Origin of the sequence: Butyricimonas sp. BSD2780061689_150309_C8 (assembly GCF_015560935.1) — a bacterium.
Taxonomy (GTDB): domain Bacteria; phylum Bacteroidota; class Bacteroidia; order Bacteroidales; family Marinifilaceae; genus Butyricimonas; species Butyricimonas paravirosa.
This window is the reverse complement of sequence record NZ_JADMSV010000033.1, coordinates 1-45,617: the sequence shown is the minus strand read 5'-3', so window position 1 is coordinate 45,617 and position 45,617 is coordinate 1. Positions and strand designations below refer to the sequence as shown.

The following is a 45,617-nucleotide window of genomic DNA, read 5'->3' as shown; positions in this document are numbered from 1 at the left end:
GTTTCCTCTTCGACTTTACTATTCAAAGATAAGCTTTAATTGGAAAAATGTTACCAACTATTTTTGGCCACATTACTTTTGAAAAAATAAACTCCTCCGTCACTTCGTGCCACCTCCTCTATAAACAGAGGAGGAGCTGGTGACTCTTCCTGAAGACAGTGCGTATTTCAGCTCTCCCTCTGTTTATAGAGGGAGTACCCCGAAGGGGGGAGGGAGTTTGAGAAATGACTTTTTGGACAGCTCCTACCCGAAGGAGGGGAGTTCAATCTAAAATCTAAAATCCCTAAATCTAAAATCATTACGTTCCTCAGTCAACCCGTCTGATCTCCGCACCAATCACATTCAGTTTTTCATCAATATGCTCGTAACCGCGGTCAATCTGATCGATGTTATCAATGACACTTGTCCCTTGCGCAGACAACGCCGCAATCAACAAGGCAATTCCCGCACGTATATCCGGCGAAGTCATCTTGGTGGCCCGTAGCTGAGATTCATGGTTTTGTCCGATAACCGTGGCCCGATGCGGATCACAAAGAATAATCTTCGCCCCCATGTCGATTAATTTGTCCACGAAGAACAAGCGGCTCTCGAACATCTTCTGATGAATCAGCACACTTCCTTTTGCCTGAGTAGCAACAACAAGGAATACACTCAACAAGTCGGGTGTCAACCCCGGCCAAGGAGCATCGGCAATTGTCAAAATTGAACCATCAATGAAATCTTCTATCATGTAATGTTCCTGACGAGGAATATATAAATCATCCCCACGTTCCTCCACCCGGATTCCCAACTTACGGAACGCATCCGGAATAATACCTAACTGGGGAATAGCGACATTCTTAATCGTGATCTCCGAACGGGTCAATGCTGCAAGTCCTATGTAACTACCCACCTCGATCATGTCGGGTAAACAACGATGCTGACACCCCCCAAGACTTTCAACCCCTTCAATCGTCAACAAATTGGAAGCAATCCCCGAAATCCGGGCTCCCATGGCATTTAACATCCTGCATAACTGTTGCACGTAAGGCTCGCAAGCAGCGTTATAGATCGTGGTCACCCCTTCCGCCAACACGGCAGCCATGATAATATTCGCCGTTCCGGTCACCGATGCCTCATCAAGTAACATATAAGTTCCCCGTAATTTCTGGGCAGAGGCCTTGTAACACCCCGAAATCGCATCATACTCGAACGTGGCTCCCAATTTCTCGAAACCAAGAAAATGGGTATCTAACCGACGACGCCCGATTTTATCCCCTCCCGGCTTGGGAACCAAACCGCAACCATGCATGGCTAACAGCGGGCCCAAAATCATGATCGACCCGCGTAAACTAGCCGCTTTACTATAAAAATCTTCTGTTTCCAAGTAATCGAAATTTATCTCGTTCGCCCGGAAAGAAAACTCACCTTTTTGAAGTCTCTCTACCTTCACTCCCATACCCCGAAGTAGATCAATCAATTTTATCACATCCAATATCTCCGGGATATTACTGATAACCACTTCTTCCCTAGTCAACAAACAAGCACAGATCACCTGTAATGCCTCATTCTTTGCTCCCTGGGGAACCAACTCACCTTTCAATCGTCTCCCACCAATAACTTCAAATTTGCTCATGTCGTATAATTAAAGAGTTACAGTTTTCGCTACAAACATTTTAGCCACGCATCGTAAGGGTATATCTATCTCCCGAAACGCAACCGAATTCTGCACGTAAAACTATCAAAAAAACAAATGTCAACAAAATAAGTTTACAAAGTTTGTAAAATAGTGAATCGACAAAATCAATTAAAATTTTGTATGACCGGAATTATATCCATACATTTGTAAACAAGATTTACAATATAAGCCATATTTTGTATCTCTAAATTTTACCCGAGATTATTAATAATTTAAAACAACACATAATGAAAAGCTTTCTGAAATACTTGTTAGCGACCATTGTCGGTATTATTATCGTACACGTTATCCTGTTTTTCGTGTTTATCGGGCTCGTCGGGGCCATAGCCAGTTTCTCCAGTCCCACGATCGAGATCAAGGACAACACGATACTAAAACTATCACTAAAGACAGCGATCCCGGACAGGGCATCGGAGAACCCATTTCAGAACTTTAACTTGATGACCATGAGCCCAGAGAAACCAATCGGGCTAAATAAAATACTTGAATACATTGACAACGCCAGCAAGGATTCCCGCATCAAGGGGATTTACCTGGACCTGACCGAGATCAACTCTAACTTCGGGGCTCTCGCCACGATCGACGAGATCCGGAATGCCTTGTTGAGATTCAAAAAAAGCGGTAAATTCATTTACAGCTATACTAACTTGGGATATTCCCAGAAAAGCTACTACTTGGCGACAGTTGCCGATAGTGTTTTCGTTAATCCCGAAACTCCGCTACTATTAACCGGAATGAGCGCGAACATATCATTCTACAAAGACCTTTTGAAAAAAATCGGGGTACAACCGGAAGTTATTCGTGTCGGTAAATTTAAATCAGCCGTGGAACCTTACATCGAAACACACATGAGTGATGCCAACCGGGAACAGGTACAGACCTATTTAAGTTCTCTTTGGGGTAACATCGTGAAAGGAATTTCCGCCAGCAGAAATATCCCGGTAGAAAAGATCAATCAAATCACCGATGATTTCAAAATCTACCCGACAGAAGAATTCGTGAAAGAAGGATTTTTTGATGGAACCCTTTACGAAAACACCATGCTCGACAAACTGCGAGAAGCATGTGGATTAACAGATGATGAAAAACTATCCCTGACAAGTTTCGAAGATTACACGAAAGCCACTTTCCCAAGCGTGAACTTTGCCGCCGACAAGATCGCAGTGATCTACGCACAAGGGAATATCGAATTCCAACAGGGACCGGAAAGTATAGGACCGGAACTAGCCACGACCATCCGGAAAGCACGTGAAGATAAAAACATCAAAGCTATCGTGTTACGTGTAAACTCCCCGGGAGGTAGCGCGCTGACTTCCGATATTATCTGGAAAGAGGCACAACTGGCCGCCCAGACTAAACCGTTTATCGCCTCCATGGGTAACGTAGCCGCATCCGGAGGGTACTACATATCCTGTGCGGCAGACACTATCGTGGCAGACCCGACAACCCTCACGGGGTCCATCGGTATATTCGGTTTACTATTCAGCGGGGAGAAACTGATCAAAGATAAACTAGGAATCTCTTCCGACGTGGTGAAGACCAACGAACACAGTGATTTCGGTGGCGGCTACCCGTTACCCATCCCTATCAGTGATCGTCCCTTAACAGACTACGAGCGCAACGTGATGCAGACCTACATCAACCGGGGATATGACACCTTCCTCGATCGGGTAAGCCAAGGACGCCACATGACCAAAGAGGCGGTAAACGAAATCGCACAGGGACGGGTATGGACAGGAGAGGACGCACTGAAACTCGGATTGGTTGACGTGTTAGGCGGACTGGAAGATGCCATTGCCATCGCTGCAAACAAAGCAGGTCTGAACAACTACCAGATCACCGAACTACCGGTTGAACGCAGTCCTTTCGAAGATATTCTGATAAATTTCTCGCAAAGCATCAGAACCAGCATATTAAAATCAGAATTGGGCGATTTCTATGATACTTACCGGGAACAGAAAGAATTATTAAAAATAAAAGGCATGGTAGCCAGAATACCTTACGATCTCACGTTTAATTAAAGCGAAATATTGTGTTGAAAAATCTCATTTTATGGCCTTTAAGCGTACTGTACGGCATCGGAGTCAGTATTCGTAACCGCTTGTTCAACTTGGGCATATTAAAGATACGGGAGTTTGACGTCCCCATTATTTGCGTGGGAAATATCACCGTGGGCGGAACGGGAAAAACCCCTCACACGGAATCCCTGATCAACGAGTTGAAAAATGATTACCGTGTAGCCTGCCTCAGCCGGGGGTATAAACGAAAGACATCCGGTTTCGTGCTGGCAACGGAAAACTCCACGGCAAACGACATCGGGGACGAACCCATGCAAATAAAGAATAAATTCCCAGAAATCACGGTAGCCGTGGACGCAGATCGAGTGCGTGGCATCAAGAAACTCATGCAACTCCCGGAAAAACCGGAAGTAATCATCCTAGATGACGGTTTTCAACACCGCTACGTGAAAGCGGACATAAATATCATGCTGATTGACTACAACCGCCCTATCTACGAGGACCATTTACTTCCCCTTGGACGTCTCCGGGAAAGTATTCACGCCAAAGACAGGGCCAATTATGTCATCGTGACCAAATGTCCCGCAAACATCTCTCCCATAGAGAAACGGATCATCCTGAAACACTTAAATTTAAAAGCCTATCAACAGCTTTTGTTCACTTCCATGAGATACGGAGAACCTCGTTCGCTGGACGGGGACAGTCATCACGCGGTAACCCCGAAAACGGCCATACTCTGTGTCACCGGGATTGCCCAACCGGCTCCCTACGTGGAACACTTAAAACAGATGACAGACCAGATTGATCACATCACATTCCCGGACCATCACAATTACAGTGACACGGACATAAAACGTATTCTCCAAGAGTACGATAAAATCAGCTCCACGGACAAATGTATCTTCACCACGGAAAAAGATGCTGTCCGCCTCACGTTATGCGACATACCGGAAGAGATCAGACAACAAATTTTCTATATCCCGATCGAACCGGAATTCCTAACTCCAAGAGATCAACTCATAAAAAATATATACGACTATGTTAGACAAGATACGAGAAAGTAGCAAATACCTAGCCCCCTTCGTGAAAGGAGAGCATACAATCGGTATTATCCTGGGAACAGGACTGGGAGAATTGGGAAAATCAATCGAGATAGAACACGCCATCCCATATATGGCAATTCCAAACTTCCCCGTTTCCACGGTACAGGGACACCGGGGAGAATTGCTTATCGGGTCCTTTGGGGGCAAAAAAGTCATTGCCATGCAGGGACGTTTCCACTATTACGAGGGTTATTCCATGAAAGAAGTGACCTTTCCCGTGAGAGTGATGCACGCTCTCGGGGTAAAGACTCTTTTCGTTTCCAACGCAGCCGGGGGCGTGAACACGAATTACCTGGTTGGTGACCTGATGATCATTCGGGATCATATCAACCTATTCCCGGAACACCCGCTACGGGGTAAAAATATCGATGAACTCGGTCCCCGTTTTCCCGGAATGGCCGAGGCATATAGCAAACGCTTAATTCAACTGGCAGAAGAGGCCGGGAATAAATTAAACATTCCATTGCAAAAAGGCGTGTACGCCGGACTGCAAGGGCCATCCTTCGAAACTCCGGCAGAGTATAACTGGATTCGGGTTATCGGAGGAGACGCCGTGGGAATGTCCACCGTGCCGGAAGTCATTGTTGCCCGTCACATGAACATGGAATGTTTCGGGATGTCGGTTATCACGAACAGCACGGCCAGCGAGGAACTTATCAAAACGAACCACGCGGAAGTACAGGACGTGGGCAACCTCGCTCAACCTCGCATGGGAGCTATATTCAAAGAGATCATCAGTAAACTATAAATTCGAGGGGTTCCCAAAAGTCATTTTTCAAACTCCCTCCCCCTTCGGGGTACTCCCTCTATAAACAGAGGGAGAGTTGAAATACTCCCTGTTTTCGGGACGAGTCACCAGCTCCTCCTCTGTTTATAGAGGAGGTGGCACGAAGTGACGGAGGAGTTTTTTGAGATAAAATGACTTTTTGAACAGCCCCACTCGTATATATCCCACGATACACTCTTAGGTGTCTCGTTAATATATAAACCTTACTTCAAGGTTTTATCCACCACAAAAGTACCACTTTCCCCCATCGACTTCCCGTTGACTTTCCGTTAACTTCCCGTTGACTTACTAACGAGACTCCAGTGCGACACCAATGCAATACATTTGAGATACACCTCTTTAGCTTAGAAAATACAGAACATATTTAAAAAAGACTCAACTTCGACAATTCAATCATGATTTTTGCCGCCCCCCGGGCATCACTTAACGCCTCGTGGTGATTTAACGCAATCCCGAAATGATCACACAAAGTATTCAATTTATAATTCGGCAAGCCTTTCACCAACTTCCGAGACAACCGGCAAGTACAAAAAGATTCAGGTAAACGGGCATACAGATCCGCCCGTTCCAAACAAGCTTTCAGCACGCTCATATCAAACCCTGCGTTGTGGGCAACCAAAGCCTCCGTATCAAAGTAACGCCCGATCACGCCCCACAAATCATAAAACGAAGGTGCATCCTTCACCATCACGGGAGTAATCCCATGTATCTCGATAAACTTCTTGTTAAAATAGTAAGGTTCCGGCTTAATCAAGTGCGAAAACTCTTCCGTGATCTCTCCGTCCTGCACGACAACAATCCCGATAGAGCAAGCGCTTGTCGGGTAACGGTTAGCCGTCTCGAAATCTATGGCCGTGAAATCCAGTAACATACTAAAATAATGACATTACCCACTCGACGACAGGTACCAGTATCGCCGTCATCACTCCCATTAAACCAATTGCCAAACCACTAATAGCTCCTTCCAATGCGCCCAACTCCATCGCTCTGGCAGTACCCAACCCGTGAGCCGCGGCACCAAGAGATAATCCTCGGGCAATCTTACTATCAATGTTCAACTTGTTCAACACGAAAGGCCCCACGATTCCCCCGAATATCCCCACCACGATAACAATTACCGCCGCAATGGCAGGAATACCACCCGCTTTCTCGGCCACTCCCATCGCTATCGGGGTCGTCACGGACTTCGGCTCCAATGTCGCTATCAACACGTGGTCCGCCCCCATCCAGCGAGCAATACAAATCACACTCACGATTCCCACCAAACTCCCGACAAAAATAGAAGTCATGATCGACACCGCATTACTCTTCATGTATTCCACCTGTTCCCACAACACGTAGCCCAAGGCCACGACAGAAGGTCCCAGCAGGAAATTAATCATCCGGCTCCCTTGCTGGAAAGATTCATACGGAATCCCTATCACACTCATCACCGCCACTAACGCCGGAATAGAAACTAACAAAGGATGTAACAGCGCCAACTTCGTTTTCCGGTATAGCCAAAGCGCAGCCAAGTATACCCCGGCTACCAACGTTATTACAAATATCTCTGACGAAATAATAGACTGCATCTTCCTACAAATTAATTCGTTTTACCATGCGCCCGATGATCCTCTTGCCATTGTTGCAAAACCGCCACCACGATCAAAACCAACAACGTCGTCACCGTCCCCACCACCAACACGATGTCCCAATAGCGGGACAACACATCCATGGACGTGATAATCCCCACTCCCGCCGGGAGAAAGAAAAACGCCATGTTATCACAAAGGAAACGAGCCACCGGACGCACTCTCTCCGGTCGGACCCAATGCATGGATAACGCCAAAAACAAAAACATCATCCCCAACACGCTCCCCGGCACAAAACCGTTCATCAACCAGGCACAACATTCACCCAGTAAATAAAAAGCCATAATAATAAAAATTCCTCCTAACATTCCATCTATATATTTAACATGATTCCCGCCCCGAATCGTCCCGTGTTTCCCCGGTCCCCTCGATAGGAAAAAAATCGATCATGATGACAGACGGTACAAATTCCCGCCACTTCAATACGAATATCCTCCACCCCCACTTGCCGTAATTGACGACGATTAGCTTCCCACAAATTCAACAGATACTTCCCGGCCTGTTTCCCCGGTTCGATCAATCCCGTCAAGTCTCCCAATCCCTCACGTGCCGCCTCCACGACTTCTTCCCCGACCTCAAAACAACAGGGGCCGATAGAAGGCCCTATCCCGACAATCACATCTCGGGGGTCACATCCAAATTCCTCCCGCATCCGCTCTACGGTCTTCGCTGTAATTCTTCCCACCGTACCTCGCCATCCCGCATGAACAGCAGCAATAACCCGTACCCGGGAATCGTACATCAAAACAGGAACACAATCGGCAGCAAGCACCATCAGACAAACACCCGTTTCTCTCGTAATCAAAGCATCTGTCGAAGATAAGCGAGTCGCTTTCTCCCGTCCTCCCCGGCCACGTTGCGACCGGGTCACGACTTCTACGTGAGTGGTATGTTTTTGTTCTCCCAAAATAAAATCATCCACACCACAACCAACAGCCTCCGCCAGTGACATCCGGTTAGTCAACACCCGGTCATCCCGGTCCTCATCCATGAATCCCAGATTCAACGCAGCTTGCCCACCGACACTAACGCCACCTTCCCTTCCCGACACGAAATGAATTAATCCCGGAAAATCCCGTAATCCCAAGAACTGGTAGAACGTAACTTTATCTCTCTCAACCCTAATCATATTTATTCGTTCTTTTGAGCGCACAAAGATACAACATTCCAAACAAAATTGTCAACATAAATCGCCTTGTCACAAATAACCATAAAAAAAACAACCCCCCGTTTTGTTTACACGTATCATCGATAAAAAAGAACGATTATGTGGCAAGAACTATGTAAAACCCGCGAAGAATACCTCGAAAGAGCGCAACTGGACACGAAAGGCTATTCGCCCCGACGGTCGGAAACGTTACTTTACGAAATTGCCCGCCTAGACGGTATGGACATTAAAAAACAGGACTTTTTCAATATCTTGAACGACATTGAGATCTCACCCAAAGTAACACGAGAAGACACGCACCGGATAAAAGACCTGAGCAACGCATTCCTTTACCTGGTTAAATGCGCACAACAACGCAAAAGGTTCTCGCTCGACTTCGTACGGGAAGTCAGCGCAAAAGTAATGCAACACACGGGCAAAGAGGTGTACACGACGATCGGCGGTTACGATACCTCGCTGGGCGATTTCCGGCTGGGAGAAGAGTACTATGAAGAGGGTATCCTCGCCAACTATGCCCAGATCCCGGATATGCTGGAACAATTGTGTAAAGAGACAAATGAAAAGCTGGGGAACGTTCACGACATACTGACCGTGAAACTTGCCGCAGCCTTTCACTATCGCTTCATGCACATAAAACCTTTCGGGGCCGGGAATATTACCGCCGGCCTCCTGATGATGAACTATATCCAGATGATGTTCAGGGAACCGCTCATCATCATCCCGGGAGAAGACAAGGCAAAATACCTCGCTGCCATAAAAATGCAGAAGGACACCCCAACACCCGAAACATTCGAACGCTTCGTGGGTGAGGAATTACTTTCCCAGCTTCGCAAAGAAGTCACCCCGCGGAAATAATATTATCCATTTCCCAATGCCGGAAGTATGTTCTGACAAGCATAAACTCCGGCATCACTTTTTAATCCAGAAACCTCCCTCCCTACTATAACTCGTGAATTTCAACCCTTTTCGCCAGACTTTTCTCGCCCTCAATTAAAAAAGTCTCTGAAATTCTTTGTGATTTATAATGAATCAACTATCTTTGCTGCCCGTTAAACCAAGGAACAATTTTAAAATTATATACGAAATGAAAAAGGGCATACATCCTGAAAATTACAGATTAGTAGCGTTTAAAGATATGTCTAATGGAACGACTACAATCACCAAGTCTACTGCCGCAACGAAGGAGACTATCGAGATCGACGGAGTTGAATATCCATTAGTAAAGATGGAAATCTCCAACTCTTCACACCCGTTCTATACCGGTAAAATTAAACTGATCGACACGGCAGGACGTGTTGACAAGTTCATGAACCGTTACAAGAACCACATGGAAAACAGAAAGAAATAATTTTTCTGATATAATACAAAAAGAGGAGATTCTAAGAATCTCCTCTTTTTGTATTATATCAATAAGCTCAAGATCATCTTATCGCTTTCCCTTGATACACCCACTTGACGGCATCCCCAACAATCATTTGATTTTTTTCCCCTTCATTACTAAGAGATATTTTACTAATGCCAGGAAGGCAATTGTAAATTCCCAAAGAACACCATTTGCCTTTAGTATCAATAGAAACGACTTTTTCCTCATCTCCTAGCGGTGAAATTCTATATTTCTGTATATTCATATTTAATGAATAACTCGGGATATATACGAAAGCCTCATACTCTCCTTCCTTTGGGAGATCAACCTCCCAAGTCAAACGATAATCACCTGCCCCACCCCTTGTAAATACAAAACTCCGAACCGTGGTTCCCTGGCAATCTTGAGCAAGAAACTCTTTCCAACTAGAACTCGGCATAAATATACCTTCTTTAAAATTTATAAACCGAATCCAAGATTTTGGGGACATTAAATGATCATTATTTACTAATTTCAAAAAGGTTGAAGGCTGTGTAAGTTTACACCCGGGATCCGTGTTATCGACGATAAATACGTTCGTGTCAGGCAAAAAATACCTCCTAGAAACTTCTTCTATATACTGAGAAGTATCTTGGGTAAATATTCCCGTCTCATGGAAGAAAAAAGAGTTAGGCAAATTTCCAGCTATGTTAGTATTTATCATGAAATCCAAAAATTCACCAACTACTAAAGCAAATCGTTTACCTGTCTTGGCTTCAATTTTAAACGCTTGATATTTAATAGTAGATTCTCGTCTCTTCTCTTTATGCGCTAACTGCATCTCTGCCCAACCTCCCGGTAAATAAGTAGAAGTTCTAATATTCACCACACCATCCACATCACTATCATTAAAAATAGCAAACTCGATCCGGGAGTATAAATCTTTCGGATTTTCAGTTTTAACCCGCATCACATCTGTAATTTTCAACAAATATGTAGGAATTCTACTACGTGCATACCAAGAAGGTAATACCGTGTTCCAATCGACATGAAAAACAGATTTGAACTCCTCATTCAATTGTTCAAAATCTGTCACGTTGAAACGATGCCGATCCAAAAAATTCATTAAAAAAGACACAAGACTATCCTGATCTACTCCTTTCGTTTGAAATATATCCACCAACTCCCGCTCCTTCAGCACAAAAATAGCGCCAAGTACAGCCATGTTCAAAGAATGGTCATACAGAGCATCTTTCAAACTATGTGAACGAAGGTAATCAATAGCTTGTTGTTCCAATATTGGAGTTAAAGAAGGCCGTGGCTGAATTCTTGTCTGGTTATTATCTTCAATAATTAAATTCACTAAAGAATTAAAAAAAGGATAAGTTTGACAAATTATATCCGAAATTTGATTGTAAAATTGAGTACGAATCAAGTACGGATTTTTGTCAAATACACCATCTTCTAAATGAAATCTTTTCAACAACACGTTCCATCTTAAGATACCATCCCATGAAAAAGTATTTCGAAATTTATCCTCCTGAAATAACAAGGAATTAACGGCCAATTCTACCTCTGAAAAAAACACTTTCATTCTAAATCCACGTTCAGGAAAATACAAGACCTCAGGTTGTACAAACCCGCTAGATTTCATCTCATCTCTAAAATAAGAAGTGAAATCCAATGGCGTTTCTACAAGTTGAAAACGCTTATAAGGATATTTCCTCCCAGTGGATATTTCTGCTATATGTCGTACATGACGGATTATTAATTCGGTAGAAGAGACCTTTTGATCAGGGGAAGGTTCTAGTCGATCATTCAATATTTTTAATAATGCCGCATGTTTACGCCACATATGTAACTCATAAGTTACGCTACCCACGGTCAACTGCCGGGTAATGTAATCGCCTATGTTAAGTGTGATACCATGCAATAGATGTTCATTTCTGAATATAACCTGATCCCCATTTCTTTTTCGCATCCCTTGAGAGATAACTTTATTTTTTCCATGACCACGTACCCGTAACGAATATCGAGTAAAATTTCTAGAATTATCATATGGAGAACTCGGATTTTCAGGAGGAACGGTTGTTGGATACCACAAAACCTCCGGGATCAATAAAGTAAAATCCTTTCGTAAATACGAATAACGTTTCCCCAAACGACAGGCCAAATACATACGCTTGCGTGTATCCGCTATTTCAACGTCCGGAACATTTAGATAACAAATTCTTTCGTCGATTTGGCCTTTATAAGATAGTTCTAATAACAAAGAATCTCCAGGCGACAGACTCGCTGGTACTACAATCACCTGCTTTTCCCGTTCAAACAAAGAGGTCATCCCATTTATGGATAAAGCAGTTATATCCAAATCTGGGTTCAAATAAAGTAATACATTACTCATATCCTTTCCCGTACGATTCCGCACAACAAGTTTTGTATTCACGAACATCTCGTTTTCTCTCTGCTCATAATCAACATCTTGAGATTCAAGATAGGCCTTAGGATAAGAAGAATATTTTTCGTAAATGGATCTATAATTCAAACGCTCCCAAAACTTATTTTGTTGCAAAAAGAAAAAAGAACCTCCACAAAGTATTCCTATGATCAAGAAAAAAAGGACCAAAACACGTTTACCAACACAAGAAACCCGATTGGGAATTCGATCAAATTTGAGAATAGTTAACCCAACAAAGCTAAGACCAAGAAAAAACCACATCCCTCGCTGTAAAAAATAGCCCCATATATCAGAATGCCCTGTTATTCTAGAAAAAGCACTCGGCAAGGAGAGTCCCAACGGATCAAATAAGCCAAACAGACAATCTGATAGATAAAATATTGTAGTTCCCAGGAATCCAAGAAGAAAAATCACACTCAGTACCCGATTCCTGATCCATGTAACAACAAAAAAAGAAAATCCTATCATGAATACAAGAGCCGGTATAACCATCAAAAACAAATAAAACAAATAGTATTCCCCTCCCAAAGGAAAAGGCATGAACAACAAATGCACCAACAGAACCATCAACAACGAAAATATTGCCGCACCTCCAAACACACTAATAAAAGCAACAAACATACCGTATACATACTCAGCATTACTCTCCGAGCGATAATATATCGCTTCCATACTATCTACACCACGTCCCTTGTACAAGAAATGACAACCAAGGATCACTAAAGGCAGCGTTTGAAATACCAAGAAAAAAAATACATTCATGAACGGAACAGAAGAGGAAAAATCTGCAATATCAGATGAGTTCCTCATCAAAATACTTTGACTACTCAATTGAGCAAACAAAATAACAACATACACCCCTAATGTATAACACCATAATAGTTTTTCTCTTAATAATAACCGAATATTATAAGACGCAATCACGCCGATATTAAAATAATCCATAATTCATTCAATATTAAACACACATTTCACCTATTTACAAATATACAAAAAACGACATGATTATGAATTATTTTACTATATTTACAATCAATAATAACTATAAATTATAAATGTTTTCTTATTGGAATGTCGCTGGTTATGACCCAGGAGATCCCATACGCCTATCCAAAGATGAATTTAAGGAAATGTACATTGCCGCAGATGCACCATTTGATATTACAGAATTCAAAGTCAAGGCAAATATAAGGATGTATGGTGTAGACGTAGAATATCCCCTCCCTGAAACTTGGTATAAACTAGATGATCATTAAAAACGAGTTTTTCCTCACGATCATAAATGATTCCTAAAGTAATTCAAGTATCATTTCTAGAATTACTTTAGGATTTCACGGGGATTCTATCTTTCCGGATCGGCAAAAACATGCTCAATAATCCGGCGATCAACATCATCAAACGTCTTGTTCCGGCGTTTCATGACAGCCTCAGCCGTGGAAACGAACTGATTCATTTTATGCTCCGTAAACCCACTGGCTCCACCCCATGAGAAAGAAGGAACAAAATTCCGAGGAAAATCCGAACCGAAAATATTGGTTCCCACACCAATCACCGTTCCGGTGTTAATCATGGTGGAAATACCCAGTTTTGCATGGTCACCCATGATCAGACCACAGAATTGAAGTCCGGTCCGACGGAAATGCTTGGTCTCGTAATCCCACAACTTCACCTCCACGTAAGTGTTCTTCAGATTAGAATTATTCGTTCCGGCACCAATGTTACACCATTCGCCCAACACGGAATTCCCGAGAAAACCATCATGCGCCTTATTCGAATAGCCAATCATCACGACGTTATTGACCTCACCTCCACATTTGCAATACGGCCCGAGGGTTGTCGCCCCGTACACCTTGGCTCCCATAGTCAGCACCGAATGTTCACACATGGCCAATGGTCCCCGCACCAAAACACCTTCCATAATCTCGGCATCTTTACCGATATACACCGGACCACCCTCCGTGTTAATTACCGCACAACGTACAACAGCCCCCTCTTCGACGAAAACGGGATGCACTCCATACACCTGCACGCAACTATTCAACGGGACACTCTCACGCCCTTCCGTGATCAATCGAAAATCGACCTCCAGCTCTCGGGCATTCAGAGAAAACAAATGATAAGGATAAACAACACGGGTAAACACTCCCGTGTATTCTTTACGTGTAAAATCGGGTATCGTCACCGGATCAAAGGCTGCAACGTCCTGTTTACCCATTCGCACGGCGATCAGACAATCACCCTGTAATAACATCTCTCCAGCCTGCAAAGACTTGATTTTCTGCATCAATTCTTCATTCGGACATACCGAACTATTGATAAGCAAATTATCGTCTTCCACAGACAACGGGAACTTTTCCTGAAGGTAATCTTTGGTCAGATATGCAACCTTATCCCCAAACCGCTTTTCCCACTTTTCCCGGATCGTGAGAATTCCAACCCTCAATTCAGAAATCGGACGAGTAAAAGTCAAGGGCCTTAAAGTACCCCAACTTTTATCATCAAACAAAATTATTTTCATTGTGTGTTTTATATTTGCACACAAAAGTAACAAATGCATCATATTTCACAAAAAAAATCTTTGGCATAGGAATTGTCCTATTATGTAGTGGTTTATTTTTCAGCGCCTTTTTGTCAAAATGTCAGTTTTTTGAAACAAGGCTAACCACGGAAAAACTGGAAATAAACCAAATGTGGAAAAGTTTAAAACAATAGAGATAAGGAGATCATAATGAATAAAATAGATTTAAAAGATATTTTACAAGAAAACTTGGCGGACGATAATCAAGATTATTTATCCATCCTAGGAGACGAGAAGGAGATGCTCAACGACCACACGGATATTCCTGACACTCTGCCAATTTTACCGCTACGGAACACGGTTCTGTTTCCCGGCGTCATAATTCCTATAAATATTGGTAGGGAAAAGTCACTGAAACTCATCCGGTACGTGTATAAAAGCAGCGTACCCTTCGGTGTTATTGCCCAGAGAGACACCAACACGGAAAATCCCAAACTGGAAGACCTATACACGATAGGTACAGTTGCCACCGTCTTGAAGATATTGGAAATGCCGGATGGAACAACGACGGCTATCATACAAGGGAAAAAGAGATTTGAACTTGATGATATCCTGTACGATGAACCCTATCACGTGGGAAAAATCATTGTTAAACAAGAGGACACGATCACGGAAGAAGACCAAGAGTATAATGCTATCGGAGAGGCTTTAAAAGACATGGCCTTGAAGATTGTAAAATACTCCAGCAACATCCCGAACGAGGCAGGATTCGCCTTGAAAAACATCGAGAGCATGTTATTCTTGATCAATTTCATTTCTTCGAACACGGATATTGACTACCGGAATAAACAGGAATTACTGGAAATTGACATCCTGAAAGAACGGGCAACTAAATTACTGGAACTTTTGGGCAAACAGGTCAAAATACTGGAACTCAAAGAGGATATCCAGAAGAAAGTGAAAGTCGATTTGGATAAACAGCAACGGGAATACCTACTCCACCAGCAGATGAAGACTATTCAGAACGAACTGGGAGCTAACCCGGTGGATGAAGATCTTCAAGAACTGGAAGAGGCAGCCAAAAAGAAGAAGTGGGGAAAGAACGTTCAGGAAATTTTTGAAAAAGAACTTCAAAAACTAAAACGCCAAAATCCCTCCACCCCGGACTATTCCGTGCAATTCAATTACGTGAAAGAATTGACCGAGCTACCTTGGGAACACTATTCCGAGGACAATTTCGACTTGAAGAAAGCCTCCGAGATACTAGATGCCGATCATTACGGGCTGGATAAGGTGAAAGAGAGAATTCTCGAATACCTCGCCGTACTGAAACTGAAAGGAGATATGAAATCCCCGATCCTGTGCCTGTACGGCCCCCCGGGAGTCGGCAAAACCTCTTTAGGAAAATCTGTTGCACGGGCACTTAACCGGGAGTTTGTACGTATGTCATTGGGTGGTTTACACGATGAATCCGAGATCCGGGGACACCGTCGTACCTATATTGGAGCCATGCCCGGACGAATCATTCAAAGTATCAAGAAAGCCGGCACGTCAAACCCGGTATTTATACTCGATGAAATCGATAAAGTCGGTCAGGATTTCCGGGGTGACCCACAGTCTGCCCTGTTGGAGGTTCTTGATCCGGAACAGAACACGGCCTTCCACGATAACTACCTGGATATTGACTATGATTTATCGAAAGTCATGTTTATCGCCACTGCAAACGACATTTCAACAATCGCCGCCCCACTAAGGGATCGTATGGAAATGATCGAAGTAAGTGGTTATCTCATGGAAGAAAAAATAGAGATTGCCAAACGGCACCTGATCCCCAAACAACTGGTGAATCACGGGTTAAAAGCAGAACAAATCGAGTTCACGGATGATATATTAAATTTCATCATTGACAAATACACCCGGGAATCGGGAGTACGGGGATTGGATAAGACTTTGGCAAAGATCATGCGTCAAGTGGCAAAGAACGTGGCTCTGGACTCGTCTTTCACGATTAAACCGACAAAAACGACCGTGGAAGAATACCTAGGTACCCCTATCTTTACCCGGGAAGAATACCAAGGTAACGAATTACCCGGAGTGGTTACCGGTTTGGCATGGACAGCCGTGGGCGGTGAAATTCTTTACGTGGAATCAAGTATCAGCAAGGGCAAAGGCGTCCTAACCATGACAGGGAGCCTCGGTGATGTGATGAAAGAGTCTGCCACCTTGGCATTAGAATACATTAAATCGCATGCCGAAGAACTAGGCATCCAGCCCTCAGCCGTGGAAGAACACAACATCCACATTCACGTGCCGGCAGGTGCCGTACCGAAGGATGGTCCCTCGGCAGGTATCACCATGGTCACCTCGTTAGCCTCATCGCTAACCGGAAGAAAGGTAAAGAAAGCCCTCGCCATGACCGGAGAAATCACGTTGAGAGGTAAAGTTCTCCCCGTGGGTGGTATCCGGGAGAAGATCCTAGCTGCCAAACGTGCCGGAATCAAAGAAATCATCCTTTGCCGGGAAAACAAAAAAGACATTGACGAGATTAAAAAAGAATACGTCAAAGGCATTAAATTCCATTTCGTTGACCACATTCGGGAAGTATTGGACATTGCCTTGATCTAAAAGGGATCTACCCATTTTGAAGTGCATCTTAAAAATCAAATTTCGTTTTTAAGATGCACTTCGTTTTTTCCCCCCTCACATGATGACACTATCTATTTTAGACTATCTAAAATAGATAGTTTTAGAATTAATTCGTATCTTTTAGGAAATAATTGAAGTCATGGAAAAATCCAGCAGGACGTGTACGCCGCATTCATTACTGATTTATTTGAACGTTACGGAAAATAAATAGATCCGGATTGTGTTGCAGAAATTATCAACGGGAGCAGAAGGCATACATTTTACACGCAAAGTTTATGTAACCGAATTTTTGCCATGAGCACATCCCACGTGACAACAGAACAAGTAAAATGAGCTTGCTCGGATCTATTGGAACGTAATGAACCTGTTTTCTTGCAATATCGTCAACTATTGACTCCAATTCAGTGGAATTTTTTAATTGCATTGCCAAAGAACACGACGTCAAACAAATCTCAGCACAATATTTTATCAATAAATATGGAATCGGCCCCCCCACCAATGCCAGACGATTGGCAAAAGTGATGATTGAAAAAGAGTTGGTACTGGAAACCGTGGATAAAACAGGAGTGACGTACCAAATCTATGATGTATTTTTTTTCAAAGTGGTTAGAACGTGAATATTAATTGTTGTAACCGGACAGGGAGAATACAAATATTTCACACGGAGCATCACGGCATTACAATATAATGAGTATATTTACCGCAAAATATACGGAGAATATGAAAGCGATCTACATTTGGCAACAAAAAGATTGGCCTAATTTCATATGGGATAACACTCAACTATCTTACAAATTAGGCAATGTTCGCAATTTGCAAGGTAAACTTGTAGGCAAAATGAGTATGCTCGGCTTTGACCTGCAAAATAACGCCATACTGGATACACTAACAGCCGACATCACCAAATCTTCTGAAATAGAAGGAGAAATATTGAACAGCGATCAGGTACGTTCTTCCGTAGCCCGTCATCTAGGAATAGAAACAGAAGGATTGCCCGAAGCCGATCATTACGTGGATGGGGTGGTTCAACTGATGATCGATGCAACTCAAAACTACGCACAACCGTTAACAAACGAACGTCTCTTCAATTGGCATGCGGCACTGTTTCCAACAGGCAGAAGCGGGGCATATAAAATCACCATCGCAGATTGGCGACAAGGCTTAGATCCCATGCAAGTCGTATCCGGTGCTATGGGAAAAGAAAAAATACATTATCAAGCCCCTGATTCTGACAATGTGCCTTACCAGATGAAACTATTTTTAGATTGGGTGAATGACGAGCAAAGAATAGACCCGGTCTTGAAAGCAGCTATCGCCCATTTATGGTTCGTGACAATCCACCCGTTTGATGACGGTAACGGTCGTATAGCCCGTACCATAATGGACTTATTCTTAGCCCGGGCTGACGAAATGCCACATCGTTTTTACAGCATGTCCGCCGAAATACGCAAACAACGAAAAGAATATTACGAGATACTGGAAAAAACACAAAAGGGAAAACTGGATATAACAAACTGGCTCGAATGGTTTCTTGACTGTTTAAACACGGCTTTACTTGACACGGAGAAAACGATCAGTACCATTTTACAGAAAGCCGCTTTTTGGGACAAACACCGAGTTCCCATGAATGAGCGTCAAATCAAGATGGTAAATCTATTATGGGATGGCTTTAACGGGAAACTAACTTCATCCAAATGGGGCAAGATAACCAAATGCTCCACCGATACTGCTTTACGCGACATACAAGATTTGATCGGCAAAGGCGTATTGCGCAAAACAGATGAAGGCGGTCGAAGCACGAATTACGAGTTGGTTTTATAGAATTTTGCGGAGAATAAGGTGGTTATTCTCCGCAAAATTCGCGACAAAAATCGCTAATAATATCTACTGTATCTTCTTTCAAATACATTTCTTAATTTCTTTTCCCCTGGTGAATTATAAATAAAATAGCAGTGGACAAAAGATAATTCACACTAATAATCAAGCAATTACTTTTACTTATTAGTTTTGTCTATCCATATATAGAACAATTCAATTAAATTTCTTGTTTTAATAAAAATAAATGATATATTTTTGTGTCGAGAAAATAAAAACAAGAATCAATTATAAAAATAAAAAACAATGGAACCAATTATCAATTCACAACTTCCTGAATTCAAAGTTCAGGCATTTCACAACGGAGAGTTCAAAACAGTAAGTAGCGAAGACGTAAAAGGCAAGTGGGCAATTTTCTTTTTCTATCCCGCAGACTTTACTTTTGTTTGCCCGACCGAATTAGTTGACGTGGCAGAGAAATACGAACAATTCAAAGCAATGGGAGTAGAAGTTTACTCTGTAAGCACGGATTCTCATTTCGTACACAAAGCATGGCATGATGCTTCTGAAAGTATCCGTAAAATCAAATACCCGATGTTGGCTGACCCGACCGGAGTATTGAGCCGTGCCTTCGGCGTGATGATCGAGGAAGACGGGATGGCTTATCGCGGAACATTCGTGGTAAACCCGGAAGGAAAGATTAAAATTGCAGAAATCCACGACAACAACATCGGACGTAACGCTGACGAATTACTTCGGAAAGTTGAAGCTGCTCAATTCGTGGCAGAACACCCGAACGAAGTTTGCCCTGCAAAATGGAAAAAAGGTGCAAACACACTGAAACCGAGCATTGATTTGGTTGGTAAAATTTAAATAGTTCAAAGTTTAGAGTTTAGAATTTAAAGTGAAAACCATTCTAAACTCTAATTTTTACCCTTTAACCTCTAAACTTCATTTATATGCTAGATACCTCTTTGAAAGATCAACTTAAAAATATTTTCGCCGTTTTAGAGGCTCAATACACGTTGGACATCGCCGTGGCTCCTCACCACGAAAGTCGGCAGGAATTAACGGAAATGTTGGCTGACGTGGCAGAATGTTCAGATAAAATATCTTGCCAGATTAAAGAGGGAAAAGAACTGGAGTTCTCTTTACTGAAAAATGGAGAACCCACAGGCATCAAATTCCGGGGAGTCCCCAACGGACACGAGTTCACCTCCCTCCTGCTTGCCATCATGAATGCAGACGGGAAAGGGAAGAATTTTCCGGATGAGACCATCTGCAACCGGGTGAAAGCATTGAAAGGTCCTATACACCTGACAACCTACGTATCTTTAACTTGTACCAACTGTCCGGATGTCGTACAAGCACTGAATGCCATGGCAACTTTAAACCCGCAAATCCATCACGAAATGGTCGACGGGGCAATCAACCAAGATGAAGTAGAAAAATTAAAGATACAAGGAGTACCTTCCGTGTTTGCGGATGGAAAACTCATCCATGTCGGAAGAGGGGAATTCGGTGAATTATTAAACAAACTTGAGGCTCAATACGGAATAGAGGAAAACACGTTAGAGGTAAAAGAAAAAAGTTATGATGTCATCGTTCTAGGAGGAGGACCGGCAGGATCGGCAGCCGCCATTTACTCCGCACGTAAGGGTTTGAACGTGGCCATCATAGCGGAACGTATCGGGGGACAAGTCAAAGAGACCGTGGGAATTGAAAACCTGATTTCCGTACCGGAAACAACAGGTAATCAATTGGCAGACAATTTACGGACACATCTACAATGTTACCCGATTGACCTGCTGGAGCATCGGCAGATTGAAAAAATAGCATTAGAGGACAAACAAAAAATACTTTCCACGGCTACCGGGGAGAAATTCTCCGCACCGGCTGTTATCGTAGCTACCGGAGCCAGTTGGAGAAAACTGAACGTATCAGGTGAGGCCGAGTATATCGGTAGAGGCGTCGCGTTCTGCCCGCATTGTGACGGGCCATTCTACAAAGGCAAACACGTTGCAGTTGTAGGAGGGGGCAATTCAGGGATAGAAGCTGCCATTGATTTGGCAGGAATATGTTCAAAAGTTACCGTATTGGAATTTTTGGACAATTTAAAGGCCGATCAAGTGTTACAGGAAAAACTAAAAAGCTTACCCAACGTGGAAGTCTTTGTCAATTCGCAAACACTTGAAGTTATCGGCAACGGGGATAAGGTAACAGGCATCCGGGTAAAAGACCGGACTACCGAAGAGGTTCGTACCATTGAATTGGACGGAATTTTCGTTCAGATCGGTTTAATGCCTAATAGCGGCGTTTTCCGGGATGTAGTCGACACGAATCGAATGGGAGAAATCGCCATCGACACACATTGCCGCACAAATATTCCGGGAATCTATGCCGCAGGAGATGTCTCCACCGTACCCTACAAACAAATCATCATCGCCATGGGAGAAGGAGCAAAAGCCGCACTTTCTGCTTTTGAAGATCGGATGCGAGGGGTGATTTAAAGTAAAAGATAAAAGTGAAAAACTAGAAGTTAACCACACTTCTAGTTTTTTTTATTTTCATCTTCCAGGCCTTTGGTCAATGACTTTACCAGTTTATACTTATTAAAGAATTCTCTCAATATTACCCGCAAAACCGTATACCCCGGTATCGCCAAGATCATTCCCGGTATACCCGCCAGATTTCCCGCAATCAGTATCACCAAAAAGATCTCCATCGGGTGAGCGTGAACACTATTCCCGTAAATCAGAGGCTGTAACACCACGTTATCAATCAACTGGGTAATAATGAAAACGATACTCATGTATATCAACAAGGGAAATACCACCGTGTAGAAATCGACATCCACATTCGTCGCGATCCCGACAGACAATCCGAAAGCCGCCCCGATCAGAGGCCCGATGTAAGGAATTACATTCGTAATCCCCGTGATCAAACCAATCAACACCGCATTATTAAACGGTAGACCCACGATCGTCAATCCCAGTATATTCAAACCCATCACGATCAGCACCTCGAAGGTAATCCCGATAAAATAACGCATCAGTAATTTTTGAATCGAATCCAGCGCATTCCCCACGCCTTCCCCGTAACGTGTCGGCACGATGGTCAACAACATCCGGTAAAATAACTTGCTATCCTTCAAGAAAAAGAATGCCATAAACGTCACGGAAAACAAGGCTATAAAAATACTACTAATCGTACCTGCCAAAGAACCGAATATATTTTGAATCTGCGTGACATCTACCACCGACTTCAAGTTCGTCACGATATATTCCTTCACGTCCTGATCCGATTCAAGAATTCCAAACCGTTTCAATCCCTGCTCCAAATCGGCCAAAGGATCTTCAAGCTTGTTCACGATATTCGTGATACTAATATCACTCAACGACTGAAATTCTTGGCTCACTAACGGGATCACCGTGTAAAAGAAAAGGATAAATACAACCCAAATACAAATCAAAGCTATCGCGGCTCGCAAACCTCCCGGTATATGATACCCCTTAATTTCCAAGCGCTCCAAACAATTCATCACCGGTCGTCCCAAAAAAGAGATGATCACGGCAATCAAGATATAAGCTATTATGGAAGAAAAATACCAACACAAAAATCCCACGACCGCCAAAGCGAACCCTCCCAGACAATATTTTCCTATATTATTCATAATTCAATCTTTACAATGTAACAAACAACTCTCCGTTTACGACAAAAGCAACTTGACGTTACACATTTCCTAGCCCAAAAATAGATAAATAAATTTACTCTATAAGTACATAGGTATTATTTATGCGAAAAAAACATGGAAATCAAGAAAACATTTTTATCTTTGATTACGTTCTTTAATGGATAAATAACAAAATAAAGTCGTGTATGCTAAGAAAAGCTTGGGATCTATATTACGACGGATTCAGGAATATGCCCCGGTGGGGAAGAACTCTTTGGCTTATTATCATTATTAAGCTATGTATCATGTTTTTAGTCTTTAAACTTTGGTTAATGCCCAATTACTTGAACTCCCACTACGACAGTGCCGAGGAGAAAAGTAATCATGTTTTTGAAGAATTAACAACAAAACCTTAATATTATGCTTCTTGATCTGACAACAACCACTCTGGTGGAGTGGTCACGATGGCAATTTGCCATGACAGCAATCTACCATTACATGTTTGTACCCCTGACCTTGGGATTGGCCCTGATGCTCGCCATCATGGAAACCATGTGGGTAAAAACGGGTGATCAAAGTTGGCTGAATGCCACTAAATTCTGGATGAAACTGTTCGGTATTAACTTTGCCATCGGCGTGGCTACCGGGTTAATTCTGGAATTCCAGTTCGGAACAAACTGGTCAAACTACTCTTGGTTCGTGGGAGATATTTTCGGCGCCCCGCTGGCCATTGAAGGAATTATAGCATTCTTCTTAGAATCCACCTTCGTGGCTGTCATGTTTTTTGGCTGGAATAAAGTAAGCAAACGTTTCCATCTGGTTTCAACCTGGATGGTATTTGTCGGGGCAAACATTTCTGCACTATGGATTCTGGTTGCCAATGCTTGGATGCAGAATCCCGTCGGTATGGAATTCAACCCGCTGACGGCCAGAAATGAAATGGATGATTTTTGGGCAATTCTCTTCTCTCCCACCGCAATCAGTAAATTTACCCACACGGTAACTTCGGCCTACACGCTCTCGGCCTGTTTCGTGGTAGGAGTGAGTTCATGGTTTATCCTGAAGAAAAGGAATCTTGAATTCGCTCGTAAGAGTATCATGCTTGCCTCCGTGTTCGGGTTAATCAGTATTCTGCTTACCATGTACACGGGAGACTCCAGCGCGCAGGATGTAACCAAGACACAACCCATGAAATTCGCCGCCATGGAGGGCCTGAACGAGGGTGGTAATGGGGTAGAATTCACCGTAATCGGTATTCCGACAAACGATCCGTCATTACCGACTCCCAAGATGAAAAAAATGGAATACGCGATCCATGTTCCTAAAATGCTTTCCTTCTTGGGGTATCATGATTTCAACGCCTATATTCCCGGTATTCAAAATATTTTAGATGGTTACACCTCACAAGAAGGTATCACCTATCCCTCTTTGGAACAACGTATGGCTAACGGCCGCACCGCCATCGATGCCTTGAAAACATATAAGCAAGCCGTCAAGGACGAAAACCATCCCCTTGCCGACAGCACGTTGCAAGTCTTTAAAGCCAACTATTCCGACTTCGGGTACGGCTACTTGTCATCCCCGTATGACGCCATACCTCACGTGCCGCTCGTATTCTTCAGTTTCCGAATCATGGTCGGTCTGGGTATGTTATTCACACTTCTATTCATTCTTTCCCTGTGGTATGCAAAGAAGAGAAAATTCGAGAAATTCAAACTCATTCCTTACTTGGCTCTTGTCTGCGTTCCCTTGGCTTACATCGCCTCCCAATGCGGTTGGATCGTGGCTGAAGTTGGTCGCCAACCTTGGGTCGTACAGGATCTGATGCCCACGAATGTCGCCGTTACCAAAATAGCGTCCGACTGGGTAATGACCACATTCTGGATGTTTGCCATACTTTTCACCGTCCTGCTAATTGCAGAACTGAAAATTATGTTCCACCAGATAAAAAAAGGACCGGAAAATCATTAAAATCTAAAATCATAAATCACAAATCGCAAATGAATATGGAATTTCTTCAACATTATTGGTGGATTTTAATATCATTACTTGGCGGATTGCTCGTATTCCTGTTGTTCGTACAAGGAGGACAAACACTATTATATACCATTGCCAAGACTGACGATGAACGCAATCTGTTGGTCAACAGTTTAGGACGTAAGTGGGAATTCACGTTCACAACATTAGTCGTGTTCGGGGGTGCATTTTTTGCCAGTTTCCCGCTATTCTATTCAACCAGTTTCGGGGGAGCTTACCTCGCTTGGATGGTTGTATTGTTCTGTTTCGTGATGCAGGCCGTTTCCTACGAGTATCGCCGGAAAGCCGGAAACCTGCTCGGGGAAAAAACATACAACATATTCCTGATCATTAACGGGGTCATCGGAACCATCTGTATCGGTGCCGTTGTCGGCTCTTTCTTCACGGGCAACCCGTTTAAACTAGGGGAAATGAATGATGTTACCTGGATGAGTCCCTGGAGAGGAATCGAGGTGTTGTTCAATGTCGCAAACCTCTGTCTGGGTCTAGCCATTTTCTTCTTGGCCCGTACATTAGCCTCTCTCTATTTTATGAATAACATCAAACACGACGTGATCTATAAGAGAAGTAAAAAACAAGTATTATACAACTCCATTCCGTTCGTGGTATTCCTACTCGCCTTCCTAGCCATCATATTATTAGGCAAAGGTTACGCAATCATGGAAGACAAGAGCATCCAGCTCGTCCCGTACAAATATTTCCACAACCTGCTGGAAATGCCTTTGAACACACTTATTCTACTGATCGGAGTTATCGGAGTTTTATTCGGAATCATCCAATCCATCCTGAAACCCCACTGGAGAAAAGGGATTTGGTTTTCCGGAATCGGAATCGTCTTGGCTGTAATCGCCTTGTTTATCGTGGCAGGATTCAATAACACGGCATTCTACCCGTCATACACGGATCTCAATTCGTCATTGACCATTTACAATGCCTCGTCCTCCCTCTACACGTTGAAAACCATGGCATACGTGTCACTGGCCTCACCGATCGTGCTGGCCTATATATTCTACGCTTGGCGGGCTCTCAACAAAAAACAGATTGATATACAAGACGTAAAAGACGACCACCACGCATATTAAGATAAAAACTAAAAAATAAAAGTTAAAAACTAAAAGATGAAAGCCGGGAAACATTTTCCACTTTTACCTTTTAGTTTTTAACTTTTATCTTTCTTCTTATATGTAAAAAAAGGGCTGGAAACAGCCCTTTTTTACATATAAGAAGAATTGTCCCAACAATGAGTACAAAGCTCCTCTTTCGGCAATCCAATTGCCTTCACAATATCTTCCAGACGTTGGAACTTTAATGAATCCAACTGTAAATGTTGAGCCATCACGTCCAGCATCTTCTTGTACTTCTCCGAATCAGGATCGGTATATGGTTTCAATATCTCTTCCGTCAAATCGGAGGTACCTTCCAAATCCCGGATCACCCGACGGGTAAACAAGTCAAAATTAGAACGGGAAGAGGAGAAATTCAAGAACGCACAAGGATAAACCAGAGGCGGACAAGCAATCCGCATATGCACCTCTTTTACCCCACATTCTTTCAATTTCACCACGTTATCCTTCAACTGGGTTCCCCGCACGATTGAATCATCCAGGAACAGAATCCGGGCATCCCGTGTAAATGCCTCGTTAGGCAACAATTTCATCTTGGCCACCAGATCCCGCATCGCCTGATTTTGCGGCATAAAACTACGGGGCCATGTCGGAGTGTACTTCACAAACGGACGCTTGTACGGCAAGCAACGGGCATTCGAGTAACCAATCGCATGGCCGACTCCCGAATCGGGTATTCCCGCCACGTAATCCACCTTCACGTCATCCCGTTCGGCAATAGCCGCTCCACAACGATAACGAGCATCTTCCACGTTAATCCCCTCGTAATATGAAGAAGGGTAACCGTAATATACCCACAAGAAAGAACAAATCTGTTTCTTGCATCCCGGAGTCGTCACTTGCGTGATCCCATCCCGGGTAATCTGCAAAGCCTCCCGCGGCTGAATATCCCGCACAATCGTGTATCCCAGATTCGTGAACGAAGAACTTTCGCTGGCCACTACATAACCATGCTCATTTTTTCCCAGAATAATCGGCGTACGACCATATTTATCCCGAGCCGCATAAATCCCCGTCTCCGTCAGGATCAAAAAGGAGCAAGACCCCTTGACCTTGTTATACACGTTCTCGATTCCCTCCTTAAACGTATTCCCGGCATTAATCAACATGGCCACCGCCTCTGTCGGGTTCACCGTCGAACTCGACAATTCGGCAAAATGCTTTCGTTCCTTCAGAAACTCATCTACAATCTCGTCCAAGTTAGCCAAACGTCCGACCACCACGACAGCGAACCGTCCTAAATGCGAGGTCACCGTGATGGGCTGGGATTCCATATCACTGATCACCCCGATTCCCAAGTTAGACCCGGCGAAACGATCCAGTTCCGGTTCAAACTTATTCCGAAAATAGGCACTCTCCAAGCTATGGATGGAGCGATTAAAATCCGCCCCGTTATAAAAAGCCAATCCCGCACGTTTCGTCCCCAGATGAGAATGGTAATCCGTGCCATAAAACACGTCAGCAACACAATCTTTACGAGATACACAGCCAAAAAATCCGCTCATACTTCAATATCTTTTTGTAATTATTTCTCTTCGATCTTCTCTTTCGCGGCCTGTAAAGCCAAATCGAATTTCGGATAAATATTCTCAACCCCGACAAGCTCACCGATTCCCCCCTTTAACAAATCCTTTTTCACCGGTTCACTCACCCCTGACAAAACGATATACGTACCCTCGTTCTTTAATTGAAGAATCGTCTCTTTTAGGTTCTTCAACCCGGTAGAATCCACGAAAGGCACATGACGCATACGAATAATCAAGACTTCGTAATTCACGCCCAAGTTACGAATTGTTTCACAATATGTCTTTGCCGACCCGAAGAAAAATGGCCCGCTAACCTCGTATATACCCAAACCTTTCGGCAGATTCTTGTAATTTTCAAGCACATCACTATCCATATTTGTGGCTCCGATAATCTCTTTCGGGGCGTTATCCGCCATACGTTTCATAAATAACAGGGCAGCCAACACAACCCCGATTTCAATCGCCACGGTCAGATCGACTAGCACGGTCAGGAAGAACGTCACCAGCAAAATCACCACATCGGACATCGATGCCCGCAGGATAGAACGGAATGACCGCCATTCACTCATGTTATAAGACACCACAATCAGGATTCCCGCCAGACATGACATCGGAATCAAGGACGCCCATTTCCCGAAGAACAACATGATCAGCAATAGCACCACGGCATGCGTGATACCGGCAATCGGAGTACGTCCCCCGTTCTTCACGTTGGTTGCCGTACGGGCAATGGCTCCCGTGGCAGGAATACCACCAAACAAAGGTGAGGCAATATTAGCAATCCCCTGGGCTATCAACTCTGTATTCGAACGATGATGCCCGCTGATCATACCATCGGCAACTACCGCCGACAGCAAGGACTCAATAGCTCCCAAAATGGCAATCGTCATAGCAGGCTGCAAGTAATGAGACAACTGTCCCCACTCGATTGACGGGAACACCGGGGTCAAATTACATTTAATCTCCCCGAACTCGGAACCGATCGTCGTCACCGCACCTTCCGGCAAAAGGAATACCACGATAGGCGTCACCACCAATATAGCCACGAACGAACCCGGCACCTTACTTGTAATCTTCGGCATATACACCGCAATCAACACGGTCACGATCGTGATTCCCACGGCATACCAGTTCACGGTATCTATTCCCCCGAAATAAGCACCCCATTTACCAATAAAACTCCCCGGCACGTCCGTCAGTGTCAGTCCCAGTGCATTCGATATTTGCGTGGAGAAAATCGTCAAGGCGATACCGGAAGTAAAACCGACAATCAACGGGTGAGGAATAAACTTCAGTAACGTCCCCAACCGCAGCATACCGAACCCGATCATGATCACCCCGGCAAATATCGTTGAAATAATCATCCCGTCCAGACCATAATCATTTACAATCCCGTAGACAATAACGATAAAAGCTCCCGTGGGGCCACCGATCTGTACCCGGCTACCACCAAAGAATGAAATGAGAAATCCGGCCACGATAGCCGTTATAATTCCCTTTTCAGGAGAAACACCCGAGGCCACGGCAAAAGCGATTGCCAACGGTAAGGCCACGATACCTACCACGATTCCGGCAAGAATATCTTTCGATAAATTCTTCTTTACCGAACCGTCTTTAATTAATCCGAATAATTTCGGACTAAACACCTTTTCCATACTATTATACCCTTAATTTTAAAACGCACAAAGGTATATATTAATTTCAAATTCAAGGCTCCGAAATTAATAGAAATTAATAATCCCGCCATTCACAAGATTATTTCCTGTAAATCACGAAATTATCTCCATGTCAAATATGAAATACCTGGCTAAAGAAATGTTTCAATTCCCCTTTGGACACAGCCCCGCATCCCACTTGCGGCTGGCCTTCCACCGGAACAAACATCAAGGTCGGGATGCTCCGCACGTTGAAGGCCTTTACCAACTCCTTCTCCATATCGCTATCCACCTTGTAAATATCAACTTTCCCCTCGTACTCCCGCTGCAACTCTTCCAGGATCGGGGCTATGGTCTTACATGGGACACACCAGTTCGTGTAGAAATCTATCACAACCGGACGCTCCCCCTCAAATCTGTACATCCTCTCATTCTGATAGTCAAACACTTTCCGCTTAAAACTATCCTTTGTCAAATGCTCGATCATAGTCATATTGTTACAAATTAATAAGTACATGAATCATACGCACTATTCCCACAACAAGTTACAAGTTCTTTCCCAACCCTGTTCCCCAATTGCATTCTTTATCGTATCTTTGGAAAATCATTATAAAACACGATAACACATGAAAATTCTTGGAAATATCATCTGGGTCCTGTTCGGCGGTTTCTTCATCGCACTAGAATACTTTGTATCCAGTATCGGCTTGTTTATCACGATCATCGGAATACCTTTCGGAATACAAACCCTAAAACTCGGAGTGCTGGCCCTCTGGCCTTTCGGCAGCCAAGTGGTAGACATCCCGCAAAGTAGCGGTTGTCTTTCCTTCCTCATGAATGTCATCTGGTTCTTCATAGGGGGAGTATGGATATTCCTGTCCCATCTCCTTTTCGGGGTAATCTTCTGCATCACCATCATCGGTATCCCCTTCGGTATGCAACATTTCAAACTAGCCCGCTTAGCCATCACCCCCTTCGGTCACGACGTTCTATAAAAAAGCGGGCCCCATCCCTAAGGCCCGCTCGTCTGATAAAAAGCTCTAAACAATTGTCCAAAGCCAAACTAAAAATTCAGTGATCTTATTAATTTTAAATTTTAGATTGTAAATTTTAAATTCCAGTTACTTCAATCCCTCCCTCAATCTAAAATCATCAAATCTAAAATTCCTAAATTCCCTTCAACGCCTTCAGCGTTTTCTCGGTTTCTGCATTTGAAGGACGAGTCATGTTCGCATTCACCACCTTACCCTCTTTGTCCAAAAGAATAAAACGAGGAATATACTTCACCCCGAAAGCATCCATGAATGCCCGGTCTCCGCCATTATGCAACTGAACTCCTTCTAATCCTTTCTCTTTCACCATTTTCTCCCATGCAGCTTTATCCTTGTCGCAAGAGATACTCACGAACACGATCTTCTTACCGTGCATTTTCTTCTCCAACTCCTTCAAATGAGGAAGTTCACCCGTGCAAGGTCCGCACCACGTAGCCCATATATCAATGTAAACATACTTACCCTTCAAATCACTCAAGGAAACTTCCTTACCGTTAATATCCAAATACTTAAACGTAGGAGCTTGATCTCCTTCTTTTAACTCTTTTTTCTCTTGTGCATTCACCGTAACAAATGACAACAAGATCAACATACAGGATAAATAATGCTTTAATCTCATAGCTTTTCTTTGTTTATTTTTTTATTGTAACACAAAGCTAAGGATTAAAACTCAGACCTATATCACGTAAAAAAGGTTTTAAGATAGATTTAATACAACCCCCTATTTTTTATCCACGATCACCCGGAAGTTATCGTCCAGACGCAGGACTCCGCTAAACGTACTACCGTCCTCATTTTTAAAGCCATTCAGCGATCCGGTTTTACCTTTCAACACCAAAGCCTCGACTTGCTTCTGTGTTAATTTTTTCCCAAAAAATTCCATAGGAATAATAAAGTCGCACGATTTCCTATACAGGCTACACCCCCAGGCCGCCCGTCCCTTGATAATCTCGCCGTTTCCGCATTTCGGACATTTCAACACGACGGGGTCCGCGGGAGCTTTTTCCTTTTTCGGGGCTTTCTCTTTCGTGGCCGTTTCTTTTTTCGCCTCTTCTGCCACCTCCACGGTGATCGCTTTCCGGGGCGAACACTTCACCACGTGTACCAGTTCGTTCACCATCACCTTCAACTCCTCCATAAAATCCGACACGTTATAAGTCCCCTCCTCGATCATCCGCAATTTCTTCTCCCATTGCCCGGTCAACTCGGCCGACTTCAACAGGTCATTCTGAATCGTATCAATCAGTTCAACACCCGTGGCTGTTGCCACCAACCGCTTTTTATCCTTCCGAATATACCCTCTTTTCAATAACGTCTCGATAATCCCCGCCCGGGTAGACGGACGTCCGATCCCATTCTCCTTCATCAGATCCCTGAGTTCCTCGTCTTCCACCTGTTTTCCGGCAGTCTCCATCGCCCGCAACAAATCCGCCTCCGTGTAATACTTCGGTGGCTGCGTTTCCTTCTCCTGCAATTCGGGTGTGTGCGGTCCCTTCTCCCCGACTTCATACACGGGCAACACGTTCTCATCACTCTGTTTGTTCGATGCCGCGGGAAATACTACCCGCCAAGCCGGGTCAATAATCTGTTTTCCGGTCGCCTTGAACTCGTTCACCCCGACCTGTGCCATAACCGTCGTGTTCGCGATCTCGCAATCCGGATAGAACACCGCGATAAACCGTCGGGTCACCAAATCATACACCCGCTTTTCATCCGGGGTCATATCATAGCTGAAAACTCCTGTCGGGATAATAGCATGGTGATCCGTGATTTTTTTGTCGTTGAACACCTTCGGAGACTTGCGTATTTTACTCCCGTTAATAATCGGGTCGATCAACGTGACGTATGGTTTCAGCCCCTTCAAAATCCCGGGGACTTTGGGATATATATCATTCGGTAAGAAATTCGTATCTACACGGGGATAAGTCGTCAACTTCTTCTCGTACAGCGACTGGATGATTTTCAAAGTCGTGTCCGCCGAGAAAGCAAACTTCCGGTTACACTCCACCTGCAACAACGTCAGGTCGAACAGTTTCGGCGGGTGTTCCATGGCCTTTTTACGCTCCACGCTCTTGATTTCCAACTCCAAAGGTAGAATCTCCTGCATGAATGCCTCTGCCTCCTCCTTTACCGTGAAACGTCCTTTCGTGTAAGAGAACCAACCTCCCCGGTAATCCGTCCGTACCTCCCAATAAGTTTCCGGTTTGAATTGCTCTATTGCTTTCTGCCGATCGACAATCAGAGCCAACGTCGGGGTCTGTACCCGCCCGATCGACAACACGTTCTTCCCGTTCCCGTAGCGCAACGTGTAAGCTCTCGTGGCATTCATCCCCAACAGCCAGTCCCCGATCGCCCGGGCTGACCCGGCAGCGTATAGCGTGTCAAAATCCTTCGACGACATCAACTTGGCAAACCCGTCCCGGATCGCCTCTTCCGTCAACGAAGAAATCCATAACCGCATCACCGGAGCCTTGCACTTTGCCTTCGTAAGCACCCAGCGCTGGATCAACTCCCCTTCCTGCCCCGCATCACCGCAATTAATCACCATCTCCGCCCGGTTGAACAACTCTTCTATAATGGCAAACTGCCGTTTGATCCCCTCATCATCAATCAACTTGATCCGGAACGAGGACGGAATCATCGGCAACATACTTAAATTCCACTGCCTCCACTTTTCCGTGTACTCGTGCGGTTCCTGTAACGAACAAAGATGCCCGAATGTCCACGTCACACAATAGTCATTCCCCTCGAAATAACCATTCCGACGTACTTTGGCTCCCAGAACCTCTGCTATCTCCTTCGCCACACTCGGCTTTTCCGCTATACAAACACGCATCGATTAATTTTAGATTTAAAAATTCTGAGATTTAATGATTTCCGATTAAGTGATTATTAATCACCGAATCATTGAATCGACAATCACATCATCCATTTGTTTTCAATCACTTAAAAGCTCAACTGAATCCTCCCCTGTATCATGCTAAACGTCTGTTTCCCGTCTATCGGTGCATGTTTATCCAAGCTCACCAAGCTATAACTCATTTTCGCTGCCACATACTTGTTGAAATAATAGATACCCCCGATCGAGAAATCATTCTGTTTCCCTCCCATAATTCCGGCATCCTTATCGTTCATGTTGGTGATATTATAGCGACACAGGATTTCTAAGCTCTTCGCCCCCGGAGCCGTGGCCATACCACTCGTTTTATTATAACCATAACGACCATTCAGTAAGGCATACCCCACTTGTGCATACCAACCGTCTCCGGTATAGTTCTCGACCGACGCTTTACGATTCACGTGAGCCATCAGGTATTCACTTTGGAAATACCACCTGTCAAGCACCATCACCACCTCGGCCCCGAACTTCCATTCATTAATTGCCTCGGTCACCTCTGCCTTCAAAAACTTCTCGGAAATCAAATTCGAGGGAGCCCCGGCCGAATAAGTCAATGTGTTCTCTTCTGCCTCTCCCTGCACGCCAAACCGAGAAGAAACTCCGACATGAATCACGTTTTTCTCCTTTGAATAAGGACGGAACAACACTCTCCCCGAAAACGCATACCCCTCATCCCCTTTCTCCGTGTTGTCAATATCTTTATCGCTGAACACACCTCCCGACACGTTCAACACGTCGCAATTATACGTGTAACTGATTCCCAGCCGTCGGCGATCCCCGAAAGCAATCCCGCTCACGGCTGCCCCGTTAAACTTCATATCCGACGTCCCGATCCGGTACTCCAAACTGAACGGTTCGAAATAATGTCCCACCCGGAACAAATTCTTCCCGTCATTATATTCGATATAAATATCTTTCATCGACACCTTACTCTTGGCAAACCCCATCTCGATCTTCCCGGTCCACCTTTCCAAGAAACGAATCACCGTCCCCATACGGACATCATATACCTCAACCGCATTTCCCAAGGACGTTTTATCACTAAAAAACACCCCTCCGTCAAATAACGCCCGACCAATCAAACGAGCCTCGAAATCTCCCTTCTCCGACTTCAACGTCAACTGCGCCGAAGCACTCATTCCACAAATCAATAGCATCAAAATCAATAGCGTATGCCTCATCATCAATAGTTTAAGGATTAATTTAATTGTATAGAATTAGAATACCCTGCAAAAATACAAAAAAATCAACAATTCACTATCTTCATTTTTTAGCCTCACGCAGTTTCTGAACATCCTGCTCCAGCTCTTTGATACTCTCCAAATGCTCCAACTGCTTTTGTGCCACCTTGTATTTATCATATTCGTCAGCAACTTTTTGCATCGCGAGTTTATGAGAAATCGACCCGGCATGTTCCAATATATTTTTATCATTCATGGTCAGCACCTGTTTTAACTTTTCAATCCAGTCCCGCATATACATCACTTTGTGTTGCATGGCCTGCGTCTCGGCGTATGCAAGGAATTGCTCCACGATTAATTTTAATAACCCGATTTCTTCTTCCGTCAAATAGTTTTTGCCAATTTCCACATCTGTTTTACTAACCTTGTTCGGCAAGGAGGTTGACGTCAACCCCATTTGCGGTAAAGACGCATTTGCCCGGTAGTAAACGAGTTCCGCCGCAGTCTTCCCGCTAACTGCCCAAAGAAGTTTATTTTGTACCTCCTTGTAAAAGGCAAGGGTCATTTCATCTGACGGGTCATAATCGACACTCGTGGCATAAATATCTTTAATCTGTTGATAAAATAAACGTTCCGATAAACGGATCTCTCGAATCCGATCCAGTAATTCCCGGAAATAATTCATGGACGACCCACTCTTGAAGCGCTCATCGTTTAAAGCAAACCCCTTAATGATATAATCCCGTAAACGCTGTGTTGCCCAAATACGAAACTGCGTACCTTGTAAAGACTTCACCCTGTAACCGACCGAAATGATAACATCCAGATTGTAATAATTGACCTCATGGCTCTGCGTTTTATCTTCAATCGCACCATGCTGAGTGGTTGTTCGGAATTTCCGAATAACCATATTTTCATTCGATACCATACACGAACTTAGAATCCTGTCTCAATATAAATAATTTAGATTTTAATTGTTTTTCTTAAAAATTATTACAATCTTTGAATGACTTTAAGAAGTGAACCATAAGGAAGGTGATTAATTAGAAACAAATTTATGGGAACATCACATTTTTCAAAAATAGCTACATCATATGTGATGTTTATTTTCAATCTCGTAACAATTGATTGTCGAAGTCCCCCTTTTCAAAATAAACGATAAAAAATAATGGTATAATTCTCTTCATTTGAATGACGAAGATATTGTAAACTAAATATATCCTAGGATGGTATAAAATTATTGTATACTTTACCTCAATTATGCCAAGGAATAAAACAAAAAACGTCCTAATACAAAATCTCATCAAATAATTTATTTGGATTGTAGATTATTTGGATTTAAATAATAATATGTATGAAAAAGGAATTGTTTATTATAATCCTTGGTGTATTTACACTTGTAGGATTTTATTCATGTAGTAATGATTCAATTACTAATGATTTACTAGAAAACAACTTGATAAATGAAAATAATGTTAAGTTGTCACGTGCAGCCGGTCAATTTCCAACTCTTTCTGATATTCAAAACAATGGAACAGTCCGCAATGCAATGTCAGCTCTTTGGACTAAAACTAAAAATGCCGCAAATTCAAGAGGTAGACAAGAGTTTGGTTTTTATATTTACTATAATAAAAATTCAGGGCTATATTCCATCGGAACGACTATTTCGGGCCCCTTTGTTAGTGGATGTGTCGGAACTCAAGGGAGCATCGTTCCAGGTCGAGCAGCCGATAATCTCACCGTGTGTGCATTTTTCCATACGCATACACCACTAACTTATTGTGGTAGTAGTAGTACCCGAATTGTGGGCCCATCTACCGCAGATCGTTCATGGGCATCAAGTAATAATTTACCTTGCTTGCTGTATGATTATTCTTCAAGCATTAAAGGTGGACACAATATCAATGCATCTGCCAAAGTGTACACATTCGGCCCCAATAGAAGACCAAATTAAAATTTTAATAAAAATACATTACAATGAGAAAAATACAATTATATTCAATAGTTACTGTTTTAAGCTTATTATTTAGTTTAAATATATTGGCACAAAACGTAAAATTGGATACTTTATCTAAAACCGCAAGAGAAAAGTATCTAGTTAATTTAGCTATCGAGGTAACAAAAACTCATGGATCAGGGTACTATAGACCTAATTCTAAAGCCATTATCTCAGAAGTAAAAAAATACACTACTGATGACACTAGGGTTGAAATAAGTAAAAATATTGGACGAGAATATTATGAGGTTTATTTTCCTTGTGATTTTACTAAAGAAAGGCTTGAATGGAATTTTACCTCAAAGGTGTGTATATGGAAAGACAATGGACAACCTTTTGAGGTCTTTTTTGGTAATGGGATGGGAGTTAATTTTTTCTTTAAATCTTACAAAAAAGCAACGAGATCAAATAAGGTAGAGCAAATACCTTATCAGCAAGCGAATGAAGTTATCAATATTTTTGACACAACAAAAATAGAGGATGAATTCAAATAAGTAGAAAAAAATAAAAATATAAAAGAGGCTGTCCCGTGAAGTTCAGCCTCATATTTTCATTCAATTCGCCTTCTTCAAAAATATTTTTAATATGTTCGCTAATAGTAGATTTAGCCTTTCCAAACAGAGACCCGATCTGCATCTGTGTCAGTCAAACTGTTTCTTCCGAGAATAACACGTCGACTTTTATCGAGCCATCCTGTGACTGGTATATAATAATTTCATTCTTTGGTTCCATAAGCACTTTATCATGGTTCTAAGCCCTTTTAAAAGTTTCATGCCAACGGCACGAACTTGATACTTCATGTAAAGATATTGATTATTCCTAAAAGCCACACGATCATCGACAAAATAATCTCTTTTCAATGATCTTGTCAACTATTTCCACCCCCATTCCATCAAAAGCCCTTGCGTGGCTGCATCCGAGTAAAAGAGAGAGAATGCCAGCGGGTTATGCTCGTACAACATCTGAAGTTCACGTTTCTCGATATACGGCAACCGATCCATATACTCCTTGTCTATATGTTCCCTGATAAATTGTTCCCGGTACAACTGGTAGTCCGAAGAAGAAGTATCTCCCTTGCTTCTGGCATCCTTATACCTTTCCAGATAAAAAGGTTTCGCATCCCACAAGTCCAATATATTAACTTTCTTCCCTTTAACCACCAACTCCGGATGCCCCGTGTGGAGCTTACATTTCCTTGTCAGGACATCGGCAGGAGTATCACAGACATAATCATACCAAGGAGCAAACCAACTACTGGAAACCGAGAGTTTGCATTCAACCACAATCGGAACATCAAAAGGAGTTTCAATCTCGATCTTACCGGAACCGAGATGTTCTGCTAACGTGTAAGAATCAGCATCAGTTTTATCCGTCCGGTACAAAGTAAACTCCCCGGACATTTTATCAATCGTTCCCCGCAATGGCACCACCTTTAGCTGGGCCGTAGCATCCAACTTTCTTATATTCCACTCCGGATCATCCCAAACCGTCTTTTTTATCTCCAACAACTCGACAGACACGTAGGTTGAAGGAGCGTTTTCCGCTATGTAATTATCCCAATATATAATAAGGGAATCAACCATCCCGTCAAGTTGGCGAGTAAGCTTATCCGGATCAAATCTCTCTTCCCATTCACGACTTAATTGCTCCTTCCAATCATGGTGATACACCAAATCATAAAACTCCATGAAATCCCCGTAAGTAAGCTTTTTCAACTTTTGTTTGTAAAGCGAATGATCATCCCATTTACGAACTTCGGGAAAAATAAATCGCTCGTAAACCCCAACAAAATCGGGGAACTTTTGTCCAACTTCTTCCGATTCTTCCGGAGTCAACGGCTCCGTCACCGATTTATCCAACGGCCCTCCACATGCCGATAAAACAAACGTCAAGATAAAACCATAAATAGTGTATCGTAATCTATTCCTCATAATATATCGTTTTAGAATTGTACACACACGGATGGTAAATCTCGGACAGCTGTATCCCCAGACAATCATCCCGCCCACACACAAAATTAATCTAAAACATCGAACAATAGCTATATTTACAACAATTTATTTATACATCAACAGCCGCCATTTACTTGTAGCTTTCTGAACCACCCGACTCGTTCTCTCATTTTTTATCTGTATCTTTGCCCCTCGAACAGAAACTATGGAATATGGAACAAGCAATTATCGATCAAACCATAAAAGCCTTGGAAAGAAACCATTTCGAAGTTTACTTCGCCAACAACCGGCAAGAGGCTAGAGACATTTTCTTTCAAGAAATTTTTGACAAGATAAAACCAACCACTATTTCATGGGGAGACTCCGAAACGATGAAAGCCACGGGAATCCTTTCCGAGATCGAGCAACGACCGGAATGTATTCTCATCCGGACTTTCCAAGACGGTTACAGCCGGGCTCAGAAAACATACTGGCGCCGCCAAGCCCTCCTCGCCGATTTATTCGTCACGGGTACTAATGCCCTCACCCGCCAAGGGCAACTTGTCAACGTGGACATGGTTGGCAACCGAGTTGCGGGCATCACCTTCGGGCCGGAACACGTCGTCCTGTTCATCGGCACCAACAAGATCACGGACAACATCGAGCAAGCCATGGAGCGTATTCGCACGACAGCCGCCCCACTCAACGCCATCCGTCACCCTCATTTGCATACCCCTTGCCAAACGACAAGGACCTGCATGAATTGTCAAAGTTCCGACCGCTTGTGCAACACGTGGACCATCACGGAAAAATCACTCCCCCAAAAACGGATCAAAATTATTCTTATCAACGAATCATTAGGCTTATAAATGCTGAAAAAAACAAATTCCCAAATCACGAATCATAATTAGTAAAGAACAATAAAATCACGAATCATAATTCGACTAAATCTCGTTTTTACCTAATTATATTTCGTAAAATCAAAAAAACATCTTACCTTTACGCATAGAAATTTGACCCAACGCCAAGGAGTATGGAAAAAACATTAATGCAACAAAATCCGCAATGGACAGGAAAATCCTTTAAAGAACTTGCGGATAGAACAATGATGAAAAATTTGCTCGACAAACAAACATTACCGCACATTCAGATACTTACCGGTGTGCGCAGATGTGGCAAATCCAGCCTCTTCAAACTACTGATGAATGACCTACTCGCCTCTGGCGTTAACGCCAAATCAATTTTGAATATCAACTTAGATGCCCCAGTCTTCATTCCTCTTTGGGATGATGTACAGCGACTACGCCGAGTAATAGAAACCGCAGAACAATTAACGGGAACCAAAGTTCAATACCTCTTTTTGGATGAAATCCAGCAAGTAAAAAACTGGGAAGTATTTGTAAAGACAATTTATGACACCCAGACATTCAACAAAATTTACATCACGGGATCGAACTCGAACCTTTTACAAAATCGTTTTTCTTCCATGCTATCGGGAAGATATTTCGCAAATGAGATCCGTCCATTTAGCGTTACCGAATGCCTCGCAACAATTGGGGTAAACTCGTCTTTCGATGGCTATCAAGCAATTCCTCAAGTTTTACGCCTTACCAGTGCCATGATAAAAAACGGTACATTTCCTGAAATCATTTTACGTAAGATGGAAGATCATACAAAAGCAGAATTGTTACGTAGCTATTTCGAATCTATCGTGCAGAAAGACTGTATCATTTATAATTCTATACGTGAACCCTATCTGTTTTACAAAAGTGTAAATTATCTTTTGCAAAACGTTGGTAATCGGTTTTCTCTCCAGCAACTAGGCAAATCGCTTGGTAGCAACGAAAATACAATGGGCAGCTATATTAATTATTTATGTAACAGTTATATATGTTCTGACATAAGAAATTTCTCGTTTTCGTTAAAAGAAACAAAACGTTCTGACCACAAGTGTTATTGTATCGACAATGGACTGATGCAAGCCAACACGTCCCGTTTTTCTCCGGATAGTGGTAAATTCTTCGAGAATCTCGTTTATAATGAATTGGTAAATAAAGGGTATCAAAATATTTCATTTGACAACGGAAAAGGAGAATGTGATTTCTTGGCACAAAAGGATGGGGATATCCATGCTTTCCAAGTCTGCTATGAATTAACCGACAATAATAAGACACGTGAATTTAGGGGATTTTCCGTGCCACAAATACCAGTAAGAACAAAGACTCTCATCACTTATAATCAGAAAGAACAAGTAGATGATATTCGTGTCATGCCACTCTGGGAATGGGCGCTAGAAAAATAACCTGAAAAACGTATAAATCTATTACCATGAAAGATTACGCATTTGAAATAGAGATGAAAGTACGGGACTACGAATGTGACCTGCAAGGTGTGGTCAATAATTCCAACTATCAACACTACATGGAACACGCCCGTCACGAATTCCTGGAAACCACCGGAACCAGCTTTTCCGCCCTGCACGACCAAGGCATCGACGTGATGGTCTCCCGCATCGACATTTCCTACAAACACTCCCTTCGCGGCAGCGACCGCTTTGTCGTCCAAGTCGCTTACCAGAGAGAAGGCATCAAGCTAGTGTTCTTCGAGGACATCTACAAGCTCCCCGAAAACATTCTATGCGCCAAAGGAAGAATCGAGGCCATTTGCCTGCAAAACGGTAAACTTACCCGTGGAGAACTATTCGAAACCATCTTCATCAACAAAGTTGAAAAGAAATAAAAATAAGAACACGAATTCCCCTCTCCGTCCAGCAAAAACAATGTAGGAATACCGTTAACATCGTACGCCTTACACACGGGAGATTTGAACCCCAGCAAATCACTCGCCCGCACCCATTTATACCCTTCCTCTTGAATACCTTTCAACCACACCTCTTTTTCTGCGCTTTTGCAGATGGTCAAAAGGCATTTAATTACCGCTTGAACAGTAATTAAATGCCTTTGCTTTGATGGGGTGAAAAAACAGTGAAAATTGTACGTTTCGTTTTAGAAAGTTGTACGTTTCGCTTTCACTATTATATACAAAAGGACTTTTTATTCAAACAATTGGTTTACCTGGCTTTGCAATTCCTCCGGCGAGAAGTCGCGGGCGATGATGGTCCCTTGCCGATCAATCAGGAAATGCTGGCAGATGTGGTCGATGGCCCAATCGCGGACGATGGGGCTGCTCCAATATTTGTAGTCGGAAATCAGGTTCCATTCGATGCCGTTGTTGGCGATGGTTTTCAGCATGTAGTCCTTGTTTTTTTCGAGCAGGATGTCTACGATTTCCAAGCCTTTCTCACGATACTTCCCGTACAATTCCTTCTTTGTGGGAAGGTAGCTCCTGTAGTCTGCCAGTCCGCAACTGCCGATGGTCAGGATCAGGTATTTTCCTTTATAGTCATCAAGTGATACAGGGGTGTCGAATATGTCCGGGAAGGAGAACGACGGGAACGGCTGGTCCGGCTGCATGCGTTGGTCTTTGGCATATACTTCCTTGAAGTTTTTCCAGTATGAGCCCCGGAAAGCGGTGGTGTCCAGGCATGCCAGCAAACCGTTGAGACGGTCGAAGCGGTATTTGTCCATGATTCGTTTGTTATACACGTGGTTGAAACTCACGTGGCTCCGGGGGTATTTCCGAGCAAATGCCATGAACACGGTATCAGCCTTCCACTTCAATTGTTCGAGTTCTTGCTCCAGTCGTTCGGCTTCTTCTGTTTTGCCATTTATATCTGCTTCCGTGGATTTTTTCAACACGGCTTGCTGTTCCATCCACACCGAAGCCATGTGTGCCCGGTAGGTCTGGTATTCATCTTCGGTCTGGGAGCCGGTAACTTCTCCTTTCCCGTTTTGATCGCAGGAGATGCGGATGGGGGAGTTTTCCGCCCAGAACATGCAACCCCATTGATTGTCGGCACTCCTGACCTTGATGTAATTCGGCTCGTCAAGAGTACCGCCCCAGTATTCGAAATGCCCGTTGATGGTTTCTACGCTGTCTGCCGTCCTGCCGTGCTCGATGTAGATGCGGGTATTGCCCAGACCTTCCACGTCGCCGGTGAGGGTAAATTGTTTTTCGGGTGTCGTTGCGCAGGAGGTGAGCAGACAGGCCGCCCCGCAGGCAATAAGTAATTTTTTCTTCATATCTGAATGCCTTTGTTATTTGTTGAGGAATTTCTTCACGTTCTCTTCGATGGCAGCGCCACGCATACCTTTTGCGATGATACGCCCTTGTGCGTCAATGAGGAAGATGGCGGGGATGCCTTGCAGGCCGTACCATTTATACAGGTACCCTTCGTCGGTGCTTTTCAAATCGGACACCTGCGTCCAGGGAGTATCATCCTCGGCGATGGCTTTCACCCATTGGTCACGGTTGGTGTCGAACGATACGCTGATGACGTCCACGCCTTTCGCCTTGTAGGTATCGAACACTTTCCGGACGTTGGGGCTTTCCTTACGGCACCAGACGCACCACGATGCCCAAAAGTCGAGGATGACGCATTTTTTGCCTTTCAGGAAACTATAGAAGTTCACCTCCTTGCCGTTAGGCGTGGGGAGAGTAAAATCGGGTACCCGGTCGCCGACGTTCATTTCGCGTATGCTATAACAGAAACTTTGCACCCGAAGACCTTCCTCCGTTTTTTTCAAGGCAGCGGACATGGCTGCCAACGCCTTTTCGATGCAGTCTTTCAATCCCACCACGTAAGCGAACGTGGCGTATTTGTCCACCACGTAGAGTGCACTAGCGTCTGCCCGGGCGATGACCGCCCGCATATCGGCCACGAATGTCTTGTCATTGCGCAAGGCACTCGGAGTGCTTGCGGCATAACGGGCTTCAAGTGACTGTACCGCTTTATCCTGCCGTGCTTTGTCCGCCACGTTCTGCGCAGAGAGGCCCACGGAACAGCCCAATAGTATCATGAATATCAATTTTTTCATATCCGTTTTTATTGTAAATTTGCCTTTGCTTTTTTCCAAAATTCCACTTTATCCTCCTCTTTCCCGTTCATTTCATGGATGCGAATATTTTGGTCGCACGTGCGAAGGACTTCCTCCTGCATCTGTTTGCCGTAACGATACTTCAATTTGCAACCGAGCAGGAGTGTTTCGTCGTTTCCTTTCCGGCTGTAATTGTTATAGACGGTTGCGGCATCCAGGCCGATTTTGCAGTAGGCGGAATAAAGCTCTTCATTGCGTTCCACGATTTCGGCGATCTCCAGCAAGGTGTCATAATCTTTCGATTCTTTGGCTTCCTCCACCATTTGGGCGAGTAAAGTTCCGCCTTGATAGGAAGAGATATGCAGCAGCGCCTCCAGTTTCATCAGGCGGATTTCCGCCGTTTCGTCCAACCCGCAGAGCACGTAGAGGGCCCGCAGGTATTGCTTTTCCTCCATACAGCGACGTGCCATGCCGAAGTCGAGGGTCAACCCCTGTTCCGGTACGATTTTCAACACCCACACCGCCAACGCGGCATTGTCTGCCGTGCCGGGCGACCAAGCATCCCAGCGTCCACGGATGATGCCTTTATCGTCGATAAGCATCATCGTGGGGTGACCGGCCTGCACGGTGGTGCTGAATTCGTCCACGCCTTTGTTGTCATCGGTGGTGGGGTAGCCGAAGGCTTTCTGTTTCCACCATTCCTTAGCTTTATAGCCTTTGTCCACCATGTTTTCTTTGTAGTTCACGCCGATGATTTGCACGTCCCGATAGTCGTTGCTGTGCTTCACCATCAGCGAATCCAGGTCCACACACAAGGCCCGGCAACCGCCGCACCAAGTGGACCAGAAATTCATGACGACAAATTTACCTTTCATCATCTTGCTGTTCAGCTCTTTGCTGAAGGTATAGCGGGGAGCGGGCGTACCCAGTTGGTTCACCACTTCCGGTCGGCCGTCGGCTGCTTCTTTACGGTAGCCATGGTTCCAGTTGGAGCCGTATTGATCAAGAAACTTATAGAGGCGTTCGTAGTCCTGGGCATACAATTCGGTTCCTCCGACCCATCCGATGAGGACAAGTAATAATAATCTTTTCATCTGTCGATCGTTTTATTTGCAATATTCCGCCACTTTTTTCCGCATATCATCGCCCCGCAAACCGGTGGCGATGATTTTGCCATTGCCGTCCAGCAAGAAGAGAGCGGGAATGCCGTTAATGTCATACTGTTTGCATATCGGCGATTTGAAGCCCAGCAGATCACTGACCTGCGCCCACTCGTAGCCTTCCTCCTCGATGGCTTTCTGCCACTTGGCCTTGTCAGTGTCGAGGGAGATACCCAATACATCGAATCCTTTGTCTTTGAAATCGGCGTAGATGGCTTTCACGTTCTCGCCTTCCTTCCGGCAGGGGGCGCACCACGATGCCCAGAAGTCAAGAAGTACGATTTTTTTGCCTTTGACGTATTCTTTCAGGCTGACCACCTTACCTTCTGGCATACTGAGGGTGAAGTCCTTCGCCTCGTAGCCCACGGAAACGTTCAGGTATTTCTGTATCTGTTCACCCAGGTCTTTGCCGGGGATGGAAGCTTTCACCGCTTCGGGCATACGATCGTAGCAGGCTTTCACCTCGGAAATGATACCGGCATGGGAAGCGACGGAGACATATTTGGAGAGCACGTATGCCGCCGCCATATCCGCACGCCCGCAGGCCTCTTTCAGCTTGGCAATAAATTCGGGCGAATCCATGGGATTTTTGCTATTGTCGGTGTTTTTGAAAATCATGTCGTTCACCTCCTGAACCTCGAGGTGAGTGGGGTTGCCCGCCACTTCAGCTTCCATAAAGGTGTTATTGAAACTTTTATAAGTGCCTGCACCGATTTTCACGTAGGAGGGGCAATTGTCCAGGTAGAGCAGCATATTGGCATATTGTGGATCATCCGCCCGCATAAGGCTGCATTCGCGGGGTTTTATGCCTTTCAGGGCAAAGCGGAATTTGCCGCCTTTCACGAAAGCCGAATCGCTCGGCGTGCGTTCGCCGGCATAGAGGTAGAGTTTTTCGCCTTCTTTCAGTGTGACGCCTTCGCCGCTCAGCGACATGTTTGTTTGTGCCCTCAGGTTCATGGCCGTCAGGGCAAGGAATAGGATGAATATTGTTCTTTTCATATTGGTTTTATGGTGTTATAAAGATGATTATCGTTTTTTGAAAGTAACGGGGATATTGACCTTGATGACGTGCTCCTCGGGAGGCAGGCACATCTGGTCGTCGCACACCTGATAGCTGATGACGATCTCTACCGGAATTTCCGTCCGCCCGGGTTCAAAAAACATGAAACTTCGGCTGAACTTGTTTTCGCCCGTATAGAGCGTCGTGGAAAATATAAAGTCACTTGACCCACTATTATACTCTAAATTGACCCATCAAAAAAATATTAGAATTAAGTAGAGA

39 protein-coding genes are annotated in these 45,617 nt (G+C 43.8%); 19 read left to right on the top strand and 20 right to left on the bottom strand.

Going from position 1 to position 45,617, the window contains the following annotated elements:
* Positions 1-307: 307 nt before the first annotated feature.
* Positions 308-1,615, bottom strand: coding sequence for a UDP-N-acetylglucosamine 1-carboxyvinyltransferase (murA, locus tag I2I33_RS18440; RefSeq protein WP_087422613.1), 1,308 nt, complete (start codon positions 1,613-1,615; stop codon positions 308-310).
* Between the two features lie 290 nt (positions 1,616-1,905).
* Here murA and sppA point away from each other — a divergent pair, with 290 nt between their 5' ends.
* Genes sppA through I2I33_RS18425 form a run of 3 tightly spaced genes read left to right on the top strand, consistent with a single transcriptional unit; the run spans position 1,906 to position 5,547 of the window.
* Entirely contained in the window at positions 1,906-3,699 is a 1,794-nt protein-coding gene (gene sppA, locus I2I33_RS18435) for a signal peptide peptidase SppA (RefSeq protein ID WP_087422614.1), read from the top strand.
* A gap of 8 nt (positions 3,700-3,707) precedes the next feature.
* Entirely contained in the window at positions 3,708-4,760 is a 1,053-nt protein-coding gene (lpxK, locus tag I2I33_RS18430) for a tetraacyldisaccharide 4'-kinase (protein WP_087422670.1), read from the top strand.
* Entirely contained in the window at positions 4,735-5,547 is an 813-nt protein-coding gene (locus I2I33_RS18425; RefSeq protein WP_087422615.1) for a purine-nucleoside phosphorylase, read from the top strand. Before lpxK ends, I2I33_RS18425 begins: the two co-directional genes overlap by 26 nt.
* Before the next feature lie 403 nt (positions 5,548-5,950).
* Here the strand turns inward: I2I33_RS18425 and I2I33_RS18420 are convergent, their stop codons facing one another.
* Genes I2I33_RS18420 through pgeF form a run of 4 tightly spaced genes read right to left on the bottom strand, consistent with a single transcriptional unit; the run spans position 5,951 to position 8,346 of the window.
* Positions 5,951-6,457 carry a 3'-5' exonuclease gene (locus tag I2I33_RS18420; protein WP_087422616.1) on the bottom strand — a complete coding sequence of 169 codons (507 nt, stop codon included), beginning with the start codon at positions 6,455-6,457 and terminating at the stop codon, positions 5,951-5,953.
* 1 nt (position 6,458) lies between these two features.
* Positions 6,459-7,157, bottom strand: a complete 699-nt coding sequence (locus I2I33_RS18415; RefSeq protein ID WP_087422617.1) for an LrgB family protein — start codon at positions 7,155-7,157, stop codon at positions 6,459-6,461.
* An 11-nt stretch (positions 7,158-7,168) separates the two neighbouring features.
* Entirely contained in the window at positions 7,169-7,525 is a 357-nt protein-coding gene (locus I2I33_RS18410; RefSeq protein WP_087422618.1) for a CidA/LrgA family protein, read from the bottom strand.
* 5 nt (positions 7,526-7,530) lie between these two features.
* Positions 7,531-8,346, bottom strand: a complete 816-nt coding sequence (gene pgeF / locus I2I33_RS18405; protein ID WP_087422619.1) for a peptidoglycan editing factor PgeF — start codon at positions 8,344-8,346, stop codon at positions 7,531-7,533.
* Positions 8,347-8,484: 138 nt separating this feature from the next.
* On the opposite strand from pgeF, the gene I2I33_RS18400 reads away from it, so the two are divergent.
* Together I2I33_RS18400 and I2I33_RS18395 are read left to right on the top strand one after the other, a co-directional pair.
* Positions 8,485-9,240, top strand: a complete 756-nt coding sequence (locus I2I33_RS18400) for a Fic family protein (protein ID WP_087422620.1) — start codon at positions 8,485-8,487, stop codon at positions 9,238-9,240.
* 229 nt (positions 9,241-9,469) lie between these two features.
* Complete coding sequence (locus I2I33_RS18395) at positions 9,470-9,733, top strand: type B 50S ribosomal protein L31 (RefSeq protein ID WP_027201758.1); 264 nt, start codon at positions 9,470-9,472, stop codon at positions 9,731-9,733.
* A gap of 73 nt (positions 9,734-9,806) precedes the next feature.
* Here the strand turns inward: I2I33_RS18395 and I2I33_RS18390 are convergent, their stop codons facing one another.
* Both I2I33_RS18390 and I2I33_RS18385 read right to left on the bottom strand, forming a co-directional pair.
* Positions 9,807-12,677, bottom strand: a complete 2,871-nt coding sequence (locus tag I2I33_RS18390) for a hypothetical protein (RefSeq protein ID WP_229128375.1) — start codon at positions 12,675-12,677, stop codon at positions 9,807-9,809.
* Between the two features lie 850 nt (positions 12,678-13,527).
* Positions 13,528-14,703: a GlmU family protein gene (locus tag I2I33_RS18385; protein ID WP_087422671.1), complete on the bottom strand. Its 1,176-nt coding sequence runs from the start codon at positions 14,701-14,703 to the stop codon at positions 13,528-13,530.
* A 210-nt stretch (positions 14,704-14,913) separates the two neighbouring features.
* Between I2I33_RS18385 and lon the strand changes: the two genes are divergently transcribed.
* From lon to ahpF, 5 genes are all read left to right on the top strand, one after another.
* Positions 14,914-17,328, top strand: coding sequence for an endopeptidase La (gene lon, locus I2I33_RS18380; RefSeq protein ID WP_087422623.1), 2,415 nt, complete (start codon positions 14,914-14,916; stop codon positions 17,326-17,328).
* A gap of 425 nt (positions 17,329-17,753) precedes the next feature.
* A complete protein-coding gene (locus tag I2I33_RS18375; RefSeq protein WP_087422624.1) occupies positions 17,754-17,966 on the top strand; it encodes a hypothetical protein in 213 nt (70 codons plus the stop codon).
* 103 nt (positions 17,967-18,069) lie between these two features.
* Entirely contained in the window at positions 18,070-19,170 is a 1,101-nt protein-coding gene (locus I2I33_RS18370) for a Fic family protein (RefSeq protein ID WP_087422625.1), read from the top strand.
* Positions 19,171-19,470: 300 nt separating this feature from the next.
* Entirely contained in the window at positions 19,471-20,037 is a 567-nt protein-coding gene (gene ahpC / locus I2I33_RS18365) for an alkyl hydroperoxide reductase subunit C (RefSeq protein WP_087422626.1), read from the top strand.
* 86 nt (positions 20,038-20,123) lie between these two features.
* Positions 20,124-21,674, top strand: coding sequence for an alkyl hydroperoxide reductase subunit F (gene ahpF / locus I2I33_RS18360; protein ID WP_087422627.1), 1,551 nt, complete (start codon positions 20,124-20,126; stop codon positions 21,672-21,674).
* A 41-nt stretch (positions 21,675-21,715) separates the two neighbouring features.
* Here the strand turns inward: ahpF and I2I33_RS18355 are convergent, their stop codons facing one another.
* Entirely contained in the window at positions 21,716-22,837 is a 1,122-nt protein-coding gene (locus I2I33_RS18355) for an AI-2E family transporter (RefSeq protein ID WP_087422628.1), read from the bottom strand.
* Between the two features lie 206 nt (positions 22,838-23,043).
* On the opposite strand from I2I33_RS18355, the gene I2I33_RS18350 reads away from it, so the two are divergent.
* Genes I2I33_RS18350 through cydB form a run of 3 tightly spaced genes read left to right on the top strand, consistent with a single transcriptional unit; the run spans position 23,044 to position 25,956 of the window.
* Positions 23,044-23,253: a DUF4492 domain-containing protein gene (locus tag I2I33_RS18350; RefSeq protein WP_027201765.1), complete on the top strand. Its 210-nt coding sequence runs from the start codon at positions 23,044-23,046 to the stop codon at positions 23,251-23,253.
* A 4-nt stretch (positions 23,254-23,257) separates the two neighbouring features.
* Positions 23,258-24,808 carry a cytochrome ubiquinol oxidase subunit I gene (locus I2I33_RS18345; RefSeq protein ID WP_087422629.1) on the top strand — a complete coding sequence of 517 codons (1,551 nt, stop codon included), beginning with the start codon at positions 23,258-23,260 and terminating at the stop codon, positions 24,806-24,808.
* A 29-nt stretch (positions 24,809-24,837) separates the two neighbouring features.
* Positions 24,838-25,956 carry a cytochrome d ubiquinol oxidase subunit II gene (gene cydB / locus I2I33_RS18340; protein WP_087422630.1) on the top strand — a complete coding sequence of 373 codons (1,119 nt, stop codon included), beginning with the start codon at positions 24,838-24,840 and terminating at the stop codon, positions 25,954-25,956.
* 131 nt (positions 25,957-26,087) lie between these two features.
* On the opposite strand, the gene I2I33_RS18335 is transcribed toward cydB, so the two are convergent.
* The 3 genes from I2I33_RS18335 to I2I33_RS18325 all read right to left on the bottom strand — a co-directional run bounded on the left by I2I33_RS18335 (position 26,088) and on the right by I2I33_RS18325 (position 29,672).
* Positions 26,088-27,503 (bottom strand): amidophosphoribosyltransferase, encoded by a 1,416-nt coding sequence (locus I2I33_RS18335; RefSeq protein WP_087422631.1) that lies wholly within the window; start codon positions 27,501-27,503, stop codon positions 26,088-26,090.
* A 20-nt stretch (positions 27,504-27,523) separates the two neighbouring features.
* A complete protein-coding gene (locus I2I33_RS18330) occupies positions 27,524-29,179 on the bottom strand; it encodes a SulP family inorganic anion transporter (protein WP_087422632.1) in 1,656 nt (551 codons plus the stop codon).
* Positions 29,180-29,312: 133 nt separating this feature from the next.
* A complete protein-coding gene (locus I2I33_RS18325; protein WP_229128374.1) occupies positions 29,313-29,672 on the bottom strand; it encodes a thioredoxin family protein in 360 nt (119 codons plus the stop codon).
* A gap of 133 nt (positions 29,673-29,805) precedes the next feature.
* Between I2I33_RS18325 and I2I33_RS18320 the strand changes: the two genes are divergently transcribed.
* Positions 29,806-30,174 carry a YccF domain-containing protein gene (locus I2I33_RS18320; RefSeq protein ID WP_087422634.1) on the top strand — a complete coding sequence of 123 codons (369 nt, stop codon included), beginning with the start codon at positions 29,806-29,808 and terminating at the stop codon, positions 30,172-30,174.
* Between the two features lie 172 nt (positions 30,175-30,346).
* Here the strand turns inward: I2I33_RS18320 and I2I33_RS18315 are convergent, their stop codons facing one another.
* From I2I33_RS18315 to I2I33_RS18300, 4 genes are all read right to left on the bottom strand, one after another.
* Positions 30,347-30,850: a TlpA family protein disulfide reductase gene (locus tag I2I33_RS18315; protein WP_087422635.1), complete on the bottom strand. Its 504-nt coding sequence runs from the start codon at positions 30,848-30,850 to the stop codon at positions 30,347-30,349.
* A 102-nt stretch (positions 30,851-30,952) separates the two neighbouring features.
* On the bottom strand, positions 30,953-33,067 hold the full coding sequence (locus I2I33_RS18310) for a type IA DNA topoisomerase (RefSeq protein WP_087422636.1): 2,115 nt from the start codon (positions 33,065-33,067) through the stop codon (positions 30,953-30,955).
* A 110-nt stretch (positions 33,068-33,177) separates the two neighbouring features.
* Complete coding sequence (locus tag I2I33_RS18305) at positions 33,178-34,311, bottom strand: OprO/OprP family phosphate-selective porin (protein WP_162613878.1); 1,134 nt, start codon at positions 34,309-34,311, stop codon at positions 33,178-33,180.
* Positions 34,312-34,393: 82 nt separating this feature from the next.
* On the bottom strand, positions 34,394-35,239 hold the full coding sequence (locus tag I2I33_RS18300) for a virulence RhuM family protein (RefSeq protein WP_229128373.1): 846 nt from the start codon (positions 35,237-35,239) through the stop codon (positions 34,394-34,396).
* 426 nt (positions 35,240-35,665) lie between these two features.
* Between I2I33_RS18300 and I2I33_RS18295 the strand changes: the two genes are divergently transcribed.
* Both I2I33_RS18295 and I2I33_RS18290 read left to right on the top strand, forming a co-directional pair.
* Complete coding sequence (locus tag I2I33_RS18295; protein ID WP_140402629.1) at positions 35,666-36,265, top strand: hypothetical protein; 600 nt, start codon at positions 35,666-35,668, stop codon at positions 36,263-36,265.
* A gap of 23 nt (positions 36,266-36,288) precedes the next feature.
* Positions 36,289-36,801 carry a hypothetical protein gene (locus I2I33_RS18290; protein WP_087422641.1) on the top strand — a complete coding sequence of 171 codons (513 nt, stop codon included), beginning with the start codon at positions 36,289-36,291 and terminating at the stop codon, positions 36,799-36,801.
* Positions 36,802-37,179: 378 nt separating this feature from the next.
* Here I2I33_RS18290 and I2I33_RS18285 read toward each other — a convergent pair whose 3' ends face one another.
* Positions 37,180-38,238, bottom strand: a complete 1,059-nt coding sequence (locus tag I2I33_RS18285) for a hypothetical protein (protein WP_087422642.1) — start codon at positions 38,236-38,238, stop codon at positions 37,180-37,182.
* A gap of 233 nt (positions 38,239-38,471) precedes the next feature.
* On the opposite strand from I2I33_RS18285, the gene I2I33_RS18280 reads away from it, so the two are divergent.
* From I2I33_RS18280 to I2I33_RS18270, 3 genes are all read left to right on the top strand, one after another.
* Positions 38,472-39,107: a lactate utilization protein gene (locus tag I2I33_RS18280; RefSeq protein ID WP_087422643.1), complete on the top strand. Its 636-nt coding sequence runs from the start codon at positions 38,472-38,474 to the stop codon at positions 39,105-39,107.
* 164 nt (positions 39,108-39,271) lie between these two features.
* Positions 39,272-40,540 (top strand): ATP-binding protein, encoded by a 1,269-nt coding sequence (locus tag I2I33_RS18275; RefSeq protein WP_195666871.1) that lies wholly within the window; start codon positions 39,272-39,274, stop codon positions 40,538-40,540.
* A gap of 26 nt (positions 40,541-40,566) precedes the next feature.
* Positions 40,567-40,977, top strand: coding sequence for an acyl-CoA thioesterase (locus I2I33_RS18270; protein ID WP_195666870.1), 411 nt, complete (start codon positions 40,567-40,569; stop codon positions 40,975-40,977).
* 314 nt (positions 40,978-41,291) lie between these two features.
* Here I2I33_RS18270 and I2I33_RS18265 read toward each other — a convergent pair whose 3' ends face one another.
* From I2I33_RS18265 to I2I33_RS18250, 4 genes are read right to left on the bottom strand one after another with little or no spacing between them, the layout of a single operon-like run.
* Positions 41,292-42,380, bottom strand: coding sequence for a TlpA disulfide reductase family protein (locus I2I33_RS18265; protein ID WP_195666869.1), 1,089 nt, complete (start codon positions 42,378-42,380; stop codon positions 41,292-41,294).
* Positions 42,381-42,395: 15 nt separating this feature from the next.
* Positions 42,396-43,175, bottom strand: coding sequence for a TlpA family protein disulfide reductase (locus I2I33_RS18260; protein ID WP_195666868.1), 780 nt, complete (start codon positions 43,173-43,175; stop codon positions 42,396-42,398).
* 8 nt (positions 43,176-43,183) lie between these two features.
* Positions 43,184-44,269 carry a TlpA family protein disulfide reductase gene (locus I2I33_RS18255; protein WP_195666867.1) on the bottom strand — a complete coding sequence of 362 codons (1,086 nt, stop codon included), beginning with the start codon at positions 44,267-44,269 and terminating at the stop codon, positions 43,184-43,186.
* A 12-nt stretch (positions 44,270-44,281) separates the two neighbouring features.
* Complete coding sequence (locus I2I33_RS18250) at positions 44,282-45,334, bottom strand: TlpA disulfide reductase family protein (RefSeq protein ID WP_195666866.1); 1,053 nt, start codon at positions 45,332-45,334, stop codon at positions 44,282-44,284.
* Positions 45,335-45,617 lie beyond the last annotated feature (283 nt).

What these genes read in the sequence shown, in the direction of transcription:
- murA (WP_087422613.1), bottom strand. Translation starts at nt 1,615, where the DNA reads ATGAGCAAATTTGAAGTTATTGGTGGGAGACGATTGAAAGGTGAGTTG.
- sppA (WP_087422614.1), top strand. Translation starts at nt 1,906, where the DNA reads ATGAAAAGCTTTCTGAAATACTTGTTAGCGACCATTGTCGGTATTATT.
- I2I33_RS18425 (WP_087422615.1), top strand. Translation starts at nt 4,735, where the DNA reads ATGTTAGACAAGATACGAGAAAGTAGCAAATACCTAGCCCCCTTCGTG.
- I2I33_RS18420 (WP_087422616.1), bottom strand. Translation starts at nt 6,457, where the DNA reads ATGTTACTGGATTTCACGGCCATAGATTTCGAGACGGCTAACCGTTAC.
- I2I33_RS18415 (WP_087422617.1), bottom strand. Translation starts at nt 7,157, where the DNA reads ATGCAGTCTATTATTTCGTCAGAGATATTTGTAATAACGTTGGTAGCC.
- I2I33_RS18410 (WP_087422618.1), bottom strand. Translation starts at nt 7,525, where the DNA reads ATGTTAGGAGGAATTTTTATTATTATGGCTTTTTATTTACTGGGTGAA.
- pgeF (WP_087422619.1), bottom strand. Translation starts at nt 8,346, where the DNA reads ATGATTAGGGTTGAGAGAGATAAAGTTACGTTCTACCAGTTCTTGGGA.
- I2I33_RS18400 (WP_087422620.1), top strand. Translation starts at nt 8,485, where the DNA reads ATGTGGCAAGAACTATGTAAAACCCGCGAAGAATACCTCGAAAGAGCG.
- I2I33_RS18395 (WP_027201758.1), top strand. Translation starts at nt 9,470, where the DNA reads ATGAAAAAGGGCATACATCCTGAAAATTACAGATTAGTAGCGTTTAAA.
- I2I33_RS18390 (WP_229128375.1), bottom strand. Translation starts at nt 12,677, where the DNA reads ATGGTTATACCGGCTCTTGTATTCATGATAGGATTTTCTTTTTTTGTT.
- I2I33_RS18385 (WP_087422671.1), bottom strand. Translation starts at nt 14,703, where the DNA reads ATGAAAATAATTTTGTTTGATGATAAAAGTTGGGGTACTTTAAGGCCC.
- lon (WP_087422623.1), top strand. Translation starts at nt 14,914, where the DNA reads ATGAATAAAATAGATTTAAAAGATATTTTACAAGAAAACTTGGCGGAC.
- I2I33_RS18370 (WP_087422625.1), top strand. Translation starts at nt 18,070, where the DNA reads ATGAAAGCGATCTACATTTGGCAACAAAAAGATTGGCCTAATTTCATA.
- ahpC (WP_087422626.1), top strand. Translation starts at nt 19,471, where the DNA reads ATGGAACCAATTATCAATTCACAACTTCCTGAATTCAAAGTTCAGGCA.
- ahpF (WP_087422627.1), top strand. Translation starts at nt 20,124, where the DNA reads ATGCTAGATACCTCTTTGAAAGATCAACTTAAAAATATTTTCGCCGTT.
- I2I33_RS18355 (WP_087422628.1), bottom strand. Translation starts at nt 22,837, where the DNA reads ATGAATAATATAGGAAAATATTGTCTGGGAGGGTTCGCTTTGGCGGTC.
- I2I33_RS18350 (WP_027201765.1), top strand. Translation starts at nt 23,044, where the DNA reads ATGCTAAGAAAAGCTTGGGATCTATATTACGACGGATTCAGGAATATG.
- I2I33_RS18345 (WP_087422629.1), top strand. Translation starts at nt 23,258, where the DNA reads ATGCTTCTTGATCTGACAACAACCACTCTGGTGGAGTGGTCACGATGG.
- cydB (WP_087422630.1), top strand. Translation starts at nt 24,838, where the DNA reads ATGAATATGGAATTTCTTCAACATTATTGGTGGATTTTAATATCATTA.
- I2I33_RS18335 (WP_087422631.1), bottom strand. Translation starts at nt 27,503, where the DNA reads ATGAGCGGATTTTTTGGCTGTGTATCTCGTAAAGATTGTGTTGCTGAC.
- I2I33_RS18330 (WP_087422632.1), bottom strand. Translation starts at nt 29,179, where the DNA reads ATGGAAAAGGTGTTTAGTCCGAAATTATTCGGATTAATTAAAGACGGT.
- I2I33_RS18325 (WP_229128374.1), bottom strand. Translation starts at nt 29,672, where the DNA reads ATGACTATGATCGAGCATTTGACAAAGGATAGTTTTAAGCGGAAAGTG.
- I2I33_RS18320 (WP_087422634.1), top strand. Translation starts at nt 29,806, where the DNA reads ATGAAAATTCTTGGAAATATCATCTGGGTCCTGTTCGGCGGTTTCTTC.
- I2I33_RS18315 (WP_087422635.1), bottom strand. Translation starts at nt 30,850, where the DNA reads ATGAGATTAAAGCATTATTTATCCTGTATGTTGATCTTGTTGTCATTT.
- I2I33_RS18310 (WP_087422636.1), bottom strand. Translation starts at nt 33,067, where the DNA reads ATGCGTGTTTGTATAGCGGAAAAGCCGAGTGTGGCGAAGGAGATAGCA.
- I2I33_RS18305 (WP_162613878.1), bottom strand. Translation starts at nt 34,311, where the DNA reads ATGAGGCATACGCTATTGATTTTGATGCTATTGATTTGTGGAATGAGT.
- I2I33_RS18300 (WP_229128373.1), bottom strand. Translation starts at nt 35,239, where the DNA reads ATGGTATCGAATGAAAATATGGTTATTCGGAAATTCCGAACAACCACT.
- I2I33_RS18295 (WP_140402629.1), top strand. Translation starts at nt 35,666, where the DNA reads ATGAAAAAGGAATTGTTTATTATAATCCTTGGTGTATTTACACTTGTA.
- I2I33_RS18290 (WP_087422641.1), top strand. Translation starts at nt 36,289, where the DNA reads ATGAGAAAAATACAATTATATTCAATAGTTACTGTTTTAAGCTTATTA.
- I2I33_RS18285 (WP_087422642.1), bottom strand. Translation starts at nt 38,238, where the DNA reads ATGAGGAATAGATTACGATACACTATTTATGGTTTTATCTTGACGTTT.
- I2I33_RS18280 (WP_087422643.1), top strand. Translation starts at nt 38,472, where the DNA reads ATGGAACAAGCAATTATCGATCAAACCATAAAAGCCTTGGAAAGAAAC.
- I2I33_RS18275 (WP_195666871.1), top strand. Translation starts at nt 39,272, where the DNA reads ATGGAAAAAACATTAATGCAACAAAATCCGCAATGGACAGGAAAATCC.
- I2I33_RS18270 (WP_195666870.1), top strand. Translation starts at nt 40,567, where the DNA reads ATGAAAGATTACGCATTTGAAATAGAGATGAAAGTACGGGACTACGAA.
- I2I33_RS18265 (WP_195666869.1), bottom strand. Translation starts at nt 42,380, where the DNA reads ATGAAGAAAAAATTACTTATTGCCTGCGGGGCGGCCTGTCTGCTCACC.
- I2I33_RS18260 (WP_195666868.1), bottom strand. Translation starts at nt 43,175, where the DNA reads ATGAAAAAATTGATATTCATGATACTATTGGGCTGTTCCGTGGGCCTC.
- I2I33_RS18255 (WP_195666867.1), bottom strand. Translation starts at nt 44,269, where the DNA reads ATGAAAAGATTATTATTACTTGTCCTCATCGGATGGGTCGGAGGAACC.
- I2I33_RS18250 (WP_195666866.1), bottom strand. Translation starts at nt 45,334, where the DNA reads ATGAAAAGAACAATATTCATCCTATTCCTTGCCCTGACGGCCATGAAC.